Genomic DNA, 57,671 nt, shown 5'->3' on the forward strand with positions numbered 1-57,671 from the left:
CAAAGTTTCTTAATAGATATAGTAACAGATTTGGCTTGCAGTATAGTAGCAGCAAGGCATGAGAGAAAGCATGGAAATAAAGTAATTAGTATAAACGATATTATTCGCAATAAAATTGGAATGGAAGATTTAGACGATAACTTAAAGAAAATAGTTATTATTAAAACACAAGAACGTAGAAACGAAATAATAAATCTCTCAAAAACACCTATATCAAATTCTGATTCTACTAGATTTCGAGCTAATATAAAAGAATTAGGTAATGTAGTTAAAGAATTTGGGCTTTCTAAAGTTATAGAAAGACATGATCAGGATAATATAGCTGCGCAACTAGCTTTAAAGGACTCTATTTTATTTATTGAATCTTTATATACAAACCGTGATGATATATTGAATGAAAAAAGTGATATATTTTTTAGAAGAAGATAATATAAAGAAGAAAGTTTTTGGCAGATAAGTTTTATACGGGATAAGCAATAACAGCACTAATAAAACATAATGAAGTTGCTTAAATACCAAAAGGTTAAAATTATATGCTTCTTTAGGATTAAAAAGCCATTTATTATTACAATTTTTAATTTTTATTTTAATTGTAATCAACTATTATTAATAAAAATAAGAAATGACTTTTATGGAAGATTTAAGCTCTTGGAAAGAAAAGTTTGAAACTTGCGTTTACGCTAAAAAACTATTAGACAACATCGAATATTTAAATGCTAAAGTAAAAAATCCTGTTGATATAGAAGAAGTTAAAAAAGGTATCTACTACGCTCGCAAGTATCACGGCTTACAGTCAATTAGGCGATCCTTATTATTCTCACCCGATTGAAGTAGCGATTATGCTCGCAGAGTTTGTAGCCGAAGAAGCTCCTAAGCTTTATAATGCTATTATGCTGCAAGCTGCTTTACTGCATGATACTATTGAAGATACAGCACTGACTGCAGAAGTAATAACTATTGGACCGGAAGTAGCAAAGCACGTAGAGGGTTTAACTAGAATAAAACCTTACGGAAAAATAAGTAGTGAGAAAAGTCTGAATTTGCTAGTTAGACAAAAAATATATGATACAGTATTAATAAAGTTCTTTGACAGAATGTATAATTTACAAACTTTAGGTGCTAAATCACCTGAAAAAATGAGGAAAGTTTAATTAGTGTTGTAAAAATTGCTGTGTATATAGAGGTACATGAAATAAAACAACAATTAATTAAACTGTGCTACAAATAAATTTTGATGAATAATTTCTGCAGGGCTATAATTAACAGTATTTTTAATATATTAGCACAATAAATATATGATACATAAAATGCTACAGGACCTGTACAATCTAATAAAAAAAACGCTATAATAGTTTTAATATTACTTTTATCTTCTTAGGATCAATATTAGCTTGTTCTAAAGTTTTTCTTAAATATCGTTTAGCATCCACAAACTCCGGTGTTTCTCTAAGCGAAATTCTCCCGATGACTCCTACTATAGTGATTCCAGCACCGATTAAAAAAGCTATACGCCAAAAAACCAAATGAAGTAACTAAAGAAGCTAAGCATAATGCTCCAAAACCACCTAATATACAAAAACTATCTAAAGTTGTTACATTGGATATTGTACAGGTGGTTTAATAAATTCAGTTAAATATACATCTGCTCCTATTACTTTCCCCATTGAGGACATGCCTTGTGCCATACGGCATGCTATCATAACCCATGTAGCTACAATTCCTATTTCATCATAAGCTGAAGATTTGCCATAATAAAACAAGCTATAGTTATAAGCAAAGTAGTTATTATTATAGTTGATTTTCTTCCTATATTATCACCAAGCCAACCAAAGATTAATGCTCCTATCGGTCTAAATACATATGTTGAACATAATGCAGCTGCTTCATAGATTAGAGCAGTCTGAGGATCAGCTTGAGGAAAAGCTCGTTGAGAAGCACTGCTGCCATATGTACATATAAATATAAATCAAAATATTCAAGAAAAGTGCCAATAGACAAAATACCTCATGCTTGTTTTGGTTCTCTATTTAAACTTGTTTGTGCTTTCTCATAGCCGAGCATAAATTCTTTATAAAAAATTAAATTGTAAAGAAAGCTATACTGTTTTATATAAAAGTCAATAGGAAATTTCGCTTTATACGAAAATCAGAAAGTGAAGTGCAACTTATTATTAATTTATGTTATCCATTTTGTCAATATAATTGCACTAGTTTAAAGCGGTATGTCTGTGTACCTGAGCATTCATCACAAGCCCAAAGCCGATTAGCATGGATGCGATCATTGTTCCGCCGTAAGAAATAAACGGTAGCGGTACGCCTACTACGGGAAGCAAGCCCATAACCATAGCTATATTAATAAATACGTGAATAAATAAGATTGAAGTAATACCTATTACCATTAATTTACTAAAAATCTCTCGGCAATTTGCGGCAATTAATAAAGAAATAGTTATAAGTGCAAAATATAATATTAGTAAAAACATTCCTCCTATAAAGCCGAACTCTTCAGCGAAGGTAGCAAAGATAAAGTCAGTTTGATGTTCGGGAAGAAAATCCAAATGGCTTTGGCTACCTTGATTTAAACCGCGTCCAAATAGGCTACCTGAACCTATAGCGATTTTAGACTGAATAATATTATAACTAGCACCGAGCGGATCATGTTCAGGATCTAAAAAAACCATTACCCGTTTTTTTTGATAATCATACATCATATTCCAAGCAATAGGTAGGCTAATAAGAGCAGCAAGACCTAGTATTATAAAATATTTTATTCTAAGACCTGCCGCAAAAAATATAATTGCCGAAACAATTAAAACAATCATTCCCGTACCTAAATCTGGTTCTCTAATTATTAGAAAAGCCGGTATTAACACTCCTATAATCGGTATAATAACTTTATACAATTTTGTAAGATCATCAATTGTTAGTGAATGGAAATATCTAGCAAGCATTAGTACAACGGCGATTTTTATCGGTTCGGAAGGTTGAAGCTTAACTATACCGATATCAATCCATCTTTTACCGCCCATGGCAGTTGAGCCGAAAAGCTCCACGGCTACTAGTAAAGCGAGTACGCACAAATAAAAGATATACGATAACCTAAATATTATGCGTAAATCAATTAATGCAATAATAATAGCTAAAGGCAAGAATATACAAAAATTTATAATTTGTTTGTAAGCCCAGGGCTGCAAATTACTATTTGCTGCAGAATAAAGCACAATGAAACCAATACAGCAAATTAAGCTAATTAGTAAAATTAAAGTAATCGGTAATTTTTGTAATTGTTCTAGATAATTTTTATGCATTTTTTTTGTATTCAGTAGAGGTGTTGTATGTCATTCCTGCAAAAGCAGGAATCCAGTACTTTAAAGCTTTTTAAAAGCTCAATTTATTGCGCTTGTTCCTGGCTTCCTGCTTTCGCAGGAATGACATAACAGGATTCCAGCAACAAATCTGCTAACTAAACCTCAAAATCAAACACCTTAAAAATAAATACTAATTCGTCAGCTATCTCTTTCAGATAATCAAAACGACCGGCAGAACCTTTATGTCCCGTATCCATGTTTGTTTTTAATAATAAGGGATTATTGTCCATTTTTAGTGCTCGTAATTTTGCTACCCATTTAGCAGGTTCCCAGTAACCTACACGTGGGTCGGATATACCGCAAGTAACGAATAGAGCAGGGTAGTTTTGTGCTTTTACGTTATCATAAGGGGAATATGATTTAATATATTCAAAATATTCTTTCTCTTTCGGATTACCCCACTCATTATATTCCAAGAGAGTTAACGGTAAGCTTTCGTCAAGCATGGTACTCAAAACATCAACAAACGGTACATGCGCGATTGCTGCTCTATAGATTTCCGGTTTTTCGTTGAGTATGTAACCGATTAACATACCGCCGGCACTACCGCCCATTATTACTATATTGTTGTTACTTGTATATTGCTCGTTAATTAAAGCTCTACTACAGGCTATGAAGTCTTCAAATGTTCTTTTTTTGGTTAAAAACTTAGCAGCTTCATACCAATCATGACCTAGATCATCGCCACCTCTAATATGAGCAACTGCGTAAATAAAACCGCGATCGGCAAGTGTCACTGCTGTATTTCTAAAATTGACGGGCATAGCGATGCCATAAGCACCGTAACCCATTAGATATAAAGGATTTGAACCGTCTTTTTTAAATAAAGATTTTTTATAAAACAAGGTTATAGGTACTTTTACATCTTCATTATCTGCAAATATTCTCTCTACTTTATACTCCTCCGGGTTAAAGCCTGAAGGTATTTCGTGGCTCTTTAATATCGTTAATTTATCGCTATTAAAATCGTAGCTATAAGTGGTATTGGGTCTTGCTAGAGAAGAGTAATCTATTCTGATATCGTCTTCCTCAAAGTTTGTAGAAAAACTACTTGCTTGGAAACTTTCGTCAGGAAAATGAATTGTATTTTCTTGTAAATCTTTAAATCGCTTTATTTTAATTAGCGGTAAACCTTGGTCACGATAGTTTAAGATTAAATAATTATTTGTAACATTAAAGCTTTTTAAATATTTGTCTTGTTCTTCCTTAATATAAATATCATCCCAGCTAGTATTTTCAAAATTATTTACCGGCAGTTTTATAACATGGAAATTTTTAGCTTTATAATTAGTTTTAATATAAAAATAATCGCCATTATATTCTATTTCATAGAATATTTTGTTTTCTGCAGCTCGTACTAATTTAGGCGTAAAACTATCATCCTGCATAGAAATTACGTAAATTTCATTTTCATTATGATCGCCTGAATTTATAAAAATATATTCATGACTTGCTGATTTCTTGCAGCTGATAAAATGAAGAGGGTTTTTTACCTCAAATATTAATTTATCCTGAGTGACCTCTTCACCTAGACGGTGAAACATTACCTTATCCCAGCGTTGATTCTCATTAATAGTAATATAGAAAAAGCCGTTTAAGTGTTCATGCCAAATTATAGTAGGAGCTACAGCTAAATCTCGATCGCTTGATACAAGCGAATTTTGCGACATTCGCCTATGCTCAGGTACATTTGTACGTTCCGCAGGCTTGTCCTGCAATTCATCTTGTCTGAAGCGATTGAGATTTAGCTGTACATTGCCTAATTCATCAGGTAAGTATTTTTGTTCTTTAAGGTTGTATATTTTGATATTGTATTGTTCATTACCTGTAAAATTAACACTATAAGCCATTAAATTGTGATCAGGTGACATTGCAACTGTAGCAACATCAGTAAAACTGCTATTTGGAGCAAGAAGGTTGACATCTAATATTACTTCTTCTGCTGAATCCATATTATTATGCTTTCTGCAATATATCGGATAATTTTTATTCTCCTCTACTCTATGGTAATAGTAATAATCTTTGTTCTTAACATAAACCGATTCATCCTCTAATTTAACCCGTCCTTTTAATTCTTCAAAAATCTTTTCCTTATCATTTTGCAGATCGGCAAAGAAATTTTCGGTATATTGATTCTCAGCTTTTAAATAATCTAAAATTTTAGAGTCTTCTACATTTGGCCACTTAGGATCACGCAGCCAGTGATAATCATCGTTTATTGTTGCTTCATGAACTTCAAAGCTGTAATTTTGTTTGTCTGTTATTGGTGGTTTCATGTTTTTTATTTTTTTGTGTTGTTATGGCTAAAGTCGTCATTGCGAGGAGCCGTAGGCGACGTGGCAATCTAGTAAAATAATAAAAAAATTCTGTAATCAGAATTGTTTACTAGATTGCTTTGTTGAAACTTACAGTTTCTTCTCGCAATGACGATTTTGGTATCTATACAACAATGACATCGAATTATTGTAGTGTTAAAATCAAACTAATTAATAGGAATAATACAATCAATATAGCAGTTTGCTGATTATGCCAAGCAGATATTTTACTTAAAATATTATCCCAAATAACCTTAAAATTAAGATATTCTGCCGCATCTTCGTTATTGTCTGCCGTTTCTTTATATTTATCGATACTGAAATATATAAATTTTTCAATATATTGGTATAGGTCAAGGTTTATGTTTTCTGTCGAAATGCGTGGTATTTTTCTAAATATTAAAGCCAATAACAGTGAGATTGCAAGGATCACTAGCTTAAAGTTAGCAGTATGTGATATTTGAATAGGGTAGAATAAACATATGCATAAAGTTATGATGCAGAAAGAGAGGTAGGTTATAGTTCTTATGTCCTTCCCGCGAAAGCGGGAATCCAGAAATATTATAAAGCTTTTATTTTTAAGGTTTTTACTGGATTCCTGCTTTCGCAGGAATGACATAAAGAGAGACGGGAATGATGTAGAACTCTCCATCAACAACCCAAATAATACGGTACAAGTCGCTATCTTGGAAAATAGCATTACACTATTCTCGTTTAAAATATTAGCTATTTCATCTTTAATATAAGAAGAACTAATAGGTAGTATAGATGTATAGATCAATATACTAATAACAAATCCGCTTAATAAAATAAAATTAATTTGAGTATTCTGAAGATCTTGGTAATTTTTAATATCATACTCATCTTCTATATAAGCGAAATATAAAGCAAATAATCCGTTATATAATATATGTATGAATATAAAGCTTGTAATAAGATAAGCTATATTTGGAGAGTTTATGCTAATAGCCGTTAATATAAAACCAAGCTGTGATACGGTAAGATAACATATTAATCGTTTAAGTTTTTTTTCAATTAGAGACAATACTAATCCATAAATGATCATTGATATCCCAAAAAACTTTAATATCTCAAGACCGCTAAATAATTTTAAAATGATAATTAAAATAACTTTAGTAGTAAAACTAATTAAATATACAATACCGCTACTTGAAGCTATAGGATAGCAATGAACCACCCAGCCGTTTACAAAAATAGCCGAGGCATTAATTAAACAACCTGCAAGTATGAATATTGCTGGTAACTCAAAATTATTTACTGATTCCGTTAAAGAGGTAAAAGTCGTATTACTTGTTGTTTGGATTAGAAGAGTCATACCGATTAAGATTAGCCCGCTGCTGAATAAATGAGTAAGGAAATATTGACGTGCCGGTTTTATCTTTAATTGGTCACAAAAAATAATTATGCAGGCAAAAATCGTCATGAATTCAAGCGAGATTATCATGGAAATAAAATCAGCTGCAAATACGCATATAATAGAGGATAAACAGTATAAACTACCGATTAAGCATTCTAATTTTCTATTTTGGGAAATTGTATAAAGATTTAAGATAGCAGTAACAATTAGAAATGCTAGAGCTATTAGCTGATTTTGTGGGTGAAAATCAAACATAAGCTCAAAATTAGTAAGCGGAAATGTACACTTGGTATTTTGAATAAACATTTTAATCCTTAGAAGAAACTGTTAAAACCTCTAGTCCCTGGATTCTTTTAAAGTCTTTTACATTTAGAGTTAATATCAGAAAACCTTTTGTAATAGCCGTTGCTGCAATAAGCATATCATGAGTTCCTATAGTTATACGTTGTGTGTATAAATCATGAGTAATACGTGCATATGTATATACTTCTTCAATACCGAAAGGTAATATAGTAAACAGACTTTTTATGTATTCTATAAAAGCTAAACATTTTATACGTTTATTCTCATTCTTGACTCTATCTACTCCTATTAATAGTTCAGTTAACACAATAGGGCTAATATAAGTCTGACCGTAATGTGACCATTGCTTAGTACTTACCTTTTCTCTTTCTAAAGCTATAATTATAGCAGTATCAATAATTAATCCCATCTTTCAACCAATTTTTTAATATCTTGTTTAGTATTGTGTCTTATTTCTTCGCGATTTTTCATGAATTGATCAGCATCTTCAGGATCAAGATGTGGACCATTTTTAAAAGCTTCCTCTAAGTCTCTTACTGCTACAGAAGGCTTGATTTCTGCAGGCGTAATCCTTGCTACGATATGATTACCTTTTTGAACGTCAAAGCTTTCGCCTTTATAGTAAACTCTATTCATAATATCTGAAAAAGATCGTACAAATTCTGTTGCTCTAATAATTTGTGCCATATTTATCCTCAAAAATAATTACCATATTTATACCTTTGATACTTCAAGATTTGGTACGTCAAATTTCGGGATTCGCCTGTGCTCACTATTGTACGCTGTGTAGGCGCACTGCTTATTTGACTTCCAACTTTTGAAGTATCTACGGTATACATATTATATGATTATGTGTAGATTATGTAAATATGTTTATGTAATATAAGCTAAAAATTCTCTGATTAAGATTTGAATAAAATAGAAAAGAGTTACGGCACAGCAGCATATTATTATACTAATTTGCATAGAGTAGGGGAGTGGTTTTGTTACGCTAGATTCTACTAAAGAAGGTTTATAAATAGAGCTTAATATTTTGAGCAGGTAAAGGCTTGAGAATATACTACTAGCTATTACGACAATCATAACAATGATTTGATTCTGTTCGCTTGCGGCAAGTAATATTGAGAATTTGCTAATAAATCCGCTAAAGATAGGTATACCGATTAATGATAATGAAGAGATAGATATAATAAAAGAAATTAAAGGAAATTCTTTGGATGTACCATGTAAATTCTGTACTTGATCGGCTTGCTTTAAACTGTAAATACTTCCCATACTATAAAATAAGCAGATTTTTGTAAAAGAATGTGAAACTAAATGGAGTATTGCGGCTCCAAGTGCCTTAGGTGTTAACATGAAAGCACTAAGCAATGCAAGGCTTAATTGGTTCATAGTGGAGTAGGCGAGTATTTTTTTGATATTATACGTGTCTAGGGCTTTGATTGAGCTATAAAATATGCTTACTATCGGTATAAAAATTAACCAGTTAAACTCGGCAAATATCATTTGTAAATACGATAAACCGAATATATATAATAGGATTTTGTAAATACAAAATAATCCGGTTTTAACCACTATTACGGCATGCAGCAAACTACTAATGGGGTAATGTGCAACCATTGCAGCAGGAAGCCATGAATGCACCGGAAAAATTGCAGTTTTAGCAATACCGCAAATAAACATTAACAATAAAATAATTGACTGGTTTTTGGAAAAATAATTTTCTACTAAACTCCCACTTGCAAAATCTCCGTTACCGGTTTTAGTATAAATAATTATCACTGCCGGTAAAAATAATATTGTGGCAGAAATCATCAGAATTTTTAGATATTTATATAACCCGCTAAGTACTATATTATTTTTGGTATGTCCTATTAAAAAAGCTGTAGAAATAGTTAAAAGCTCATAGCAAATAAACATCGTGAATAAGTTGCTAGATAAAGCAATTAAAACACCGATTAGAATAGTGAAGTTAAAGAAAAATAAGAATCTAGAAGAATAGTCTATATTATTAATAGCAAGATATTTAGGAGTGTAAAGTAAAGCACAAATCCATAAAAAGCCTATTAAACTTAAGAAAATAAGCCCTAAAGGTTCAAGATGGAATCCTATAGAGTAATTACCGAATATATTAAATTCAAATCCTGCTCTAATACCTTTTAAAAACAACCAGTCTATAATTAAAATATTACCGAAGAAAAAAATAGCGATAGTAATAAGTAAAAAATTACGTATAAAGCTATCTTTTTGAGTGGCATACGGGCTAGTTAAGTTTAATGCACCAACTAGCAAAGTTGATAGAATCAAAAGACTCGGAGTAGTAAATTGTGTAATCATGATAAGCTGTTATACTTTTTTTGATAGTATGGTTAGAGCATTACCTGTATGGCTTTCTATGTCATGCCTAGCTAAAAGTGGGGAAATCCAGAAAAAGCGAGATAAATCGTGCTTTTAGTTTTAAAAACTTACTGTGTTTATATTTTTTAATTACTGGATTCCCGCTTTCGCGGGAATGACAATAGTACCATTTTATAATGGTAAAATAACGATCCTACAGAGCTAAGTAAAATTATAATAAAATCTAATAGTAGATTTTGTGTTAATAATAATTCAAGAATATTTACTTTGATAAAAAATAATGGACTGATAGGTAAGCCACAGCTGCACATAATAGCAATTATTATTAAAACTTTGTTAGGCTCTCTTTTATAGCTTCCATTATAAGCATCTATCAAGAAAAGAGCTATTTTATTTATACTATCCGCAAGTAATAAACTTGGTAAAACTATTATACCGTTTTCGGTTACGTATAATAAAAATACGTAACCTATTTGAGTGCAACATGAATAAATTATAATATTCTTGAAATCTTTTGTTTGGTAAGCAAAATATGGGGCTATAATAAGAGTAGCTAAAGCGATAGGTTTTATAAAATTTGTAATAGCCGTTTTAATTGTCTCATAGCCTATAATAATATAAGTAAATTTATATATTATATATATTCCTATTATAGTAGAAATCCCTGCTAAATATACTAAAATAACTGAAGCCGTGTTATTATAAGCTCTCATCATCCAAAAATGCATAGGGAAAAAAGCTGTTTTTAAAATAGCACCTATTAAGAAAAAACCGATAGCTATAGTGATTATACGGGGATTAGTATGTTCTTGTAAATACGCTGCAATTTCTGCCATATTCAAACTACCCGTAATGCTTAGCAAAAATCCTATAGATATAAGAATAAGAGTTGCACCGATACTACCTATTATCAAATAATCAAAAGCTCCGATTAAAGATTTTGGATTATTACCTGAGGCTATCAGGACATAGCTACTAAGTGCCGAAATCTCTATAAATATATATAGATTAAAAAAATCATGAGTAGCCATCATCCCTAAATAGCCCGTATGAGCGAATAATAATATACCGTAAAATAAAGATTTTCTATTATTGTTTATATATTTTAAGATAGTTTGATTAGTAATCTTATGACAAAAAACTAAAAAGAACAATAAAACCAAGTTAAGATAAATAATAATAGCTTGGTTTAGTGCATTTAGCCGATATTCTATTCCTATTTTTGAAGTCCATCCTCCCATGGTGTAAGATAGCTCCGTATTTTGTATAATGCTATATCCATAAACACTGACCAAAAGGCTAGATAAAATACAAATTGTAGTAATTATTCGTGCAAAGGTAATAAAGCGAAAAGATATTATTGAGAGTAAAGCCCCCAATAAAGGGAATAATATTTGTATGATAGGGACATGGTTAGCTAGAATCATTTATCAAAATTAATTTCATTTTCTGATATTGTACCAAAATGTTTATAAATTTGATATATTAAACTTAAAGCTACGCTAAGAGTAGCAAACCCAACTACTATAGCAGTTAGCATTAATACATGAGGCAAAGGGCTAGTGTAAGTAGTGATGCCCTCTTGGAAAATAGGTACACCGCCTGTTTTAATTTTTCCGATACTTAAATAAAATACTAACACCGAACTTTGAAAGATTCCAAGCCCGATAATTTTATGAATATAATTACGACTTGTAAGCATTATAAATAAGCCGCTAGTTAGTAAGATCAAGGCAAAGAAATATATTAAATTATGCATAATTATATTGTTATTGTAAGAAAAGTATTGTTACGTGCATCAGTTTCATCGTCATTGCCGCAATGACGTTGGTAAACATTAATACGCTTTGAAAGACTGATTAAATACGCATGTGACTTTTTTGCCCTTACGTATAGCGAGCTTAGGAAAAACCTGTTCAAGGATCACCATATTAGGATTATCTTGAGCAAGGCGATAATTTACTAAAGATTCTCGAAGTGAATCATCTACAGCAAAAATACCGGAAATTTCAGCGTTTTTATCTCTAAATTGCAGATAAGTAAACTCGCCGTCATCAAAAATTTTAGTAGGAGCTATTTCTTCGCTGCCGCTAATATAGTAATTAAAGTTATATTTTTCAGGATGAGTCAGGTCGGGACTTGCTAGGGCAGCAGAAAAAGTTTGCATATGACCGCTCATATTGTCATTTTCGTCATCCGGATAAAGAAACTTTACGTTAAAGACCATTTCAGGATCACGCATATCAAGAGTTTCGGCGGCATATAGTTCAAAGAAGTACGTCCGTTTATTAGTAATTAAAGTCATATTAGTAGTAGCATCCGGTTCCATCGGTTTAATAAAAATCCTATGACCGGCAGGTACTATTTGCCATGAAGTAGTATCTCCCATAGAAATACTTACTATTTCCTCGTCCTTTGCTAGTTCTATACTTGCTTGATAGCCGTAATATCCTGTGAATTTGAAAACATCGTCAGGGTTATAAGTCATAACTCTTAGACGTGGGTCTCGACCTAGAGGTCGTGATATAGTAAGAGCCAATACATCTAATGTAAGTATTATAAAAGTACAAAATATTATTAGTTGCTTCATATTATTTCTGATTTTTATTCCTTAATAACTTTAGCTTGTAACTAGTAACGGTAAAATTGAACGGCATATCAGGTGATGTATTTGTACTGATAGAATCCATTATAAATCCGATTCTTGCTTCCCATACCATATTTTCTAAAATTGCATCCGTACTATTTTTTGCCAATGATTCAAAAGTAACAACTGCCTCGTTATCGTTTATATTGTTAATTGATAATATATTAATTGAGCGTCTATATAGTTTTTGATATCTTATGACCGGTGATAATGGGTTATCAATATTCATAAAATTAGCAAATTGCATATACACAATACTCGTAGAAGTATTTTTGATAAAGGTAAATTGTTCTTTTAATATATCGTAATTGTATTCTTCTCGTTGGTTTACATAATTCTGAAGCATAATATTTGCAATAGAGATATAAGGCGTTACTAATGTTGAATGTTTAGTATTAGTAACGGCAGCTTGTTTTTCGGTATCATCTTTTATTAAATAATTTACTTTTTTGTTTATAGGTAGCAATATGTTGATATTTATACAAGCTAAGGTTAATAATAAGGTAAAAATCGTGCATATTAAAAGCAGAAGACTTCTATGACTTAACGGTAAGATATACTTAAAGTTATACCATTTTCTTGCATCAATAAAATATTCGCCGGATTTTATATATTCTTGTATTGCGTTGGTTAATGGGTCCATAATTACTAGATTAATATCTAATTTTATTCTGTTTTAACACTCTATCATAATTATTATAATATGATTATGATTTAATTTAATGTTATTTAAGCTATAAAATAAGTTTATATTGTTGCTACAATACCAAATATTGTTTAACTTTAAAATTAAAATAAATAAATTATAAATTAAAATTATACAATAACAATTATTGATGGTAGTTATTATGTTATAATCATCCCACTTGAAAAATTGGCGAAAATGTCTTTATAAGTCCGCAGGTAGCCACGTATTAATAAGTATACGCTCTTCTCCTAAGCTGAACTTCGTATAACTACTTTTTATGTACTTCAGAGTATAATAGTTTACAATCTTTTTAATATTTTTTTATATTTATAAATAGATTTTTTGAAAAAAATGCTTGTGAACTATTGTATAGTAAGGTAATTTTAAAATAGTAACAAGATAATTTAATAATGTATAATTAGAATGTTAAAATCATTAAAGCTTCTATTAGTATTAATTATGCTTGCTCAATTGTTGTCATGTACCCCTTCAGCTCCTTATGAAATTAAAAGCCCGTGCGTTTCTGCTGATATAGATAATGGTTCGAGTGTAAGCGTAAATCCTTGTATAAGAAGACCTGTTAATTCAGTAAATATAGTATAAAAGTAATAGTTTTACACAATAACAATGTAATAATAAAAATACCTTTGATATGAATAATATATTTGGCTTCTTTAAATCAAGTAATAACTCGCAAAGCGGTTCAGGAGATACACAAACGCAAGAAAGTATTAAATCGGCTAATCCTTTAAAAATTACTCAGAATTGGTATGAAGAGCGATCTGATAAGTTACTTGTTCAACGTAACTTACTTATTATATTAATAATGCTACTAACCATTTTTATGGTTATAGCAACTTTAGTAATAGCCTTTGTAGTGAAATCTAAACAGTTTGAGCCTTTTGTTATTCAGCTTAATAGTAATACCGGACGTGCCTCAGTGGTAGAACCTATTTCATCACCAGTGTTAACGGCGGATGAGTCTCTTACAAGGTATTTTATAAAGAAATACATAACGGCACGGGAAACATATAATCCGGTTGATTTTGCGACGATAGCTCGTACGACAATAAGATTATTTTCAACAAGCAGTGTTTATTACAATTATCTTGGCTATATAAGAAATAAAGATTTTGATCCTACTTTAAAATATAAAGAAGAGAATACTACATTTTTAGTAATAAAATCATGGTCAAAAATCGCAGCAGATAAATATATAGTTAGATTTTCCGTAAATGAAACATCAGGAAACCAATTAGTTTATAATAAAATAGCGGTAGTAAGTTATGCTTATGTGCCTATGCAATTAACAGATTCAGAACTTGATGTAAATCCGGTAGGGTTTCAAGTGAACGGATATAGGGTAGACGATGACAATAGTTAGATTTTATTTTTTAGTTTTTATATTATTAAGCGGTTTTACAGTACAACGAGAATGTCCACTTGTAGATGATCCATGTAATAGTAGTAATAATTATGTAGATGATTTATCTATAACTAAAGATAATAGGATAAAAACTTATATATATAATCCAAATGAAGTTTATTTATTAGTTTTGCATTTTGGCTTTCAATCGCATATAGAATTTGCTAAAAACGAAGAAGTCCAAAATATAATTCTTGGGGATGCTTATGCTTGGAAAATAACTCCTTTGGCAAATAGATTATTTATTAAGCCTCTTGAAAAAGATATTCGTACAAATATGACTATTATAACTAATAAAAGAATATATGAATTTGATATCGCTTCTACGGAACTTATGATGGGTAACGAAAGGGATTTAGTATATGTAATTAAATTTTACTACCCTAAGAAAAATAGTAATTACATGGCAAGATTTTAATCGATGTCATTTCTGCGTAGATATGTCATTGTGAGCAGCCGTAGGCTGCGTGGCAATCTCATGCAATATACAAACTCCTGAGATTGCGGACGTACAATTGCTCTGAGGTTTCCTCGCAATGATGGAAAAATCGATCCACGCAACAATGGCAATAAAAACACTTTAACTAATATAATTTAGATATGGCTGAAGAGCAAAATAACAATCATAATACCGGTTTTTTATCAGGAGCAGATTCTCCTGAAGTACAAAGAGAATTATCAAAAGTTTCGGTTAGCTTTAATAAGAGTATTGCGATAGTAGTCGTAATTTGTGGTATTTTTATATATATTTTTTATACTCTTTTTTTCGGTACTGAAAAAGAAGAAATACCGGAGACTCAGATACCGAGTAATATTGTAAAACCTGTTACGGAGGTTGATGATAATATTCCGGAGATTCCAAAGTTACCTGATCCGCCTAAGCTTGAGACGCCCACCGCTCCTCCACCGCCTCCCCCTCCGGTAGTAAAAGTTCCACCGGTCTTACCTCCTACTACTCCTGTAGAAGAGAATAAAGACAAAACGCTTCCATTGCCGCCGGTTTCGTTGCCTTCGACTTCAGGAACGTTAGTTGAGAGCGATGCAGAGAAGCAACGTCGTGAAGCAAAAAGAAAATCAGCTATAGTGTTAATTGGTGGTGTAGAGCCTAAAAAAACACCGGAACAGATTACGGCAGAAACGACCTTTAAAGATCGCGGTGATATGTCTTTGGTTCTCGGACGCGGTAAATTAATTGATGCAGTCCTTGAGACGGCAATAAATAGTGATCTTGGCGGTGAAATAAGAGCCATTATTAGTAGAGACGTATTTTCTGAGAAAGATAAAGTGATATTGATACCGAAAGGGTCAAAAATATTCGGTAAATATGCAACCTCAACTTCGTCCGATAGTTATGGTAGAGTTTCTATAATATGGGATAGAATCGATTTAACGAGCGGTTATACTATAGAATTCGACTCACCTGCAGTTGATAATTTAGGTAGACCAGGATTACAAGGAAGAGTTGATAATAAATATAAAGAACAATTTGCAAATGCCGTATTACAATCTGGCTTTAATATAGGGCTTGCTAAAGTCCTTGATAAGTTAGTGCCGCCTCCTATAGCTTCTCAGGCTGCGGCTACCAATAGTGCTACGGCAAAACAATTGTTAAATACTGCTCAAACTATTGCGTCTAATACCGCTATGGATGCAAATACTAGGATAGTTACAATTTGTACTAATATACTTGCTGCTATTACCGATAAAACTTCGACTGCTTATACTACTATGACTCAAGCATGTACAACCGCACAAACTGCTTCTTCAGCGAATACTGCTGAGCAGAGACTTCAAACCTTAGTACAGGCAGTTAATACGGCAGCTTCAAGTTTGCTTACTACTACCTCTATAGCATCAACTCCGACGCAAGCACAACAAGCTTCTACTCAAGCTTTTACGGATGTAACGAATGTTGTAAAAAATATGATAACTCAGCAGCAGTTTAAGCCGACGACAACGGTTAATCAAGGTACGCCGGTTAGAATATATGTTAATAAGGATTATAAATTCCCAAAAGCCGTTTTATTAAAATCGAAGGTAATGAAATGAATGAAGAATTTGCAGCCTTAGAGACGTTTTTACTTCCTTTTAAACATTTATTTGCTGAAGACGGTATTAACGAAATTATGGTTAATAAGCCCGGAGAAGTATGGGTTGAAAAAAAAGGCGATATATATTCTAAGCAAATACCGGAACTGGATAGCGAACATCTACTTGCATTAGGGAGTTTAGTCGCTCAATCTACTGAACAGATGATTTCAGAAGAAAAACCACTTCTTTCGGCAACTTTGCCGAATGGCTACCGTATTCAAATAGTATTTCCTCCTGCTTGTGAGATAGGACAAATCATTTATGCTATAAGAAAGCCTAGCGGTATGAATCTAACTTTAGATGAATATGCTAAAATGGGGGCATTTGATGATACTGCAACAGAGAGTTTAGTAGATGAAGATGCAGTAATTTTAAATAATTTCTTAGCTGAAAAAAAGATTAAAGAATTTATTAGACATGCAGTTGTTTCAAAGAAAAATATCATAATTAGCGGCGGTACTTCAACCGGTAAAACTACTTTTACTAATGCGGCACTCACTGAAATACCTGCAATAGAAAGATTAATTACTGTAGAAGATGCTCGTGAGGTTGTGCTATCACGCCATCCTAACAGAGTGCATTTACTGGCTTCCAAAGGAGGACAGGGGCGTGCAAATGTTACTACTCAAGATTTAATAGAGGCCTGTTTGCGTTTAAGACCAGATAGGATTATAGTAGGTGAGCTTCGAGGTAAGGAAGCTTTTAGTTTTTTGCGTGCTATTAATACAGGTCATCCCGGTTCAATATCAACACTGCATGCTGATAGTCCCGCTATGGCTATTGAGCAGTTAAAGCTTATGGTTATGCAAGCAGATCTTGGTATGCCGCCTGAAGAAGTAAAGAAGTATATTTTAACCGTTGTAGATATCGTTGTGCAGTTAAAACGCGGTAGCGGTGGGAAAAGATATGTTTCGGAAGTATATTATAAGAAGAACAAGAACGCTGAGGGGATGGTTTAAAAACGTCATTGCGAGGAAATTACGAAGTAATTGACTAAGCACAACCTCAGGCCACAATCCTGAGATTGCCACGCTCCTTTTAGTTGCTCGCAATGACGTAAAAATTACTCCACGCAAAAACTAATATATAAGCATAAACTAGGAATATCAATTCATGGAATGGCATAAGATACTTAAAGTTACTAGAAATATATTCGGTCATGCTATAATTCATCCGGTTGTTATTTTTTGTACCATTTGGATAAGCGGTGCATTTGTTGCAATTTTTACTAATGAGGTTGGAGCTTTAGGTGTAAATATAAATGCTATAAATATTGCTTATAAGTGGGCTTATTGGCTTATTAACGTTTGGGGGCAGTTAAAAATTGCCGACTATAATTATTTAAAATTGAAGCTACTTGCCTCTCTTCTCAGTCCGGCTATTATTGTTATAATATTTTACATTAAAAATTTTGAAAGAATAAAATCATTACAATTTTTCAAACAAGATGAAAAAGTATATGGAGATGCAAGCTGGGCTAATCCGTCAGATATAGAGGCTGCAGGTCTTAGATCTAAGAAAGGTATGCTGATCGGTGTTGATGCCGGTGGATATTTTGTTGCAGACGGGTTCCAGCATGCTTTATTATTTGCTCCTACCGGTTCAGGTAAAGGTGTAGGGTTTGTGATACCTAACTTGTTATTTTGGAGTGATTCGGTAGTAGTGCATGACATAAAGCTTGAAAATCACGGGTTGACAAGTGGTTGGCGTGAGAAGCAAGGGCAGAAAGTTTTTGTATGGGAGCCTTCTAATCCTGATGGTGTTACTCATTGTTATAATCCGATTGATTGGGTTAGTACTAAGCCTGGGCAAATGGTTGATGACGTTCAAAAAATTTCAAATCTTATAATGCCAGAAAAGGATTTTTGGAATAATGAGGCACGAAGCTTATTTTTAGGCGTAACTCTATATTTAATAGCCGATCCTACTAAAACTAAATCTTTCGGTGAGGTAGTGCGTACTATGAGGAGTGACGACGTAGTTTATAATCTAGCGGTCGTACTCGATACGCTTGGTGGTGTAATACATCCTGTTGCATATATGAATATTGCTGCATTTTTGCAAAAAGCCGATAAAGAGCGTTCCGGCGTAATATCTACAATGAACTCATCGCTTGAATTATGGGCAAATCCACTTATTGATTCAGCTACAGCATCTTCTGATTTCAATATACAAGAATTTAAAAAAGTCAAAACAACCGTATATGTAGGGTTAACACCCGATAATATACAGCGTTTACAAAAATTAATGCAGGTGTTTTATCAGCAGGCGACAGAATTTTTAAGCCGCAAAATGCCGGATTTAAAGGAAGAGCCGTATGGAGTAATGTTCTTACTTGACGAGTTCCCGACGCTCGGGAAGATGGATACTTTTAAAGCCGGTATAGCTTATTTTAGAGGTTATAGAGTTCGTTTATTTTTAATTATCCAAGATACACAGCAGTTAAAAGGAACATATGAAGATGCAGGGATGAATTCTTTCTTATCTAATGCAACATATCGTATTACTTTTGCCGCTAATAACTATGAAACGGCAAATTTAATATCGCAGCTTGTCGGTAATAAGACGGTAGAACAAAGATCATTTAGTAAACCTTTATTTTTTGATCTTAATATTGCTACTAGAACCCAAAACGTTTCTCAGGTTCAAAGAGCTTTACTTTTACCTCAAGAAGTAATACAGTTACCGAGAGATGAGCAAATTGTTTTAATAGAATCCTTTCCGCCTATAAAATCGCGTAAAATTAAGTATTATGAAGATAAGTTTTTTACTAGTAGATTATTACCGCCGACTTTTGTACCTACTCAAGTACCTTTTGACCCTAGGGCAAATAATAATGAGGCTTCGGAAGAGACCGAAACAATAACTGTTCCGGAAAATAATGAGTAAAATGCGTTCAGCTATTATTGATATCGGTTCAAATGCTTTAAGAGCTGTAGTTTATGAAAGTGATGAGCTTGGAGCGCCGGAAATTTTTAATTATAAGTTTAGAAATTATCTTACAAATTTACTTAATTTAGATAATTTAGACGTAAAACATCAAACATATTTATCTCTACAATATCTTATTCATATTTTTACCAAACTGTCTGTTACTAATATTAGATGTGTTGCAACAGCTATACTTAGGGGGCATCCTAAAGCAGATGAATTCAAAGCTATAATTAAAAAGAGATTCAATATTGATATTGAAATTATCTCAGGTGAACGTGAAGCTTATTTAACTGCTGCCGGATTAATTTCCGGTATTAGTGATGCTTTCGGTATTGTAGCTGATCTTGGAGGTGGAAGTCTTGAACTTGCACAGATTGGAAATAAAAAAGTCGGTAAATTAAAATCATTGCCGCTTGGTACAAAAATTATTGTTAGTAGCAATTTTGGTGATGTCGGGCTGATTACTAAAATGCTAGAGGAAGAATTTGGAGCTGCACATTATCCTAATTTATATTTAATTGGCGGTGCATTACGTCTAATGAGCCGTATATACATGGAGTCTATAAATTATCCCCTTAAAAATTTACATAATTTTGAAATAAATCGTGTAGAGTTTGAGTTATATTTAGAGAAATTATCACAAATCGATAAATTAAAGCTGAGTTATTACGAGCAGAAAGTCATAAATTATAATGCAGTTTTAGTAATAAAAGCAATGATTAAGGTATTTTCACCGGAAAAAATTATTATCTCAAATTACGGTTTAAAAGAAGGAGTAAGATTTGACTCGTTGCCGTCTCATGAAACAGAAAAAGATATTATTTATGAGAGGGTGAAGAGATTAGTAAAATTTGATAGAAATATATGTAAAATTGAAAAATATATTGAAGCAGTACAATATCTTTTAATTAATGCCGATGCCACGACTCTTATTATTATTGAACTCGCTATAATGCTAGCACAATATAATAAAAATATTGATAAAACGCTTAGAGCAAATTTTGTTTCGGAATTTATATTATCTTCAGACATTCCTTTTAGTCATAGACAGCGTCTTATGCTAGGTATTGCCCTTACGGTTACTTATACTGCTAAAACTGACATGCAGATTAATAAAATAGCTAAGAAAATGATTAGTAAAAGTGATTATTACAACAGTCATATAATCGGTTATTATATAAAAATTGCTAGAGAAATTGATGGGCCAGAATTTCAAGAGCCTTCTTTTTCGATTAAATTAAAAGACGATAAATTTTTACAAATTAATGCTTCAAATATCTTGCCTAAACAAGTCTTTGAAAAGGTTTGTGAACGTTTAAAAGATATAAGTTCTGCTAGAAAAAATATTAGGTATAATTTTAGTGATTAGGTTTTTTTTGTTATAGTGCCGGATAGTTTTCGAAAAGCCAGTGATGTCATACCTGCGAAAGCAGGGATACCGGCTAAAAAAATCTTGATTGCAAAGATTTTTTTATTATATTGTTTCACTTTTAAAGTAAAATCTTTAAAAAGCTTTAAAGTACTGGATTCCTGCTTGCGTAGGTATGACATAAAAAGCGCCACACAACAATAGCTAAATTAATTACGCTCCATCAAATGTGTCACAATTATATTCCTTTGTACATCCTATAATAGTAGATTCCATTTTAGGAACTATGTGTTCCTCCCAAAAATCTGCCAGCGGTTGAATTGTATTAATAATAAGTGAATCTTCGATGGGATGCAATAAATTATCTATACTAATTTCTAGATACCTAACTATAGAACTCTGCAGCGCTATCATCTGATTCTCTGTGTATAAGATTTCCAATGCTTTCTAAGTAGTAAACTTGCTCGCTAGTAAGATCTTTATCTTTTATTATTTGCGGTAGAATCTTGGTTAATATACATTGCAATTGAACTTTTTGATCAGTTGCAAATAATTCATAATAATCCTGTTCTTTTACACAAGGTAATTTTAGTAAATTAATAATTAAATTGGTCACATAATATGGGCATGAGAATTAGTTTTTATAACTTCCTCTAATTCTCTTGTATCTGTTCCGGTCTATAATTATTAAAGTAAAATATAGGTAATATAGTCTCGTTTTTTAAATATTTAATCAATTCTTTACTATCGTTATATTTACTACTAATTTCATTTTTTTCCTCTGGTGTTAATATTAAATTTGCCCTTAAATCAAGTATTGGTTTTGCCGCTCTACTATATTCATATGAATTATTAATTAAGCGCTTTAAGCTTTCAAAATTTTTAGGCAAAAATATTTTATCTCATTTTGATATGGTACATTTTTTACGAAATCTGTTTTCAAAATTTGAAAACTATTATTTAGTGGGATACTTGCATTGTAAAAAATTTTCTCTATTGCATAATGTCCAAATTCATGTGCTATTATTGATTCTAAATTTAATTTTTCTGCGCCTATACATTTAGGTTATTGTCTCAATCGTAATGAGAAAATGATTTATTATCAAATATTATTTTTAGGCTATCTTGTACTTTAATATTAACCGCTGCTATATAGGCTAATAACTTATTTGTAGGCCCCTATTGCAAAAGCTTTGTATAGTTATGAAGAATTATATTGTCATTTAAATCGCTTACATTGTAAGTCCTTGTCATTAAAATAGTAATATCAGAGTTTCGCTATATGCAATCGGTGATAATTTTTCTATTTTAAATTTTGCAATATTAAGTTTTTCAATATTTATCTCAATTTTATTATCTTCAATAAAGCTTTTAAACTCTTGAAAACTTAAATAACTAGCTAATTTTTTAATTCAAATCCTTCTATTTTAAATTCACTAATTGCATTGTTATTGTGCTCCTCAATCGTTCTCTTCTTAAACTTAAGCAACTCTTGCAACATGTTGCTTTTTGTATCTCTATATTGTACAGTATCAAAATTGCTGCTACATCAAGCATAGATGTATCATCGATGTTATGTATATATCTATCGTATTCAGCAGAAGTAAAGTGGCTAGGGTTAGCATAAGAAATAATAAGTTTATATGCTTCTGGATAAAATGACGTAATGGCATGATGTAACCCTAACAAATTATAGCTGTTCTTAGATGCTAAAATTGATTTTATTTCGTCATATTTTTTAGTTTTTATAAAATTTTTTATTAGCTTATTCAAAGCTGTTGTGGGTCATTGTGAATAATATTCAGATGGTAAAGACATGTTTTATATCCTATCAAGTTGCTATATTTCATGGTAATATGTTTTATAATAAATAGTATATCTTTCTATTTGTAAAGAAATAATTTTAATTACAAACGAACATTAACATCTTATTAAGCTCTCTTAGTCTACCTCCCAAATCATTATTAATCCTGAAAACAATAAATTTATTGGAAAAAGTTTTGGAAGAATAGTACTACCAAATCACAAAATTTTATTGAACTAAACGACATTGCATATGGTAATTTAATCAGAGTCGACATAGAAGCTTATCGAGAAAATGTTATAGTATATAGATGTATTAATTTAATTGCACAATCGGCGGGACATGTCCCGTGGAAAGTGCTTAAAAGTAAAACCGGAGAAGTAATATTTAGACTATCCGGTGCATTATTTACTAAAAAAACCGAATCCCAAAAAAGCCGGAGCGGATTTTGTTAGTGAGCTAATTGCAAGCAAATTATTATTCGGTAATAGTTTATATTTTATCAGCTCTAGACTCGTACCCTAAAGAGATTTACTTACTACCGGCTCTTGTTACGGAACTGGTTATAGAACATAACAATTTAGTTGCTTATTTTGATTTGAAATTATTTGTCCGTTAACTCTTGCAGTACCGAAAATTAGCGGTATAGGTTCGCGGTAATTAGCTGTTACATATTTAAAACTTTCTTTGAAATTTTTAATATTGTCATATTCTATCGGTTCGTGATTTAGTTGATCTAAATACTCACCAAGCATTTTGCCGACAAATCTTCCCACGCTTGAAAATATGCCGCCGCCAAATGCATTTCTAACAGTACCGCCCAGCGAACTAAAAAAACTTCCAAACATATTTACCACATTATAATTTAATATGGATTGATATTAGCAGTATGATGTGGTAACACTAATATATGTCATTCCTGCGAAAGTGGGAATCTAGGAAAACATATAAAAAAACAAGCTTTTATATGTTTATTTTGTCAAACATGTACCAATTATTAAGGTTATTTTTTCTGGATGCCCGCCTTCGCAGGAATGACATAGAAAATCACAGGGTGATATGCTGCCTTTAAAAAAATGGAAATCATAAATGTTTAAAAAATATATATTTATTCTAATATTATTTATTGCTTCTATAGCTCGTGCAGAAATTATAGAAGTGGATAGTTTAAATAAAATAAAACAAGATTTTAAAGAAAATTATAATAAAAATTATGTACCTCAGGATTTATTAGTAGTAACGGTTCTAGATGAATTTTTGTTTAAGTCTTTAGTGCCTATCGTTGCACAGCTTGATAAAGACATTTATCTTACACTAACTCCTCTTTTACGTAATATTAATAAAAATTCAAAAGCTATTTATATAAAGCAATTGATTTTAACTAATGATAGTTATAAGAAAGAATTACAAGAATCTGATTTTCCAAATTTTGTAAATGAAATGAGTAATAGTAAAATCCCCATAATAGCAGTAAATGATGGGTTTACCGGTAATTTTAATAATATTCCTAAATTTGAGATATGGTTTGCCGATTATTTAAAGAAAAATTTCGATATTGATTTTTCAAATAGTTTTCCAAACAATAATTATATTATTTTTAATAATTTAGAAAGTTTTGCTAATACTTATCCGGTATTTTATAAGGGTATATTGACGAGTAATAATATATCGAAAGCGGAAATGATGCTCAATTTCCTTATTCAAATGAATTTTATACCGAAATGCTTTATAATGATTAGTAGTAGCATAGAATTGCTAAGCTCAATGGAATTGCAACTTAGTAGTTATAGTTCTAATATATTATTTATTGGTTATCATTATAATAATAAAAATACTCCGAAAAATAAAGATGTTGCATATTATACTAAACTGATTAATGATTTAATATCTCAAATAAATAAGCTAAAAAGAAATAATCCACCTTTAAAGAATAATAATGCAAAAGGTAAAAATCCTTATGACACGAATAAATAAAGTTTTATTGAGTTTACTTTGCTTAGTTATTTCGTATGCGGGCTACGGTCAAATTATTCCTACTTACTCCGTAGATTCAGTAACAATGAAAAACTTATTACCGAAGATAGATGCAGATACGCTGGTACTTATAAATATAGATAATACTATCATAACACCGAAATCCAAATTATTTCGATATCAGGATAATTCTTATATAAATTTTACTAAATATTTATATAGTCTTGCAGCGGATAACGCATCAGTTAATAAAACTATTGCAAAATTGATAGTGCAGCGTCAGATGATGCTTGTTGAATCTAAATGGGTAGATTTAATTAATAAGATGAAACAGCAAGGTGCAACGGTTTTAGGTCTTCAGGAAATAACGGCCCCATGTAATTTAATTGAAAATTATGAAGGATGGTTATATACCTTACTTTACGGACTCAATATTAATTTTACTAATAAAGTTAATGATAAAGATGTATTTAGATTTAATCCAAGCGATGCTGAAGCCCCTATTTTTTATTTAGGTATAATATTTACCGGTAATATAAATAGAGTAAAAGCTCTTATAGAGTTCTTAAAAATTATACCAAAACAACCTAAAAAAATAGTAATTTTTGCAAATAATAAAAAAGATTTAGAAAATATGGACTCTTATTTAAGTATGGTTGATATAGGATATTATGGAATTGAATATTTGGGGTGGCAAATGTTACCGGGGTCACCTGATCATCAAATCGCTGAGCTGCAGCAATCTACGTTTTTAAATACCGGTCAGTGGTTAGAAGATGATACAGCTGCAAAGATGTTAAATAAATAATTATGAATGACAATTTAATTAATGCTTTAAAAGATTTAATTATTAATACCGGCAAGATTGCACTAGATATAAAAAAGGCAGGAATGTTGACTGATATTAAATCAGATGGGTCAGTAGTCACTAATGCCGATAAGGAAATTAGTAAAATAATTTATCAAACTCTACAAACCTTAACCTCTCAAATAGCTATAGTATGTGAAGAGCAGCCGCTACCTATATTCAGCAGTGATACTTTTTGGTTAATCGATCCTATTGATGGGACATGGAGCTATGTAAACGGTAAAAGTACATATACGGTCAATATAGGGCTTATTGAAAACGGTTTTCCAACCATCGGCTTGATATATCACCCTGAAACAGCAAAGCTATATTATACTGATGTAAACGGTCGGTTAAAAATCGAACAGAATTCTAAAGAAATATTTGTTAATCATGAACCTAAACATGAAGAGCTTAATGCGGTAATAGGTTTTTATAATTCAAATAAAGATACTAAAGAATTTTTAAGTAAGTATTCATTCGGTCAAATAAATGCAATAGGCAGTTCAATGAAACTATGCTTAATTGCTGAAGGAGCAGCTGATATATATCCAAAATTCGGTCAAACTATGGAATGGGACATAGCGGCAGGTCATGCTTTAATTAAAGCCGGCGGTGGTAATATTTTAGATACGCATGGACAAGAAATTACTTACGGTAAAGAAAGTTTTGCTAATCCTAATTTTTTCGCCTGTAGTAAATATTGGTTGGAAAGGGAGGCAAGGTTGCATAGATACTAGATCGTCATTGCAAGCAGCAGTAGGCTGCGTGGCACAATCTCATGAAATAATAACAAACTTCTGAGATTGCTTTGTCAAAACTTGCAGTTTTTTCTCGCAATGATGAAAAAACTGATCCACATAGGTATTGCCAAACTTGCATCAAACCAACTTCTTTAACTCATAAATTAACTCAAGTGCTTCTTTAGGGGATAGTTTATCAGGATCGATAGTGCTGAATTTTTTATCTAATTTGCTGCTTATAGTAGTTTTATTAGGTTCAAGATAAAACAAACTCAAATTATTTGATTCCGTTGATAAAATATTTTTTCCTTTACCTGTAGAAGTTTTTTCAAATTTAAGCAGAATCTGCTCAGCTCTGTTTATAACACTCGCAGGAAGACCGGCAAGAGCCGCAACATGAAGACCGTAGGACCTATCGGCAGCACCTGATATAATATTATGTAAAAATAGAATATCTTTACCTGACTCCTCAATAGCAATAGTATAATTTTGCAAAGCCGGCAGGAAATTACTCATAACGGTTAGCTCATGATAGTGCGTTGCAAATAAACAGCGACATTTCAGCTTATCATGAATATATTCAAGCACCGACCATGCTATAGATACCCCGTCATAAGTGGATGTGCCTCTACCTACCTCATCAAGTATGATTAGTGAGTTTTTTGTAGATTGAGCAAGAATTGCCGAGGTTTCAAGCATCTCTGCCATAAAGGTCGATTGTCCCTTAATTAAGTCATCGGCAGCACCTATTCGGCTAAATATTTTGTCGACTACCCCTATTTTAGCACTTTTTGCCGGCACAAACGAACCTATTTGAGCAATGATTGCAATAATGGCGTTTTGACGTAAAAAAGTACTTTTACCTGCCATATTAGGACCGGTAATTAACCAAATACGCTCAAGCTCTGATAAATGACAATCATTATATACAAAGCTTTTGCTTTCTCGCTGTAGTGCTTTCTCTACTACAGGATGCCGTCCTTTAACGATATCAAAGCTTAAATCATCGGTAAACTCAGGCTTAACATAATCATATTCATCGGCGATGTAAGCAAAATTACAAAATACGTCAAGCCCGCTTAAGGAGCTTGCAAGCATTCGTAAATAGGAAGCTTTTTCGATTACTTGGCTACAAATATCCGCATATAATTCTTTTTCTAAGCTTATTACTAAGGTTTTAGCATTGACTAACTCACTTTCAAGATTTTGTAGTTCAGCAGTAGTGTAACGAACATGATTAGCCGTTGTTTGACGGTGAATAAATTTGGGATCAAGGATTTTATTAACATTTTTAGCGGTGATATCGATAAAAAGCCCTATAACATTATTATGAGATATTTTTAAACTGTCTATTCCCGTTTCTTTGCGATATTGATCTTTTAGCTTTTCAATATATAATTTTCCGTTATTAATTAAATCATGTAATTGGGCTACTTTCGGATGATATTCATGTTTTATTATACCTCCGTCATTTAAATTATTCGGTGCATCTTCTCGTATTGTTGCGTCTATTAAATTATATAATTCTGCATCACCTGATAGAGGTTTAATAATTTTTTCGATAAAATCAGGTAAATTAAAACCGTAAGCGTCAAAGAATACTCCTTTAATAATCGTTGCCGTTTCTAAAGTATATTTAATGCTAAGTAAATCACGACCTGAACTTCTGTTCATCGTAATACGTGTTAAGCAGCGTTCTATATCACTAGTTTTTTTTAGAAGTTCTCTAATTTTTTTTACTATTTCTAAGTTGGAATAAAAGAACTCGGTAATATTTAAACGATGATTTATTTTAGCAATGTTGGTTAAAGGACTTGAAAGAAAATTATATAGTAAACGTCCACCTTGTTTAGTAACCGTATGATTAAGGGTGCTTAATAAACTTCCTTGCGAGCCGCCTTGTGAGTTTGTTACAATTTCAAGGTTGCGTCTAGTAGAGAAATCAATAGTCATATAGCTATGAAAATTGATAATTCTAGGGATTGGCAAATGAGGAATATTTTGTTTTTGCGTTAACGATAAATATTCTAAAACGCTACCTATGGCACAAATTTGACTACTAGATATCTCGCCGATTCCTTTAATATCTTTCATTTTATAAAAATCTAAAATGATTTTTTCGCATTTATTAATCGCAAAAAAACTATCAACTTGATAGGTAATACGAAAATTTAATTGTTTGAAAATACTATCCGCAAGATTAGAAGATCTCAGATTTTCGCTAAGCAGAATTTCACGAGGTTTTAAACGAGCCAGCTCATTAAGAATTTCCGTTTCCGGTACATTCACTACAACAATTTCGGAAGTAGAAAGATCAACATAACAAAGGCTAGCTGTTTCTTTATTTTTCGGTATTACGAGACTTGCTAAATAATTAGGTTCGGCTGAAGCAATTAAATTTTCTTCAATTATAGTTCCCGGAGTTATAATACGTGTAACATCCCTAGTAACTACCGCTTTATAACCGCCTCTATTCTTTGCTTCTTCAGGTGTTTCTAGTTGATCACAAATAGCAACCTTATAATTTTCTTCAATTAACTTAGTTAAATAATTCTCAAGGGCATGATAAGGTACCCCGCACATCGCAATTTCTTCTTCGCCGTTTTTGCCGCGCTTTGTTAAAGCAATGCCAAGTACATTGCTTGCTAGAATTGCATCTTCATAGAACATTTCATAAAAATCACCCATTCTAAATAGTAGTAAACAATCTAAATGAGCAAATTTAATGTCTAGATATTGCTGCATCATTTTCGTTGCAACATCGTAATTATATTTTTGTTTCAACTCTTGAAGATTCATATTAAGCAGCATGATTTATATTATAGTTTGGCTTTATTGCATGGATACCGAATCGTCATTGCGAGCGACTGCAAGGAGCGTAGCAATCTTATGAAATAGTGCAAAATGCCTGAGATTGCCACGTCGAGGCTTTGCCTCTCCTCGCAATGACGGATAATAACAATGTTTAACAATTTATACAACTATTTTATCTTTGATAGGCGGGTGCTATGTCTGCCGCCTTCAAATTGGGTAGTTAAAAACTTATCTATAATATCAAATACTATTTTTTGGTCTATGGTTTTTGCTCCGAGTATCAAGATATTAGCATCATTATGAGCTTTAGCATTTTCGGCAGTTAATATATTGTTGCACAAAGCGGCTCTTATTTCCGAGCTACGATTCGCAGCTATAGACATACCAATCCCCGTATCACTAATTAAAATACCGATAGGTGCTGATTTTTCAATAATAATATCTACTACTTTCTTAGCATAATCAGGATAATCAACGGTTTGTGTATTATTTGTTCCGCAGTCATAAATCTTTAGAGATTTCTGCTCTAAATAATTGATAATTTCAGACTTAAGCTCATAACCTGAATGATCACTAGCTATGACAATATTATAAGTTTTCATAGTTAATTTTTTGATGGAAAATAATGATAAAAATCATATACTATGTAAGATTTGTTTGCTAATGTAAATAATAGTTTTGTTAAATATATGAAATATCCTGTTGTACTTAGTATCGTTATATGTTTTTGTTTAGTTGCTTGTGTTGATCAGCCACCGGCTCCAATTGAGTATAAAGTAGGAGATGTTACTGCAAATAATAATTCTACCGCATTAGATCACGATGAGGGTATGATAGTTCAAAGAACTATGGAAGACAATCCCGCGTCAGAAAAAGTTAGCGGTAGACTCGAAGAGCCAAAGGCAAAAATTATAGAAGATGATAATGATGATATTGAGATTCCTATGTCTTGGAATGAAGACGAAGATGAAGAAGCGATAGAACAATTAAACTTTGTAAAACCGTTAAATGGGGTAATTATTACCGAGTTTAAAGCCGGTAAAAGTAAAGGGATAGATATTGTAGCTAAAGAATATAGTGAAGTTAAATCGATAGCTGCAGGAACGGTAATATATTCAGGTTATAATAAGCAATTCGGTAATTTAGTAATAGTGAAATTAGATAAAGACGATCTAGAAGTAGCATATGCGAGTTTAGATGATTTATTACTGAAAAAAGGTGATAAAATTGCTAGAAATAGTGTTATCGGACATGTAGAACATAAATTATATTTTGCTATGCGTAAAAATAAAATAGCAGTTGATCCTAATAAGTATATAGAATTTTAAATGGAAGATGTTATTACTCTTACCAAATATGGTGAACCTCAAAATGTTATAGTAAGAAGGAGTAGCAAAGCTAAAAATATAGCCATCTGCATTACGTCTAAAGGTGCAGAGCTTGTATTACCTCTTAAGGTAAAAGCCGAAAAAGGTCATAATTTTTTGTTAAGTCAAGAATATTGGGTTAGGCAAAAATTACGTCGTAATGTAACTGCGATACCAAAAGATGAAGATAAGATTTCTATTTTGGGTAAATCTTATGAAATAATACATATTGATTCGTCTAAAAATCAGATAAAATTAAATGATTCTACGTTAGAAGTGTATTGTTGTAGTCAGGTACTAAAAAAACTTAGTATAGAAGTATTCCTTAAAAAGAAATTATTAGCAGAAATAAAAATAATAGTAGAGAATATATCTAAAAAACATAATTTGACTTATTCCAATATTAGAATAATGGAAAATGTTAGCCGTTGGGGGAGTTGTTGTAGCAAAGGGAATCTTGTTTTTAATTGGCGGGTAGTTTTTGCCCCCTTTGAAGTACTGAAATATTTAGTAGCTCATGAAATGGCACATTTAAAAGAAATGAACCATAGTAAAAATTTTTGGGAGCTAGTTGAGGATATATATCCCGAATACCAACCGGCAAAATTATGGCTAAAAAGAAACGGTAAGAATTTATATAGTTATTTGCCATAACTTTATGTTATTCCCGCGAAAGCGGGAATGACATAAAACGAGCCATGCAACAACGTAGGAATGACATCGGAAAGGTTAATTTAAAGAAAAACATAAAGGATAAATAGAATGCATAACACCACAAAAAGAGTAACAGTCCCGGCACTTGAAGAAATCTTATATGAGCCTATAAAAGTGTTAGATTACGGCTTTATTAGAGTTATCGACTATATGGGGGATGATAGTGCTATAGTACAAGCAGCTCGTGTTTCTTACGGTAAGGGTACGAAGCAATTAAACCAAGATAAAGGGCTGATAAACTACTTGCTTCGTCATTATCATACCACTCCTTTTGAGATGTGTGATATCAAGTTCCATATTAAACTACCGATATTTATTGCAAGGCAATGGATTAGGCATAGAACAGCTAGCGTTAACGAATATTCGGCAAGGTATTCTATTTTAGGTAATGAATTTTATCTACCTGAACCGGCAAATATTGCTTCCCAATCTGCTGTAAATAAACAATGTAGGGAAGGGGATAGCTTACCGAAAGAAGTGGCTGAAAAGGTCCTTGCAATTTTAGAGGAAGATGCTAGACAGTGCTACGGGCATTATAAGGAACTGATGAATGCCGATGAAGAGGGTAATATTATAGATGAGAACGCCACAGGGATAGCAAGAGAGCTTGCTCGTATGAATTTAACTTTAAATTATTATACGGAATGGTATTGGAAGATTAATTTACATAATTTACTTCATTTTTTAAGATTGCGAGCCGATCCTCACGCTCAATATGAAATTAGAGTTTATGCTGAAAAGATGCTTGAGATAGTTAAAGCTTGGGTTCCTTTTGCTTACGAAGCTTTTGAAGAATATCGTTTGCAGGGAGCAAATATTTCACGTAAAGGTTTGGATGTAATTAAAAGAATGATAAACGGTGAAAAAGTTACCCATGAAACTAGTGATATGACTAAGAGAGAATGGGAAGAACTGATGAAGATTTTTGGGTAATGTATGTCATTCCTGCGAAAGCAGGAATGACATACAACAACCATAACGGAATTTGATAAAAAGGAGTATTTTAAGTGAGAAATATTATATATTTTATACTATCACTATTATTTAGCGTTACCAGCTATGCACTTGAAACAATAAACATTGAGCATGGGCGAGCTGACCCGACACCTATAGCGGTCAATAAATTTGATGCCGATAATTCTGCCGCTGATGTATTAGGTCACGATATGGTTAAAGTTATCTCTAATGATTTAAAGCTTTCGGGGTTATTCCGTCCTATTTCTGCTGCCTCTTTTATAGAAGAGAAGACAGGAATAGAATATAAACCGCTTTTTGCTGCATGGCGTCAAATTAATGCTAGTCTTTTAGTAAACGGTGAAGTTAAAAAACTAGAAAGCGGTAAATTTAAAATTAGCTTTATATTATGGGATACGTTGCTTGAAAAACAGCTCGCCGGTGAAATTCTTGAAGTACCGAAAAATCTATGGAGAAGAGCAGCACATAAAATTGCCGATAAAATTTATGAAAAAATTACCGGTGATGCCGGTTATTTTGACACTAAAATAGTATATGTATCAGAAAGTAGCTCTTTACCGAAAATAAAAAGAATTGCTTTGATGGATTATGACGGGGCTAATAATAAATACCTTACCAATGGAAAGTCACTAGTCTTAACCCCAAGATTTGCTCGTTCGGCGGATAAGATTTTTTATGTTTCATATGCTACTAAAAGAAGAGTACTTGTTTATGAAAAAGATTTAAAAACAGGCAAAGAAAGTGTAGTAGGTGATTTTCCCGGTATATCTTTTGCTCCTAGATTCTCACCAGACGGTAGAAAAGCTGTAATGTCGATAGCTAAAAACGGCTCGACGCATATTTATGAAATCGACCTTGCTACTAAACGGCTTCATAAATTAACTGACGGATTCGGTATTAATACCTCTCCTAGCTATTCACCGGACGGTAAAAAAATTGTATATAATTCCGATAGAAACGGTGTGCCTCAATTATATATCATGAATTCAGACGGAAGTGACGTTCAGCGTATTAGTTTTGGCGGTGGTTCTTACGCAGCTCCTAGCTGGTCGCCTAGAGGAGACTATATAGCATTTACTAAGATTACTAAAGGAGACGGAGGAAAAACTTTTAATATCGGAATTATGAAAGCATGTCCTCAAGATGATGAGAATAGTGAAAGGATAATAACAAGCGGATATTTAGTCGAAAGTCCTTGTTGGTCGCCTAACGGACGAGTTATTATGTTTGCTAAAGGTTGGCCGTCGAGAGCTAAAGTTCCGGGAAAAAACAAAATTTTTGCAATTGATCTAACAGGTCATAATGAAAGAGAAATTATGACACCGGCAGATGCTTCTGATCCAGAATGGTCAGGTGTACTGAACTAATGTCATTTCTACGAAAGCATTGTTGGGTGGATCGTTTTTCCGTTGTCATACCGTGACTTAATCGCGGTATCCAGTAAAAATACTATTAGTTATTTTTGGATCCTGTGGTCAAGCCACGGGATGACAGTCCAATAAGGCTTAAGCTACTTCTCTACTATGGTTTAAAATAAACTTCTTTATTTTTTCAAAAGCCGTATTTTCTATTTGTCTAATACGTTCCTTAGAAATATTATACTCATTGCTTAGAATATCTAGAGTTTTAGGAGTATCCGTTAATTTACGCTCTGTTAAAATACGCAGTTCCCTGTCGTTTAAAATCTTCATAGCATTTGATAGTAACTGCCTTTTACTGGTAGAATTTTGCTTATTAATAGCCATAGCTTCAGGAGTAGGGCGTGTTTCCGGTAATAGTTCTATTAATTCTCCGGATTCTGCATCGTCACTATTTATAGAGTTATTTAATGATAAATCAGGACCTGAAATTCTAGTATTCATTTCAGAAACTTCATTAACCGAAACGCCTAGCTCATCTGCTATTTGTACAAAATCATCGGTAGTAATAGCCCTCGAGTATAAATTAGTAATTTTATGCTTAACTTTATTAAGACTAAAAAATAATTTTTTTTGTGCGGCCGTTGTTCCCATCTTTACTAATGACCAAGATTTTAATATATATTCTTGTATGGCTGCTTTAATCCACCACATCGCATATGTTGATAGGCGAAAACCAAGTTCGGGATTGAATTTTTTTACTGCCTGCATTAAACCTATATTACCTTCTGAAACCAATTCGGTAATAGGAAGACCGTAAGTCCTATAGCCGCTTGCAATTTTTGCAACAAGTTTAAGATGACTTGTTACTAATTTATGTGCAGCTTGTAAATCATTCCCTTCTAAATAGGATTTTGCTAATAACAATTCTTCTTCTTGCGTAAGTGAAGGAATTTTATTGATTTTCTGTAAGTAGCTATAAAATCCTGATTCGCTAGAAATTGCTAATGCATTAATATTATTAGTCATACTAACCTTAAAAACTATTTTTTTTATACTAACACATATATGATCTAAAATAAACTTTTTCTAGAGTATTTTTAAATAAAATCAAATAATGTCTAAAAAATACAATAAAAATTTAGCTTTTTCCTTGCTGGGATTAATAATTAGTATGGTGTTACTCAGTTTTGCTTCCGTACCTATCTATAATTTATTTTGTAAAGTTACAGGATATGGCGGCACTACTGCAAAAGAAACGGTGAGTGTATATTCTAAGGTAAAAGGCACTAAACCTATAATTATCGAGTTTGATGCTAATGTTGATAAAGATTTACCTTGGCGGTTTATTCCAAGGCAGCAAAGAGTGCAAATTGTTCCGGGGCAGAATACTCTAGTGTTCTATGAAACGGAGAATCTAAGCGATAACGATATAATAGGTACTTCCGTATATAATGTTACTCCAAATAAAGCAGGAAAATATTTCGTAAAAATTCATTGTTTTTGTTTTGAAGAACAATTATTAAAAGCTGGCGAAAGAGTCTTAATGCCGGTTACATTTTATATAGATAAGGATTTTGAGCTTGACCCTGAAATGCAAGACATTAAAGTACTTACTTTATCTTATAGTTTTTTTAAAGTACGAGAGATGTCGTCATTGCGAGGAAATTACTTAAGTAATTGACGAAGCAATCTCAGGAGTTTGTTATTATTTCATGAGATTGCCACGCTCTCTACGTTCGCTCGTAATGACGGCTTTGGAATTATGCAACAACACCGGCTCATTGAGTATACTCGATAACCCATTTACGAAGTCTAACAATCGTCGGAGTATTTATAAGAGAGGTAGCAGGTAAAACTTTGCCGTTAGTATTAAAATTAATTATAGGATCTATACCGTATATGCTATACCAAGGTTTTAACGGTGAGCTATTTGAATATTTACGGTGGAACCAAGATAAAGAAGGTGTTGTTTCTTCATATTCTATTACTTTAACCGATTGTGGATTTTTATGATATATAAGGCTCAGTACCGATTGATCGGAATGATGCCATTTATATTCATCGTAATTAGGATGGATATTATAATTTTTACCTGACAGAATTCTAATATCTTCACAATTTTTTAGCCATTTTTCAATGAAAGAACGAGAAAGCTTGGTATTACGCACAATAATAACGGCACTCCAAATGTGATCGTCATTTCTGCATTCGTCTGTAAGGCAATCCATTAAAGCAAAAGTTTCGCCTTTAACAAAACTACCGTTTTTACGATTGCGATCATGTACCAGTAATATATCATTATCGCCTAAAAGATTTGTTAAATTACTGATATGCTTTTTAATAACAAATGCTGAATCTAAATATACTATAATAGCTCCTTCTGGTGCATTTTTCATTGTTTCAAGTATAATATAAGGCTTCCATAGCCATAACCCCGCTCCTGCAGGTTCATTAAAAATTTCTTGGTTTTTTTCTATAAACGTTTGATTTATGTGCTTTTTCTTATAGTTAAATATGCAGTCTATACCTTTATTAATTGCATAATGAGTGGTTGCATTTTGATTACGATAAACATACTCCAGACCGTCGGCATAAGAAACTAAATAAATTGGTTCTTTTATGGAATTCTGAATAGATAAATCTACTTTTTGTAACGATAAGTCATTAATAAAACCTTGACGTGCATATTCTAAAATAATCAGTATGAAATAAATTAGAGCTAATGTAATAACTGTTTTGTATAATATTTTAAATAACATATAATTTTTGCATTATTTGAAGCATTTTGTCATTTCCAGGTGGATTAGTAAATCGTCATTGCGAGGAAATACGAAGTATTGACGAAGCAATCTCAGGAGTTTGTTATTATTTCATGAGATTGCCACGCAGCCTAGGGCTGCTTGCAATGACGAAATCGATAATTATTAGACAACGCCAATATAGCATTTTAATGTATTAAAAGATAGTGTTGTAATTTAATTATAAATTTAGTATAACTTGCTGTTTGTTTAAGGTTGGTATGATTAATTTAGGGGATAAGCAGTCTACTATAGTTGTCGCAATGTCAGGCGGGGTTGATAGTTCGGCGGTTGCCGCAATGCTGCATGAACAAGGACATAATGTTATAGGTATTACCTTGCAGCTATATGATCACGGTATGGCAGTAGGGAAGAAAAATGCCTGTTGTGCCGGTCAGGATATTTACGATGCTAAAATGGTAGCAAATAAGCTAGGTATTCCCCATTACGTACTTGATTATGAGAGCAAATTTAAAGAGTCGGTAATAGATAATTTCGTCGATAGCTATTTACAAGGTGAAACACCGCTTCCATGTGTGCAATGTAATAAATCGGTAAAGTTCAGGGATCTAATTAAAACGGCTAGAGAGCTTGGAGCAGATAAGCTTGCTACCGGTCATTACGTACGAAAAATAAACGGTGATAACGGAGCGGAATTACATACAGGGCTTGATCCAGCAAAAGATCAAAGTTATTTTTTATTTACGACCACTAAAGAGCAATTAGAATATTTACGTTTCCCTCTAGGAGGGCTTACTAAGGATGAAACACGAAAGCTTGCTAGTAAATTTGGGCTTGAGGTAGCGGATAAGCCCGACAGCCAAGATATTTGTTTCATACCTGATGGAAATTATAAGAGCGTAATAAATAAAATACGTCCAAATAGCAGTGAAAGCGGTAAAATTATTCATGTAAACGGGTTTGAACTAGGAGAGCATAGCGGTATAATTAACTACACCATAGGGCAACGTCGTGGTCTTGGTATAGCTTATAATGAGCCTTTATATGTAGTAAAGATTGATCCTAAGGACAATATAGTATATGTAGGACCGGAGTCCGCATTAAACGTGCAGGAATTTATCATTAGAGATGTGAATTGGCTTGCAGATGAAATTAAAGATAACGAAAAGTTAGAAGTAGCAGTTAAAATTCGCTCGACAAGACCGCCGCGTCTAGCCGAAATAAGTAAACTCGGTGATGATAAAATGAAAGTAAAATTTTTATGCGAAGAAAAAGCCGTTGCCCCTGGGCAAGCATGCGTTATTTATGCCGGTGAAAGAGTACTTGGCGGCGGATGGATTACTAGAGAGATAAGGTAATTGTGTCATTGCGAGGAGCGAAGCGCCGTGGCAATCTAGTTAGACCTCCTGAGATTGCCACGCTCCTTTTAGTCGCTCGCAATGAGACACAATTCACAAAAAAATAAGCTCACTAAAACAGGAGAAACTAATGAGTTTTTTAAGGAAGAAAAGTTTTGAATCAGTAAAAGAGATAGGCAGTTCAAGCGGTCTTAGCAAGACACTTGGAGCATTCGATTTAATATTACTGGGTCTTGGTGCGATGATCGGCACAGGCGTATTCGTCGTTACCGGTATAATTGCTGCTAAATATTCAGGACCTGCAGTAATGTTATCTTATGTGATTGCAGGTATTACCTGTATCTTTGTAGCGCTTGTTTATACTGAACTTGCTGCAATGCTTCCGACATCAGGAAGTATTTACACTTATTCCTATGTAGCATTTGGCGAAGTATTTGCTTGGATGATCGGTAGTGTTATAATATTAGAACTTGGTGTTGCTGCAGGAATAGTAGCTGCAGGCTGGTCGGGCTACGTACAAGGAATACTAGCAGCAGGTGGAATCAATTTACCGAAAGAATTAACTACTGTACCGACAAACGGCGGTATAATAAATTTACCGGCATTTTTAATCTCGGGATTTATTGGATTTATTTTATATTTAGGTACTAAAGATAGTAAGAGACTAAATGCAATTTTAGTTTTCATAAAAATGACTGCAATATTTGTATTTATACTCGCTGCTGCCCCTCATTTTGATGCTACTAACTGGAGTAATTTTATGCCTTTCGGTTTTAGTAATGTTTTAGTAGGTGCGTCTATTTTATTCTTAGCTTTTACGGGTTTTGGAACGATTGCAACAGCAGCTGAGGAGTGTAAAAACCCAAAACGCGATATAATGATCGGTATTATTGGCTCACTTGTTCTAACTACTATAGTTTATGTAACAATGGCAGGGCTTGTTACCGGTATTGCACATTTTGATCAGTTAAATAACGATCAACCGCTTGCTTATGCTTTAACTATCAATAATAGCAAGATCGGCTCTGCTATTGTTGCAACCGGAGCAGTTTGTGGTATGATGACGGTGTTGATGATGAATATTTACGGTACTTCTCGTATTTTTTATGCTATTGCACGTGACGGTTTACTACCGAAAAGTTTTGCAAAGCTGCACCCAAAATATGATAGTCCGTATATTACGATTATAATATTTGCTTCTTTAGCCGCTATCCTTGGAGGATTTTGTTCTACGGAATTATTAACGCAATTAACTTCAATGGGAGCTCTTATTGATTATATAACCGTTACAATAATAGTGGTATTATTTAGGGTAACGCTACCTGATGCTCACAGACCTTTTAGATGTCCTTTAGTATTTATTATCGTACCGTTTATTTTAATTGCTTGTGCATATTTACTATTGATTCAAATATATGACGGTGAATTTAATCTATCAACCGCAGGTCGTGCATTAATATATTGGTTTATTACAATATTTGTTTTATATATTATAAGATCGTTTTTTATTCAAAAAGAGCAGAATTAAGAGGGGGATATCCGTCATTGCGAGCGAACGTAGAGAGCATGGCAATCTCATGAAGTAGTACAAAATTCCTGAGATTGCCAAGTAAAGGCTTTGCCTCTCCTCGCAATGACGAGTTAGTAGTATCCACGCAACAAAACAAAATTAACCAAATGACTGAAAAAAATGACTGAAAAGCTGCAACCACTCCGAGGAATGAAAGATCTCTTGCCGGATGATTATAAAGTTCACGACTATATAATTAACAAAGCAAGAGATGTTGGAGTATTGTACGGCTATAAACAAATGAGTACTCCTATTTTGGAGTATACTAAAGTCTTTAACCGTTCGATGGGTGAAAGCTCTGACGTAATCAGCAAAGAAATCTATAGTTTTTTAGATAAAAGCAATGATTTCGTAGCATTACGACCTGAATTTACAGCATGTATTATAAGAAGCCTCATCTCAAACAGATTACAACATAAATTACCATTAAAGTTTTTCTCTACCGGTCCTGTTTTTCGTTATGATAGACCGCAAGCAGGGCGTCAAAGACAATTTCACCAACTAAATTATGAGTATATCGGTGCTAAAGGAGCAATTACTGATGCTGATACTTTGAAGTTAGCCGTTGATATATTAAAAGCACTCGAAATAGAGCAGGATACTACCTTAGAGCTTAACTCTCTTGGATGTAATGAATCAAGAAGCGTTTATCAGCAAAAATTAGTAGAATATCTAAATGATTTTAAAGATCAATTATCAGAAGAAAGCAAAATAAGGTTATCCAAAAATCCAATGCGGATACTTGATTCTAAAAGTGAGACTGATCAGAAAATAATAGCAAACGCACCGGTTTTATCTGAATATTACACTGAGGAATCCAAAGAATATTTTGAGGAGTTAATAAAGTATCTAGATATTTTAGGTGTGAAATATAGCATAAATCCACGCTTGGTTAGAGGGCTTGATTATTATTGCCATACTGCTTTTGAATTCACTACAAAAAAGTTAGGGAGTCAATCTACTATTCTAGCTGGTGGACGTTATGACGGGCTTGCTAAAATCATGGGTAATAACGATGATGTGCCGGCTATCGGTTTTGCTGCCGGTATTGAGCGAATTGCTTTAATGCGGGAATATAATATATCTGAAGTTAAGCCGGTATTTGTATTACCTATAGGCGAAAATAATGTTTGCTATGCTTTAGAAATTGTAGATAAATTGCGAACAGAAAATATTGCTATTATCATAGAATCCCTAGGTAAAATAGCTAAAAGAATGCAACGCATTTTTAATGAAAATGCTCAATTTATTATTTTTATAGGTGACGAAGAGCAGGCGAATAATAACTTAAAAATTAAAGACTTAAAAAAAGAAGCAGAATATATAGTAGATTTTGCAAAAGCTCTTGAGCTATTGAAGAAATAAGATTTTTTATTGTTATACCGTGAACCTTCCATGGTATCCATCAAAACTAACTTTAAGTAATAAGCATTTATGAATCTTGCCACAAGCTCGGCATTGCCCGCATGGCTCTTATGTTATGCCTGCATAGGTCTTGTTGTGTGGATACTGAAGGTCGTCATTGCAAGGAAAAACTGTAAGTTTTGAAGAAGCAATCCAGTAAAAAATTCTGATTTACAGAATTTTTTTATTATTGTTTTGGACTGCCACGCAGTCTATGAATGCTCGCAATGACAGGGCGGTATCTATGCAACAACGCCTTCGCTGGAATGACATAAAACGAGCCATGCAACAAGATCTGCAGTTGTTCACAACGGCGATTAGGTGTCTATACAATAACACCATTTAACCACGACATCTAAAAATATGATGATTATAAACGATTTAGCCATGCGTTATGGTACAAGAATACTATTTACCGATGTAAATTTGCATATTAAAAACAATAAACGATATGGTTTAGTAGAGGTGCCAACGGAGCAGGTCAAACAACTTTTTTCAAAGTCTTAACTAAGGAAGAAGAGCCAGCTTTCGGCGAGATTAACATAACAAAAAACTCCAAAATAGGTTGTTTAAAACAAGATCAGTTTCTTTATGAAAATACTAAAATTATAGATACGGTAATAGCAGGGAAGAAGGAGTTATGGAAAGCTTTACAAGAAAAAGAAGAGATATTAAATCGGCAGGAATGTAGCGATGAAGATGGGTATAAGTTTGGTGAACTTGAACAGGTAATATACGATAATGACGGTTATACTGCTGAAATTTTTGCAGCTAGCTTGCTTGTAGGTCTTGGAATAGCCGAAAAATACCATTATGAGCCGCTTTCTGCGTTGTCAGAAGGTTATAAGCTTTCGTGTATTACTCGTACAAAGTCTATTTAATAATCCCGATATTTTACTACTCGACGAACTGACAAACCATCTTGATATAGAGTCAAGAGAAGCTCTTAAAAAATCTCTAATTGATTTTGATGGTACGGTAATATTAGTAACGCACGATCGGAATTATTGCTCTTTCCCATAGGAAAAAGATTGTTGATTTTAAAGGTAAATATGATGATTATATTGAGAAATACGGCAACGATTATTTAAGTTCTACTACAAAATTATCCTAAGTTTTAGGCATTGCTCATTAAATATAGATATCGTCATTGCGAGGAGGCGTTGTTGCGTAGATACCACCACGTCATTGCGAGCAGCCATAGGCTGCGTAGCAATCTCGTCAAATATCCTGAGATTGCTTCGTCAATTGCTATGCAATTTCCTCGCAATGACAATAAAAATCGAGTCATACAACAAAGCAGAATCTTAAAGTTAATCACTCCACATTATAAAACTCCAAATGATGACCGCTAATAAACTTTTTTATTTCAGCATGGTTACTATGCTCATCAACATTTAATAATAACCCTTGTTCATTAAAATATAATATATTCGTAAATAATCAGTCATCACAGTCCCACTTAGCTTTAAAAGCATTTTCCTTAATAAGTTTAACTCCGGTTACTCCGTGTTTATGATATATTATTCCTTTTTTTAAAGCAGAAACAAAAGAGGTAACTTTACTTTTATCAAAGGTGTTATAGATTTTTTGAGATATTGTACCGTAACAATCAAATCCTCTATATTTGCCAAGAAATTTATCCGTACCTTTTGTTACTTCCTGATTATCAATTTTAATTTGACCTTCTTTAGGAATATTCCAAGAATTATTATTGAAGTTGGTAATCTTTTGAATGGCTAGATAAAATTCATGTTTCTTTTTTAGTTGATAATATTGATGGATTTTTTTGTATAATATTGAAGGTTTAATTGTTCTAAGTTTTCTATTGGCTTATTATCGGGGGAATAGCTTGCAATAATCTCTTCTTGTTTTGTTGACTTCATTTACTTGCATATTCTTGTACTTTTTTAGGTTATTATTTAATAAGGCGGTAACTACTCCAATTTCTAAAGTGTTGTCATTGCAAGAATCATTTTGCAGAGCATTTTCAACATTTTGGAAAATCTTTTCAGATTTTTCAGAAGTTAATTTAGTCTCGTTATCTGCTATTAAACCGGTATTAACGGCGTTAAGAACCTCTGTTTTTTCATTGGATGTTAGAGTATTATTTTGAGGTAACGTATAATTTGGGTCCACGTAACTCCGAAGTTTTATAATAGCCGTTTTATACAACTTTATTTGATGCTCAGGTATCTTATTTAAAAGATCAGAAGCCGTTTTAAATTGCTTACTACATAGGGCAAGTGAGAATGCTAGAAGTATGTTGTTTGGGGTATCACTAATTGCTTTTAGTTTTGCGGTTAATATTGATTGCTGGTTTTTGTTAATTTTTTTATTGGAAATTCTGTTATAAAAAGCTATTCACAGCCATCATATATTGATGAATAGAAAGGAACTAAGGTATTTTTTTTATTACATCTAACGTCTTATAAGAAATTTCATATGGATTAGTTAACATTTCTAGAATGTATTGTATATATTCTACCGGCACATATTGTATTAAGTCATTAGCTTTATCACATTTGCCTTGTATTCTATAATTAGACCATAAATGATAGGCTGCTGTTGGATGTGTAGGTAGAAGCACAAAAGCATGTTCATAACATTTAGTGGACATATCATAGCTCCCGGTTTCTTCATAAACACGCCCTGTTCTATAATACCACTGGGCTAAAACCTGATTTTCAGTGTGAGTATTTAACGAAAAAATAGATTCTTCTAAGTAAACCTTTTACCCCTTCAAAATTTTTATTTTCCATTAATAAATCAGAGAATTGACATGACAAATCTAAGCTGGATTTTATATACGGTACTAGTGCTTGGGTAATTTTAAGCTTAGATTCCGGTTCAATAAGCTTTAGTACGGGGATTAGATATTCTGCACATTTGCTATATTGTTCAACTTCTTTTGCAAAGTAATTAAAATATAGATTTATTGCTGCAATTATACATTTAAATATCTCTTTAGCAGCTTCATTGTGTCTATTTAATATACTACATTGAAAGGCAAGACTCATTATTTGAATTTTGGTTAGCGTATCAGGTGGTATAGAAATGATTTTATCCATTTCTACTACATCAAGACCGGAAAAGTTTTTTCTAAAATTTCTTATGTTACTTTCTGATAATATATTGAGGGTGTTATAAACCGTGATAATATCAAGCTTAAAAGTAATTGAAGGCTCTGCATTGTTCATGAATATAATTTAGTATTAGTTGGGCTTAAGAACTGCTACAATGTGATAGAAAAGGTTTAAAATTTCATAGAATTATTATTAAAAACTTACAGTGTATGAACTTTTTTACTGGATTCCTGCTTCTAGCTAGGAATGACATCGAGAGGCTCAATTAACTCACAAAGCAATTCTTTCTAAGTAATGTCTATTCAAACCCAAATCCAGTAAAATATTTATGAAAATATCCGGTATCATGACCTATCATTTTAACTTTATCATAATAATAAGGTGATTCAGATTCATGATATATAGTTGTGCCGTCATCCATATAGTAAATAGAATAAGATGGAAGGCCATAAGGTCTAAAAAAAATGTCTTTACTTATAACTTTAGGAGCTTTATCGGATTTTTGTATATTTTCTGATTTCAGCATATTAATTTTCTTAATAAATGATTGTTTTATTAATATATAATTTTTATATATTATCACAAGAATAATTATAATAGCTATCTACAGAACCTAGAAATTCAGATTTATCAATTGCAGTATTATATTCATAAGGATATTCTAAATATTTTTATTTTAAAGTATTTTTTTGAAACAATGGGTAATTATTTGATTGTTCGTGCTTTGATAAATTAAAATATTTTCTCGCCAAGAATTTTCTTATCTTGAACATTATTAAAAGCTTTGATTTTTGAATATCTGTCTTGTTATTTTTCTTGTAAAAAATAATCTTCATAGTCCTTATAATTCTTTGGAAGATTTAATATAAATCTAGCATATTGTTCTAACTGAAAGTTAGTTAACCAAGTAAATGAATATAAATTTGCTCTATAGTTCGAAGAAAAAATAACGCAACTTCTGATTGCTTTATCTCTTGTCTTTTTTCTCTCAATAACGTTATTAGATAATATAAATAACTCTTTATTAAAATGTTTTTTATTTTCTTGAGTTTGACTGATTATATAAAACAGCTCAGTTTCTAATTCATCTGAGGTAAATAATTGTTTGTATTTTGTATTTATTAAGCCATGGACCAAAAGCTATAGATTCAAGTTTTTTTAAATATTGAATTAATTTTATGTGCAATTTTAGATTAAATTTAAGAGCGGCATTTTATATCAAAAATTGACATGAGTCAAGAGATATTAAATTAATGGTTTAAAAATATGTGCCACCTCGTGATTTATTCACAGAATCCAGTTAAAAATACTAATAATATTAATATTTTTAGTTGTTTTCTGGATACTGTGGTCAAGCCACGGTATGACACTGAAGTGTTTTTCAAAAGCCATACTAAATTGATTACTAAAATTTTTTACATAACCTAATGACAAAAATAAAATATGAATATATTATTTAATTTTAGAATAATTTAAATAATATATATTCAATGAGTGCAGATACTAATATTAGCGACGGTTTAGAAGTCATTACGCAAGATCATTTATCGATTTTTTCTTTAATAAGCTCCTCCGACATTATTGGTAAGTCAGTTATGCTGATGTTGCTTATTGCCTCTATTTGGTCATGGGCTATTATTTTGGATAAAATATTTAAGCTAGTGCAAGTGCAGAAAAGCATGCGGGCATTTGAAAATGTGTTTTGGTCCGGTGGAGTATTAGAGCAATTATATGAAAGCATAAAGAGGTCGGTTAATAATCCGCTAGCTTTAATTTTTGTCTCAGCTATGGATGAGTGTAAAAGCTTAAGCACTAAAGGGCTTTCTGAAGGCTTAAAAAACAACCATAAAGAGCGTATAACGGGTGCAATGTACTTAGCTCAAAATAGGGAAGTCGAAAAGCTCGAGAAAAATTTAAGCTTCTTGGCAACTGTTGGATCAAGTGCTCCTTTCGTAGGTTTATTCGGTACCGTTTGGGGGATTATGCATAGCTTCCAATCGATTGCTACTTCAAAAAATACTTCTCTTGCCGTAGTAGCTCCCGGAATTGCTGAGGCGTTACTTGCAACTGCGATAGGCTTATTTGCAGCTATTCCGGCAGTAATTTTTTATAATTATCTGATTTCCCGTATTACTCTTATCAATAATAAGATTGAAGATTTTATTAGTGAGTTAAACTCTATACTTTCTAAGGCAATTGATCAGGAGAAAATGTAATGGCTATAAAGCTTGCCGGAAGTAATAGAAAAAGTAAAAGAGCGGTAGTTAGCGAAATTAACGTTACGCCGCTTGTTGACGTGATGCTTGTGCTATTAATTATTTTTATGATTACTTCTCCAATGCTTGTGTCAGGAGTAAACGTGGATTTGCCTGAGACAAATTCAAGCCCGATTTCAGGTCAGGATGAGCCTTTGGTTGTTACTATCAATAATAAAGGCAAAATTTTCTTACTTGAAATTCCAATAGAAAGAATGCATTTAACCGACAAGCTTGCAAATATCACTAAAGAAAAAAAGGATGCTAGAATTTTTGTAAGAGGCGATAGAAATGTTTCTTATGGGCAGGTAGTAGAGATAGTTGCCGAAATTCATGCTGCCGGCTTTTCTCGTGTAGCTCTTATTTCAAATATTAAAAATAATGAAAAGTAATCAAAATAAGGATAATTTTACGGTTTTCCTTAGCTTCTCTATTGTTCTGCACTTACTTCTTTTATATTTTTTTCTATTCGGTATGCCGTCACTTTTTGAAAAATTACCGGAAGAGCAAACTATAACTTTTGAAATGTTACCTGTTAGCGATAAATCAAATATTATCACTCAGACAAAGCAAAAAGAAGCCCCTATAGAAAACGAAGACGCTAAAAAATCTGAGCAGAGCAAGCCAAAAGAAGAACCGCAAGATTTGCCTAAAGAAGAAAAAGCAAAAGAGCCTGAGGCTAAAACAATGGAAGCAAAGCCTAAAATAGAAGAGAAAAAACCTATAGAAGAACCAAAGTCTGAAGAAGCAAAAGAAGCGTTACCTGAGAAGAAAGAAGAAGTAAAGGAAGAAAAACCTAAAGAAGAAGAAAAAAAACAAGCAGAAGAAAAGAAGAAGCCCGAAGAAAAGAAAGAGGAAACGAAACCGGCTGAGAAACCTAAAGATGTGAAGAAAAAAGAGCCTAAAACCGATGAGCTTGATTCTTTGCTGAAGCATTTAGAGCAATCTTCAGAAGGGGATAATGTAAAATCCAATAAGCATCAAAGGTCAAAAAAAGCTGATAATGCACAAGAAGCTAAAGGGGTTTATACGGATGGGCTGCCTCTTTCCGATAGTGAAACATCTTTGATAAAAAGACAGATTGAAAGACATTGGAGTAATGTACCGGCAGGAGTTAGAGGTAATAATAAAGTAAAAGTCATTATTAGTATTACGCTAGATAAAGCAGGTAATGTTGAGCAGGCAAAGGTTAACAAAAAAATCTGTCCTAATATTCCGGCTAGTGTTTGTGAAGCTTTGGCAGATAATGCAATTAGAGCGGTATGGCAAGCAAGCCCTATCGAAAACCTTGACTCTGCACGCTTTAACCATTGGCAAGAGATTAATTTTAGCTTTGATCCAAGTAAATTGTAGGTTGGGCATTGCCTGCGTGGATACCACTCCGTCATTACGAGCAGTCGTAGACTGCATGGCAATCTCATGAAATAATAACAAACTCCTGAGATTGCTTCATCAATTATTTCATAATTTCCTCGTAATGACTATTTGCGAGCCACGTAGGTAAGCCTTTCGCAGGAATGACATTAAGAACCATGCAATAATTAAAAAATATTATTCATCATGTTCGTGGTGATCACCGATTAATTCAAGCCCCATATCTTTTGGCTCATTATTGAAACAACAGTAGCAGCAATAACCAAACAAGAATAATAAGGTTGTGCTTCCATTAAAAATAGGGTCAAAGCAGCATTACTAGAGCTTGCTAACTCATATTCTGAAGGTAATAAATCTGTAGGGATGTCTTTGTTCATAAAACTTAGTTATTATGTTTACTATTTGTAAATAAAAAAACTCTATAACTTTGTCTATTAAAATTACATTTATTTCACAAAGTTTTAAGAGCAGGATAAGTAAATAATAATACATGGCATAAATTTAGACCGAAATGAACTATCACAGAGCATAATATTTTGCCTGTTTTATAATATGCATAACCATAGAAAAAACCGCATATAGTGCTTAAAGCTATATATTCTGCCTTGAAAATATGTAATCCCAAATATTAAAGATGCTATAATAACAGCTAAAATCTGCTGTTTTGGTAAAATAATGTTCTTTTTCAAAAAACCTCGAAAGAATACTTCCTAAGCCATACAGACGAAAAAGAAATATTGTTGTAATGAGAAAAATGTAGGTGATAGTTAAGAATGACATATAAACCTTTATAAAAAACTATTTTTAATATATAGTTATTTTTTAGCATTAAAAATAGAAAATTTATTAAATATAGAGATTTTTAATAAATAATAATTGGATTTTAAAAAGAAAATATAAAAGATAATCATCAAAAAAAACAATAAAATAATATATATATATATATAATGGGACGATTGTATGAAAGATATAGAATATTGGGAAAAAAATTTTGAAAGCTGTAAATATTCAGAGCAATTAATCAAAAGGCTTTTATTTTTAAATACCCAAGTAAAACAACCTATCGATATTAGAGAAGTTCAAAAAGGTATTTATTATGCTCGTAAATATCATGGTGAGCAAATGCGTCAATCAGGTGACCCTTATTATTCTCATCCAATCGCAGTAACGATTATGGTAGCGGAATTTGTAGCAAAAGAAGTGCCTAAACTCTTTACTTTTAGAATGCTACAAGCTGCATTACTTCATGACACTATTGAAGATACTGCACTTACTGAAGAAATAATTAGCAATATTTTTGATGAAGAAGTAGCAAGGCATGTAGCAGGTCTAACTAGAATTAAACCTTGGGGCAAAATAAGTAGCGAGAAAAGTCTTATGTTATTAATTAAACAAAAAAGATACGATACTGCTCTTATAAAACTTTTTGATAGAATACATAATTTACAAACTTTGGAAGCAAAATCGCCTGAAAAAGCTCATAAAATAATTAAAGAGACATTAAAAAGCTTTTTAGTGTTAAGTGAAATACTTGAAATACCTTCAGTTTCAGAGCTTATATATGCTGAATGTTATAAAAATAATTTAAAATTTAATATAAATTCTACTTTTAATAAAATTATAAATTTCGATTCGTTTCCATTTTCTCAAAATAAGTTACTCCCATAAAAAAAGTTATACCTACCGGAATGAAAATTAAAAATAATCCCCAATATCCTAGATAATTGGTAATATAAACTAAACCAAATGACGTTATAATATAAGTAAATAATTTTGCTATTGCACTTAGCATACTAGTATATGTAAATCTCTTAAAAACCGGAAAATATTTATAAAATATAGGAGCTGCTGGTACGTGATCAAATACGAATAATGCAGCTAAACATTGAAAAATAAAAATATATAAAGGAGTAGGGTTATAATTTAACATTATAGGAAAAAAAATGAGAGAGGTAAAAAATAGATATAATTTTACCTTTAGGATTTTTAAAGGATGGATTTTATAGCTAATAAATGCAAGACCGATAATACCGAGTAAATCTATTATAGATACCCAAAAATTTTGATTTATAATTTGATTTGGAGTAAATCCACATTCTCTTTTTAATATATCACCGCAATATATATATACGAAATAAAAACACGGTGGTCTAGCACACTGGATAAAGAAATACCAAATAGAAGTGGTGTTTGGAACTTTTTGATCTAGAATATCTTTGTCAATTTCTTCAAGCATAATATTATTTTCTTGAAGTCTTAGTTTTAATTTGTTTCTTTTATTTGAAAATGCCTCTGCTTCTTTTAAACTAGTCCTTGCAATAGTACCTACAAAAGCGATAGTTGCACCAACGAAAAAGGCTATACGCCAACTTGACTCATGGTGATAAATATTTTGATTAGTAAAAATTGATGCAATACCTAGTGCTACCGTAGTGCCTACGGCAGAAAATACGGTTATAATTGTTACTAATGGATATTGCATAGGAGGAGATGAATTTTCGGTTAAGTACAGCTCTGCACCTCGTGCTTCTGCAGTTGCTGACATACCTTGAATTATACGACATATAGTAAGAACCCAAGAGGCTGTTATACCTATCTGTGCATATGTTGGCATGCTGCCTATAATCACACAAGTAATAGCCATTAATAGGGTAGTTAAAATAACTACAATCTTACGTCCAAAATGATCGCCTATATACCCAAATATTAATGCTCCTATAGGTCTTAGCAAATAGGTAGAACAGAAAGAAAAGGCAGTAAGCAACGAAAAAGTGAAAGGATCATATTCCGGAAAAAATAAATTATTTAAAAGCACCGCCATATGCACATAAAGCATAAGGTCAAAATACTCTAGAAATGTACCTATAGAAAGTAATCCGACTGCTTGTTTTTGTTCTGTATTTAAACTTCTTTGTTCTTTTTCGTAGCCTAACATAACCTTTGTATATTAATTAGATTACAAAATAAGCTATACTGCTTTTGATTCAAAGTCAATAAAGGATTAAGAATTTTTAATAAATATTGTAAATATTTAGGTTTCGTAAAGTTATCTAACTTAAAATTTTCCAATTATCTATTTTTCTCTGAAAGCTTTAAATGCAGTATCAGTAACGGGATCAAGTAAATATCTAAGTAGTGTTCTAGTACCTGTTACGATTTGTACCTCAGCTTGCATACCGGGGTGTAATTCAAGATTTTTAACTTTAGCAACTTTGTTAAATTCATCCATATCGATTTCAACTCTTGCAACATAATAATTATCTTGCTGTTGTCCCGGATACTGTCTTTCATCTTGTACGATATCGGGAGATATGCTTACTACTTTACCGGTAAATGTTGGAGTTGTTCTTGATTTAAATGCACTGAAACGTATTTTTGCAACTAATCCCTCATGTACTGAGTCAATGTTTTTTTGAGATACCTTTGCTTCTATTATTAATGGGTCATTAGTTGGCGAAATTTCCATAATAGGTTGTCCGTGACTTATAACACCGCCTATTGTATGATATTTTAAATTATTAACTATACCGTCAACAGGTGATCTGATTATCACACGATTCAGTGAATCCGTCAGGGCATTATATTTTTCTTTAAGAGATGCGGTTTGTACTTGAGCTTCACGAAGCTCTGTTAAAGTCCGTTCAGTGTATTTATTTTGTTGATTTATAATTTTAATTTGAGTTTCGGTAATAGCATGGCGTATTCCTGCTATTTCGGCTTCAGTTGTTGCAACATCGCTTTTTGAAGCGGCAACTTTTGCCTCTTGGTCTAATAAGGCTGCTTTTTGTACAAAGCCTTTTTCTTTTAACGTTCTTAAAGCTTTTAAACGGTCTTGATAAACTTCAGCAGTTTTGGAGGCGGCAACTTTTTTTGCTTCTAAACCTTCAATTTTTTTCTCAAGTTGAGCAATATTTTGATATAATGCATCTTTCTCTGAGTTATATACTTCTTTTCTAGATCTAAATAAATTTTCCTGCGTATGAATTATTTTAGCTACTTCCGGTAAATTGATATCCTGCATTAGAAAATCAGAGAATTCGATTTGTTCTAAATTATCACGTTCGGCAATTAAACGATTTTCAGTTGCTAAAAAATTACGGTACTGACCAAGAATATTTTCATGTTCGCTTTTTATTCTAGTTTCTTCAAGCTCTATTAATTTATCGCCTTCTTTGACTTTATCACCTTGCTTCACATAAATAGCATTGATTATTCCGCCTTCATGATGTTGAATCGTTTTTTTATTTGTGCTTGGCATTACGATACCGACAGCTACAGCACCACTATCAAGCGGAGCAAGAGCCGACCATAATCCACCTATTAATACTAAAAAGATCATAACATAAATACCGAAAAGTATAGGTGATCTTGCAGCTTGGGCTACGTTATTACGATCTTTATCGGTTTTCTTGGTAATAAAATTAACAAACCTATCAAGTTTTACTAATAAGAATTCTATAGCATGAGAGGTTTTCTTTAATGTAGTATTTATTAAAGCTTTACGTTTAGAACTTTGACCTTTAAGATTTAACGCATCTTCTCTTAAGGACAATAATTGTTTTAATTGTTCCGGAGTAATGTGAGGTTTATGGTGTTTTAAGTCCTGCATAATATTTAATCATTATTATATTTAGTCAGTATTGTTTGTATTTTGCGTCATTGCGAGGATATGATGTAGTAATTGACTAAGCAATCTCGATAGAATTCATGAGATTGCCACGCTCACTAAAGTTCCCTCACAATAATAATTTGGAAGTCATGCAACAATGCCAATCAAGTCACGATATGACACTTTAGTTATTAATATGAATTGTACCGCTTTTTAAAGTTTTAAAGTGTTTTTGAATCTCTTCTTCTGTTCCGTAAACTGCAACGGCTCCATCCTGTAATATTAGAATTTTATCAACAACGGATAGTACGGATGGTCTATGTGAGATTACAAGAACTGTTATTCCTTTAAGTTTTGCTTGTTTTAAGGCACTTGCAAGGGCAACTTCACCTGCCTCATCTAAATTAGCATTAGGCTCATCTAAAATGATGAGTTTTGGATTACCGTAAAAAGCTCTAGCAAGTCCGATACGCTGTCTTTGACCACCTGATAGATTAGAGCCTGCAGGACCGATATCAGAATCATAACCGTCAGGGAATCTTAATATCATTTCATGAGCTCCGGCTATTTTAGCTGCTTCAATAACTTTTTGCGGATCGGCATCTTCTTCCATTCTAGCTATATTTTGTTTAATACTACCGCTAAAAAGTTCTATTCCTTGAGGAAGATAGCCCACATGTCTACCGAAATCTTCTCTATTCCAACGATAAATTTCAGCACTATCTAAACGTACGGAACCTGATGATTCTTTCCATACCCCGACTATGATTTTAGCTAAAGTTGATTTTCCTGTAGCCGAAGGACCGATAATTGCTAAAACTTCGCCCGGTTGTACTGCAAAACTAACGCCTTTTAAGATATATTTCGGTACGGGAGGTTGCGGTAAATATTTCGGTATAGGGTGAGCATAATAAATATTTTCAACAGTAAGATGACCATCAACGTTCGGAATTGGCATCGTTTCGTCTCTAGAAGAATAAGTGTTAAATAAATTATTAATGTTTTTGTATGATTTAATAGCACCGCTCATACTTTTCCATAAATCAATAGCATTATCGAAAGGAGCAAGAGCTCTACCGACTATGATAGAACTCATAATCATATTACCGGGAGTCATATCTGCACTGTGAGATTTTACAACAATGTAAGCACCGACTCCGGTAACAGCCATTTGCATTATATTACGGATAAACCTTGAAAAGTTAGAAATAACACCGTTACGATAGCTAGCAACCGATTGCTTATCAAGTGCTAATATGTTAAATTTATGCCAATTTTTTGTAACATTCTTCATCATTCCCATTGCTTCAATTGCTTCTGCATTTCTGTTTGCAATATCGGCTTGTGTCATACCTTTTATCGAAAATTCGGTAGCTTCACCAAGTGTTTTATTAGTAGCTGCAGCGTTAAAGAAAGCGGTTGAAACTATTATAATTGCACCAAAAACGGTAATAAGACCGATATATGGATGAATTGAAAAAATAACCGCAATATAGATAAGGCTCCAAGGGGCATCGAATAAAGTATTAATTCCGGTACTTGTTAGGAATGTTTTGACGGCTTGAAAATCACGTAATAATTGGCTAGAACCCATATTTGCTCGTGTTGCAGCTGCAGAAATTGAAGAAGCAAAAATTACGGGAGCTACTGTTCTATCAAGCCATTCTCCTACCTTTATAAGTGTAAAAGAACGAGCAATTTGTAATAATCCGTAAACAAAATAAATATATGCGATTATTATTGATAAAAATAATAATGTTTGTAGATTACCGCTTCCAAGGACTCTATCAAGAACTTGTAGTGAGTAAAGAGGAGTAATTAACATTAGTAAGTTGATTACAAAAGCAAACCAAAAGACTATCCAAAAAGCTGTTCTACATTCGCCTAATGCTATTACTAGTGGGTTTTTTTTATTTAGATTATTATTTTTATTATCCATATTAGTTATATTATAAATAATTATTAATTAATTCTTCAGCAATTTGAACACTGTTTAAAGCTGCTCCTTTACGTAAGTTATCACATGTGATCCATAGATTTATCGTATTATCTCTACTTACGTCATTTCTAATTCGGGAGACATATACGGCATCTTCGCCTACCACTTCAACGGGTGAGATATACGCAAGGTAATTATTATTAGAAATTGTAACAATTCCATCGGCATCTTGTAATATTTCTTCGACTTCTTTGGCATCAATTTTGTCGTTAAATTCTATGTTAACCGATATAGAATGACCGATAAATACTGGTACTCTAACAGAAGTAATGCTAGCTTTAAAGTGATTACCTATAATTTTGTTTATTTCAGAAGCAATTTTTGCTTCTTCACTTGTATAGCCATCTTTATTTAAATCACCTATATGAGGAAAAAGATTAAATGCAATCTGTTTTGGAAATTTCTTAGGATCATTCTCTCCAAAAACATATTTAGATTTTGTTTGGTCGTAGAGTTCGTCCATTCCTGCTTTACCTGCTCCTGATACTGATTGATAAGTAGATATCACTACTCTTTTAATCTTTATTTCATTATCTAGCGGTTTTAATGCTACTGCAAGCGGAATGACGATACAGTTAGGGTTAGCTATGATATTTTTAGTATTAAACTCTTTAAGTGTTGATAAATTAACCTCAGGTACAATTAACGGCACTTGATTATCAACTCTAAAAAGGGAGGATTTGTCGATAACTACACAATTACTAGCAGTAGCTTTTGGTATAAATTCTTTTGACACTTCTGAACCTGCACAAAAAAAAGCAATATCGATATCGTCAAAATGTAAACTTTTTAAACTATTAATTTGTAGTATTTTTTCTCCAAAGCTTACTTCCCGCCCTAGAGAGCTATCTGAAGCTATAGCATAAACTTTATTAATTGGGAAATTACGCTCAGCTAGAATATTTAGAGTTTCACGCCCTACATTTCCTGTAGCTCCGATTACTGCAATATTGTATTTTTTAGTCATTATTTATTAATCCGATGAGTTTTTCACCTCCGATAATATGGAAATGGAAATGAAAAATAGTTTGTCCCGATTTCTCGCCTTTATTAGTTATTAAACGATAACCGTCTTTATCTAAACCCGCTTCATTTGCTATATCAGAAAGTTTAGCAAAAAAATGTTTTATTTCGTCTATAGAAGCTTTAGAGATGAAATCGGCATAATCTATATATTCGTTTTTAGGTATAACGATAATATGTACAGGTGCTACGGGTGCTATATCTTTGAATGCTAAAATTTGTTCGTCTTCATAAATTATTTCTGCCGGAAGATTTTTTACCTATGATTTTTGCAAAAACATTTTCTTTGTTATACATCATTTTATTCCTGTTAAAAGCTTTATTGTATGGCTTAATTTTCCGTCATTGCGAGTAAAAAATGTAAGTTTTGACGAAGCAATCCAGTAAGAAATGCTAATTTTAGCATTTCTTTAATTTTTTTTCTGGATTGCCGTGCAGTCTACGACTGCTCGCAATGACGATTTAATATTTATGAAACCACGTTGCTGTTAAACAAGCATACTACGTTTTAGAAATTTTAATTCAGCTTCAATTCTAGAGTTGGCAATTATTATATCTTCTAGTCGGTAATTATTTCTTTTTAAATAATTTTCTCTAATATCTGAAGCAAAAAAGCCGAAGCCTAATATTAAGACTATCTTAAATATAAACTTTAACTCTTCGATATTAATCGCCGTAACGATTATATTCGCTATTACGGCAATAGCAACAATTAACCACATTTTATGGTATAATGCCCAAAATATACTTAAAAGAGCCGCTATCCATGAAAAGCCTTCTGCAATAACAATAAAATTATTATTTTTTTGTGTGGAGTTAATGTATATTGCGTATATATTCATTATTTAAGTTTAAGCCTTGAAAATTCAAGGGACAATAATTAATTAAATTGGATTAGTCAAGTATACTCGTTTAATTTGGAAAATTGGCTACGTCGTTTTGGTAAGTCCTCGGATGCTCACGTATTACGCTCCGCTCCTCAGCTTAAAGACTCCTTGCTCTTTTCCAAATTAAACTTCGTCTATTCGTCTACTTAACAGTAATTCTAATAGTACTTAATTAACAACTTAATATCAATAAATTTTATATTATGTCAGATAATTTATCCTTACACGGTACAACAATACTTTGTTTAAAAAAGAACGAAGAAATAATTATAGCAGCGGATGGACAAGTCTCGCATGGTAATACCGTACTAAAATCTACAGCACGAAAACTTCGGACTATAGCAAATAATAAAATTATTGCCGGTTTTGCGGGTTCTACGGCTGACGGTCTTGCGTTATTTGAAAAGCTTGCAGTAAAGATAGAGCAACATAAGCATAATTTACTTAGAAGTGCAGTTGAGCTTGCAAAAGATTGGCGTAGCGATAAATATTTGAGACGTTTGGAAGCAATGATGATTGTTGCTGATCGTAGTCATATATTAATTTTAACCGGTAACGGTGATGTCGTAGAGCCTGAAAATAATGTTGCAGCAATAGGTTCAGGCGGTTTATTCGCGCTATCTGCCGCTCGCGCTCTAATGTCTTACGAGAATAATTTAACTGCTGAAGAAATTGCTTTAAAATCTATGAATATAGCTGCAGATTTGTGTGTATTTTCTAATCATAATATTATAATGGAAAAAGTTGTATGAAAGCTACTAAAACTACTTATAAAAAAGACCCTATGGGGCTTACCCCTTCTCAAATAGTGAATGAACTTAATAGATTTATCGTAGGTCAAGAAAAGGCCAAAAAAGCTGTTGCTATTGCACTTAGAAATCGTTGTCGTCGTAAAAGAGTAGAAGGTAATTTACGTAATGAAATAGTACCGAAAAATATTTTAATGATTGGTTCAACCGGTGTCGGGAAAACGGAAATAGCAAGACGCCTTGCAAAGCTGACTAATTCTCCTTTCTATAAAATTGAAGCAACTAAATTTACCGAAGTCGGATATGTAGGGCGTGATGTAGAATCAATAATTCGTGATTTAGTCGAAATAGCCGTTAATACTGAAAAAACTTTAGCAAAAACGAAAGTAGATATTCATGCCCGTGAAAAAGCGATCGAGAGAATATTAGATAGTTTAGTAGGTAAAACTTCTAGTAGTGAGACTAGAGAAAAGTTCAAAGAAAAAATTTTAAACGGCGAACTTGATGATACGGAAATTGAAATTAGCGTAGCTGATACTACACCTGTCGGCGGTGGAAGTTTTGAAATACCGGGTATGCCGGGAGCATCTATGGGCGTTCTTAATCTTGGCGATATGATTGGACGAGCCCTTGGCAGTAGTAAGACTAAAACAAAAAAAATGCTAGTTAAAGATGCTATGGCTATTATTATACCTGAAGAATCAGAAAAATTAATAGACCAAGAAAAAATTATTCAGCAAGCTATAAATTTAGCTGAAAATGACGGTATAGTTTTTATTGACGAAATTGATAAAATAGCTTCAACTGGTAGTTCCGGAGCAAAAAATGCCGAAATAAGTAGAGAGGGAGTGCAAAGAGATTTGCTACCTTTGATAGAGGGCACGACGGTTAATACTAAATATGGACCGGTTAAAACCGATCATATATTATTTATTGCTTCCGGTGCTTTTCATATTGCTAAACCTTCTGATTTATTACCGGAGTTACAAGGAAGGTTACCGATTAGAGTAGAATTAAATTCGCTTACCAAAGATGATATGATTAAAATATTGCTTGAGCCTGAAACTAGTTTAATAAAACAATATTCGGCGTTAATAGGTACTGAAGACGTACGTCTTGAATT

At 32.5% G+C, this 57,671-nt stretch carries 60 protein-coding genes and 7 pseudogenes (1 of these 67 running past the window's edge); 29 read left to right on the top strand and 38 right to left on the bottom strand.

Annotated features, from left to right (window positions below):
- Positions 1-30 precede the first annotated feature (30 nt).
- Both WSW_RS0100005 and WSW_RS1000000108910 read left to right on the top strand, forming a co-directional pair.
- On the top strand, positions 31-429 hold the full coding sequence (locus WSW_RS0100005; RefSeq protein ID WP_032850154.1) for a hypothetical protein: 399 nt from the start codon (positions 31-33) through the stop codon (positions 427-429).
- Between the two features lie 202 nt (positions 430-631).
- A pseudogene (locus WSW_RS1000000108910) lies at positions 632-1,151 on the top strand (HD domain-containing protein).
- 192 nt (positions 1,152-1,343) lie between these two features.
- On the opposite strand, the gene WSW_RS1000000112450 reads toward WSW_RS1000000108910, so the two are convergent.
- The 14 genes and pseudogenes from WSW_RS1000000112450 to WSW_RS0100065 all read right to left on the bottom strand — a co-directional run bounded on the left by WSW_RS1000000112450 (position 1,344) and on the right by WSW_RS0100065 (position 13,011).
- Positions 1,344-1,523, bottom strand: coding sequence for a hypothetical protein (locus tag WSW_RS1000000112450; protein WP_238528393.1), 180 nt, complete (start codon positions 1,521-1,523; stop codon positions 1,344-1,346).
- Between the two features lie 69 nt (positions 1,524-1,592).
- Entirely contained in the window at positions 1,593-1,760 is a 168-nt protein-coding gene (locus WSW_RS1000000112455) for a proline/betaine transporter (RefSeq protein ID WP_238528394.1), read from the bottom strand.
- The gene (locus WSW_RS1000000113725) at positions 1,721-1,963 is read right to left on the bottom strand and encodes an MFS transporter (protein ID WP_338000707.1); all 243 of its coding nucleotides are present in this window, start codon (positions 1,961-1,963) and stop codon (positions 1,721-1,723) included. Before WSW_RS1000000113725 ends, WSW_RS1000000112455 begins: the two co-directional genes overlap by 40 nt.
- 243 nt (positions 1,964-2,206) lie before the next feature.
- The gene (gene rodA / locus WSW_RS0100020; protein WP_016916595.1) at positions 2,207-3,307 is read right to left on the bottom strand and encodes a rod shape-determining protein RodA; all 1,101 of its coding nucleotides are present in this window, start codon (positions 3,305-3,307) and stop codon (positions 2,207-2,209) included.
- A gap of 155 nt (positions 3,308-3,462) precedes the next feature.
- Positions 3,463-5,643 carry a prolyl oligopeptidase family serine peptidase gene (locus tag WSW_RS0100025; protein WP_016916596.1) on the bottom strand — a complete coding sequence of 727 codons (2,181 nt, stop codon included), beginning with the start codon at positions 5,641-5,643 and terminating at the stop codon, positions 3,463-3,465.
- Positions 5,644-5,827: 184 nt separating this feature from the next.
- Complete coding sequence (locus tag WSW_RS0100030) at positions 5,828-7,366, bottom strand: proton-conducting transporter transmembrane domain-containing protein (protein WP_016916597.1); 1,539 nt, start codon at positions 7,364-7,366, stop codon at positions 5,828-5,830.
- Position 7,367: 1 nt separating this feature from the next.
- A complete protein-coding gene (gene vapC / locus WSW_RS0100035) occupies positions 7,368-7,772 on the bottom strand; it encodes a ribonuclease VapC (protein WP_016916598.1) in 405 nt (134 codons plus the stop codon).
- Positions 7,763-8,050 carry a type II toxin-antitoxin system antitoxin VapB gene (gene vapB, locus WSW_RS0100040; RefSeq protein WP_012150592.1) on the bottom strand — a complete coding sequence of 96 codons (288 nt, stop codon included), beginning with the start codon at positions 8,048-8,050 and terminating at the stop codon, positions 7,763-7,765. Before vapB ends, vapC begins: the two co-directional genes overlap by 10 nt.
- Positions 8,051-8,080: 30 nt before the next feature.
- Positions 8,081-8,199: pseudogene (locus WSW_RS1000000111330) on the bottom strand (palindromic element RPE5 domain-containing protein); the annotation flags it as partial.
- 37 nt (positions 8,200-8,236) lie between these two features.
- Positions 8,237-9,700 (bottom strand): proton-conducting transporter transmembrane domain-containing protein, encoded by a 1,464-nt coding sequence (locus WSW_RS0100045; RefSeq protein ID WP_016916599.1) that lies wholly within the window; start codon positions 9,698-9,700, stop codon positions 8,237-8,239.
- A 146-nt stretch (positions 9,701-9,846) separates the two neighbouring features.
- Positions 9,847-11,148 carry a proton-conducting transporter transmembrane domain-containing protein gene (locus WSW_RS0100050; RefSeq protein ID WP_016916600.1) on the bottom strand — a complete coding sequence of 434 codons (1,302 nt, stop codon included), beginning with the start codon at positions 11,146-11,148 and terminating at the stop codon, positions 9,847-9,849.
- Complete coding sequence (locus WSW_RS0100055) at positions 11,145-11,480, bottom strand: Na+/H+ antiporter subunit C (protein WP_010977038.1); 336 nt, start codon at positions 11,478-11,480, stop codon at positions 11,145-11,147. The genes WSW_RS0100050 and WSW_RS0100055 overlap by 4 nt, the downstream gene beginning before the upstream one ends.
- Positions 11,481-11,558: 78 nt before the next feature.
- Complete coding sequence (gene virB9, locus WSW_RS0100060; protein ID WP_016916601.1) at positions 11,559-12,311, bottom strand: P-type conjugative transfer protein VirB9; 753 nt, start codon at positions 12,309-12,311, stop codon at positions 11,559-11,561.
- 1 nt (position 12,312) lies between these two features.
- Complete coding sequence (locus WSW_RS0100065; protein ID WP_016916602.1) at positions 12,313-13,011, bottom strand: VirB8 family type IV secretion system protein; 699 nt, start codon at positions 13,009-13,011, stop codon at positions 12,313-12,315.
- A 468-nt stretch (positions 13,012-13,479) separates the two neighbouring features.
- Here WSW_RS0100065 and WSW_RS0100070 point away from each other — a divergent pair, with 468 nt between their 5' ends.
- From WSW_RS0100070 to WSW_RS0100100, 7 genes are all read left to right on the top strand, one after another.
- Positions 13,480-13,659 (top strand): DUF2706 domain-containing protein, encoded by a 180-nt coding sequence (locus WSW_RS0100070; protein WP_016916603.1) that lies wholly within the window; start codon positions 13,480-13,482, stop codon positions 13,657-13,659.
- A gap of 49 nt (positions 13,660-13,708) precedes the next feature.
- Positions 13,709-14,440 carry a VirB8 family type IV secretion system protein gene (locus WSW_RS0100075; RefSeq protein WP_016916604.1) on the top strand — a complete coding sequence of 244 codons (732 nt, stop codon included), beginning with the start codon at positions 13,709-13,711 and terminating at the stop codon, positions 14,438-14,440.
- Complete coding sequence (locus WSW_RS0100080; RefSeq protein ID WP_004996190.1) at positions 14,427-14,900, top strand: TrbG/VirB9 family P-type conjugative transfer protein; 474 nt, start codon at positions 14,427-14,429, stop codon at positions 14,898-14,900. The genes WSW_RS0100075 and WSW_RS0100080 overlap by 14 nt, the downstream gene beginning before the upstream one ends.
- A 182-nt stretch (positions 14,901-15,082) precedes the next feature.
- Positions 15,083-16,531 carry a TrbI/VirB10 family protein gene (locus tag WSW_RS0100085; RefSeq protein WP_016916605.1) on the top strand — a complete coding sequence of 483 codons (1,449 nt, stop codon included), beginning with the start codon at positions 15,083-15,085 and terminating at the stop codon, positions 16,529-16,531.
- Entirely contained in the window at positions 16,528-17,532 is a 1,005-nt protein-coding gene (gene virB11 / locus WSW_RS0100090) for a P-type DNA transfer ATPase VirB11 (RefSeq protein ID WP_016916606.1), read from the top strand. Before WSW_RS0100085 ends, virB11 begins: the two co-directional genes overlap by 4 nt.
- A 154-nt stretch (positions 17,533-17,686) precedes the next feature.
- Positions 17,687-19,462, top strand: coding sequence for a type IV secretory system conjugative DNA transfer family protein (locus WSW_RS0100095; RefSeq protein ID WP_016916607.1), 1,776 nt, complete (start codon positions 17,687-17,689; stop codon positions 19,460-19,462).
- 1 nt (position 19,463) lies between these two features.
- Entirely contained in the window at positions 19,464-20,876 is a 1,413-nt protein-coding gene (locus WSW_RS0100100) for a Ppx/GppA phosphatase family protein (RefSeq protein ID WP_014363081.1), read from the top strand.
- On the opposite strand, the gene WSW_RS0100105 is transcribed toward WSW_RS0100100, so the two are convergent.
- The 4 genes from WSW_RS0100105 to WSW_RS1000000108930 form a co-directional block, all read right to left on the bottom strand.
- A complete protein-coding gene (locus WSW_RS0100105) occupies positions 20,873-21,058 on the bottom strand; it encodes a hypothetical protein (protein ID WP_016916608.1) in 186 nt (61 codons plus the stop codon). The genes WSW_RS0100100 and WSW_RS0100105 overlap by 4 nt on opposite strands.
- 203 nt (positions 21,059-21,261) lie before the next feature.
- The gene (locus tag WSW_RS1000000112465; RefSeq protein ID WP_238528395.1) at positions 21,262-21,492 is read right to left on the bottom strand and encodes a hypothetical protein; all 231 of its coding nucleotides are present in this window, start codon (positions 21,490-21,492) and stop codon (positions 21,262-21,264) included.
- Between the two features lie 37 nt (positions 21,493-21,529).
- Positions 21,530-21,766: a hypothetical protein gene (locus tag WSW_RS1000000108925; protein WP_238528396.1), complete on the bottom strand. Its 237-nt coding sequence runs from the start codon at positions 21,764-21,766 to the stop codon at positions 21,530-21,532.
- Between the two features lie 532 nt (positions 21,767-22,298).
- Positions 22,299-22,649, bottom strand: coding sequence for a hypothetical protein (locus tag WSW_RS1000000108930; protein WP_238528397.1), 351 nt, complete (start codon positions 22,647-22,649; stop codon positions 22,299-22,301).
- A gap of 210 nt (positions 22,650-22,859) precedes the next feature.
- Here WSW_RS1000000108930 and WSW_RS1000000112470 point away from each other — a divergent pair, with 210 nt between their 5' ends.
- Positions 22,860-23,135, top strand: a complete 276-nt coding sequence (locus tag WSW_RS1000000112470; RefSeq protein WP_083832883.1) for a hypothetical protein — start codon at positions 22,860-22,862, stop codon at positions 23,133-23,135.
- A 108-nt stretch (positions 23,136-23,243) separates the two neighbouring features.
- On the opposite strand, the gene WSW_RS0100130 is transcribed toward WSW_RS1000000112470, so the two are convergent.
- Positions 23,244-23,528 (bottom strand): hypothetical protein, encoded by a 285-nt coding sequence (locus tag WSW_RS0100130; protein WP_016916609.1) that lies wholly within the window; start codon positions 23,526-23,528, stop codon positions 23,244-23,246.
- A gap of 241 nt (positions 23,529-23,769) precedes the next feature.
- On the opposite strand from WSW_RS0100130, the gene WSW_RS0100135 reads away from it, so the two are divergent.
- From WSW_RS0100135 to WSW_RS0100145, 3 genes are read left to right on the top strand one after another with little or no spacing between them, the layout of a single operon-like run.
- Positions 23,770-24,654 (top strand): DUF2608 domain-containing protein, encoded by an 885-nt coding sequence (locus WSW_RS0100135; RefSeq protein ID WP_016916610.1) that lies wholly within the window; start codon positions 23,770-23,772, stop codon positions 24,652-24,654.
- A complete protein-coding gene (locus WSW_RS0100140) occupies positions 24,617-25,462 on the top strand; it encodes a DUF2608 domain-containing protein (protein WP_010977053.1) in 846 nt (281 codons plus the stop codon). Before WSW_RS0100135 ends, WSW_RS0100140 begins: the two co-directional genes overlap by 38 nt.
- A 2-nt stretch (positions 25,463-25,464) precedes the next feature.
- On the top strand, positions 25,465-26,241 hold the full coding sequence (locus WSW_RS0100145; protein WP_016916611.1) for a 3'(2'),5'-bisphosphate nucleotidase CysQ family protein: 777 nt from the start codon (positions 25,465-25,467) through the stop codon (positions 26,239-26,241).
- A 141-nt stretch (positions 26,242-26,382) separates the two neighbouring features.
- Here the strand turns inward: WSW_RS0100145 and mutS are convergent, their stop codons facing one another.
- A complete protein-coding gene (gene mutS / locus WSW_RS0100150) occupies positions 26,383-29,043 on the bottom strand; it encodes a DNA mismatch repair protein MutS (RefSeq protein WP_032850156.1) in 2,661 nt (886 codons plus the stop codon).
- 182 nt (positions 29,044-29,225) lie between these two features.
- The gene (rpiB, locus tag WSW_RS0100155; protein ID WP_010977056.1) at positions 29,226-29,660 is read right to left on the bottom strand and encodes a ribose 5-phosphate isomerase B; all 435 of its coding nucleotides are present in this window, start codon (positions 29,658-29,660) and stop codon (positions 29,226-29,228) included.
- A gap of 51 nt (positions 29,661-29,711) precedes the next feature.
- On the opposite strand from rpiB, the gene WSW_RS0100160 reads away from it, so the two are divergent.
- The 4 genes from WSW_RS0100160 (at position 29,712) to tolB (ending at position 33,481) form a co-directional block, all read left to right on the top strand.
- Positions 29,712-30,386 carry a murein hydrolase activator EnvC family protein gene (locus tag WSW_RS0100160; RefSeq protein ID WP_016916613.1) on the top strand — a complete coding sequence of 225 codons (675 nt, stop codon included), beginning with the start codon at positions 29,712-29,714 and terminating at the stop codon, positions 30,384-30,386.
- The gene (locus tag WSW_RS0100165; RefSeq protein ID WP_016916614.1) at positions 30,387-31,079 is read left to right on the top strand and encodes a M48 family metallopeptidase; all 693 of its coding nucleotides are present in this window, start codon (positions 30,387-30,389) and stop codon (positions 31,077-31,079) included.
- A gap of 108 nt (positions 31,080-31,187) precedes the next feature.
- Positions 31,188-32,072, top strand: a complete 885-nt coding sequence (gene thyX, locus WSW_RS0100170; protein WP_014120663.1) for an FAD-dependent thymidylate synthase — start codon at positions 31,188-31,190, stop codon at positions 32,070-32,072.
- A 74-nt stretch (positions 32,073-32,146) separates the two neighbouring features.
- Complete coding sequence (gene tolB / locus WSW_RS0100175) at positions 32,147-33,481, top strand: Tol-Pal system beta propeller repeat protein TolB (protein ID WP_016916615.1); 1,335 nt, start codon at positions 32,147-32,149, stop codon at positions 33,479-33,481.
- Positions 33,482-33,619: 138 nt separating this feature from the next.
- Here tolB and rpoH read toward each other — a convergent pair whose 3' ends face one another.
- Positions 33,620-34,501 (bottom strand): RNA polymerase sigma factor RpoH, encoded by an 882-nt coding sequence (gene rpoH / locus WSW_RS0100180; RefSeq protein WP_012736778.1) that lies wholly within the window; start codon positions 34,499-34,501, stop codon positions 33,620-33,622.
- An 88-nt stretch (positions 34,502-34,589) separates the two neighbouring features.
- Between rpoH and WSW_RS0100185 the strand changes: the two genes are divergently transcribed.
- Positions 34,590-35,156, top strand: coding sequence for a cytochrome c oxidase assembly protein (locus WSW_RS0100185; RefSeq protein WP_016916616.1), 567 nt, complete (start codon positions 34,590-34,592; stop codon positions 35,154-35,156).
- Between the two features lie 97 nt (positions 35,157-35,253).
- Here WSW_RS0100185 and WSW_RS0100190 read toward each other — a convergent pair whose 3' ends face one another.
- A complete protein-coding gene (locus WSW_RS0100190) occupies positions 35,254-36,234 on the bottom strand; it encodes a hypothetical protein (RefSeq protein ID WP_016916617.1) in 981 nt (326 codons plus the stop codon).
- 26 nt (positions 36,235-36,260) lie between these two features.
- Here WSW_RS0100190 and WSW_RS1000000111860 point away from each other — a divergent pair, with 26 nt between their 5' ends.
- From WSW_RS1000000111860 to WSW_RS1000000114035, 5 genes and pseudogenes are all read left to right on the top strand, one after another.
- Positions 36,261-36,434: a hypothetical protein gene (locus WSW_RS1000000111860; RefSeq protein WP_167316237.1), complete on the top strand. Its 174-nt coding sequence runs from the start codon at positions 36,261-36,263 to the stop codon at positions 36,432-36,434.
- A 60-nt stretch (positions 36,435-36,494) separates the two neighbouring features.
- A complete protein-coding gene (gene mnmA, locus WSW_RS0100195) occupies positions 36,495-37,592 on the top strand; it encodes a tRNA 2-thiouridine(34) synthase MnmA (RefSeq protein ID WP_014410544.1) in 1,098 nt (365 codons plus the stop codon).
- A 130-nt stretch (positions 37,593-37,722) separates the two neighbouring features.
- On the top strand, positions 37,723-39,120 hold the full coding sequence (locus WSW_RS0100200; RefSeq protein ID WP_016916618.1) for an amino acid permease: 1,398 nt from the start codon (positions 37,723-37,725) through the stop codon (positions 39,118-39,120).
- A gap of 162 nt (positions 39,121-39,282) precedes the next feature.
- On the top strand, positions 39,283-40,527 hold the full coding sequence (hisS, locus tag WSW_RS0100205) for a histidine--tRNA ligase (protein WP_016916619.1): 1,245 nt from the start codon (positions 39,283-39,285) through the stop codon (positions 40,525-40,527).
- A 402-nt stretch (positions 40,528-40,929) separates the two neighbouring features.
- Positions 40,930-41,204 (top strand): annotated as a pseudogene (locus tag WSW_RS1000000114035) (ATP-binding cassette domain-containing protein); the annotation flags it as partial.
- An 805-nt stretch (positions 41,205-42,009) separates the two neighbouring features.
- Here the strand turns inward: WSW_RS1000000114035 and WSW_RS1000000112480 are convergent.
- The 6 genes and pseudogenes from WSW_RS1000000112480 to WSW_RS1000000109980 all read right to left on the bottom strand — a co-directional run bounded on the left by WSW_RS1000000112480 (position 42,010) and on the right by WSW_RS1000000109980 (position 44,789).
- Positions 42,010-42,452, bottom strand: a pseudogene (locus WSW_RS1000000112480) (hypothetical protein).
- Positions 42,403-42,930, bottom strand: coding sequence for a hypothetical protein (locus WSW_RS0100210; protein WP_029374904.1), 528 nt, complete (start codon positions 42,928-42,930; stop codon positions 42,403-42,405). The pseudogene WSW_RS1000000112480 and the gene WSW_RS0100210 overlap by 50 nt, the downstream one beginning before the upstream one ends.
- Before the next feature lie 34 nt (positions 42,931-42,964).
- Positions 42,965-43,186 (bottom strand): hypothetical protein, encoded by a 222-nt coding sequence (locus WSW_RS1000000112485; protein WP_016916621.1) that lies wholly within the window; start codon positions 43,184-43,186, stop codon positions 42,965-42,967.
- 67 nt (positions 43,187-43,253) lie between these two features.
- Positions 43,254-43,766, bottom strand: coding sequence for a hypothetical protein (locus tag WSW_RS1000000112490; RefSeq protein WP_016916622.1), 513 nt, complete (start codon positions 43,764-43,766; stop codon positions 43,254-43,256).
- 184 nt (positions 43,767-43,950) lie between these two features.
- Positions 43,951-44,235, bottom strand: coding sequence for a hypothetical protein (locus tag WSW_RS0100225; protein WP_016916623.1), 285 nt, complete (start codon positions 44,233-44,235; stop codon positions 43,951-43,953).
- Between the two features lie 224 nt (positions 44,236-44,459).
- A complete protein-coding gene (locus WSW_RS1000000109980) occupies positions 44,460-44,789 on the bottom strand; it encodes a hypothetical protein (protein WP_238528398.1) in 330 nt (109 codons plus the stop codon).
- Between the two features lie 353 nt (positions 44,790-45,142).
- Between WSW_RS1000000109980 and tolQ the strand changes: the two genes are divergently transcribed.
- Genes tolQ through WSW_RS0100250 form a run of 3 tightly spaced genes read left to right on the top strand, consistent with a single transcriptional unit; the run spans position 45,143 to position 47,260 of the window.
- The gene (gene tolQ / locus WSW_RS0100240; protein ID WP_004996137.1) at positions 45,143-45,868 is read left to right on the top strand and encodes a protein TolQ; all 726 of its coding nucleotides are present in this window, start codon (positions 45,143-45,145) and stop codon (positions 45,866-45,868) included.
- Positions 45,868-46,299 carry a protein TolR gene (tolR, locus tag WSW_RS0100245; RefSeq protein ID WP_004996134.1) on the top strand — a complete coding sequence of 144 codons (432 nt, stop codon included), beginning with the start codon at positions 45,868-45,870 and terminating at the stop codon, positions 46,297-46,299. Before tolQ ends, tolR begins: the two co-directional genes overlap by 1 nt.
- Entirely contained in the window at positions 46,289-47,260 is a 972-nt protein-coding gene (locus WSW_RS0100250) for a periplasmic protein TonB, links inner and outer membranes (RefSeq protein ID WP_016916624.1), read from the top strand. Before tolR ends, WSW_RS0100250 begins: the two co-directional genes overlap by 11 nt.
- 198 nt (positions 47,261-47,458) lie before the next feature.
- On the opposite strand, the pseudogene WSW_RS1000000108950 reads toward WSW_RS0100250, so the two are convergent.
- Positions 47,459-47,658, bottom strand: a pseudogene (locus WSW_RS1000000108950) (hypothetical protein).
- Between the two features lie 74 nt (positions 47,659-47,732).
- A complete protein-coding gene (locus WSW_RS1000000109990) occupies positions 47,733-47,906 on the bottom strand; it encodes a CPBP family glutamic-type intramembrane protease (RefSeq protein WP_014419765.1) in 174 nt (57 codons plus the stop codon).
- A gap of 335 nt (positions 47,907-48,241) precedes the next feature.
- Here WSW_RS1000000109990 and WSW_RS0100260 point away from each other — a divergent pair, with 335 nt between their 5' ends.
- Positions 48,242-48,949 carry an HD domain-containing protein gene (locus WSW_RS0100260; RefSeq protein WP_016916626.1) on the top strand — a complete coding sequence of 236 codons (708 nt, stop codon included), beginning with the start codon at positions 48,242-48,244 and terminating at the stop codon, positions 48,947-48,949.
- On the opposite strand, the gene WSW_RS0100265 is transcribed toward WSW_RS0100260, so the two are convergent.
- From WSW_RS0100265 to WSW_RS1000000112495, 7 genes and pseudogenes are all read right to left on the bottom strand, one after another.
- On the bottom strand, positions 48,900-50,216 hold the full coding sequence (locus WSW_RS0100265) for an MFS transporter (protein WP_016916627.1): 1,317 nt from the start codon (positions 50,214-50,216) through the stop codon (positions 48,900-48,902). The genes WSW_RS0100260 and WSW_RS0100265 overlap by 50 nt on opposite strands.
- 138 nt (positions 50,217-50,354) lie before the next feature.
- Entirely contained in the window at positions 50,355-51,890 is a 1,536-nt protein-coding gene (locus WSW_RS0100270) for an HlyD family type I secretion periplasmic adaptor subunit (RefSeq protein ID WP_016916628.1), read from the bottom strand.
- Positions 51,891-52,074: 184 nt separating this feature from the next.
- The gene (locus tag WSW_RS0100275) at positions 52,075-53,829 is read right to left on the bottom strand and encodes a type I secretion system permease/ATPase (protein WP_016916629.1); all 1,755 of its coding nucleotides are present in this window, start codon (positions 53,827-53,829) and stop codon (positions 52,075-52,077) included.
- 10 nt (positions 53,830-53,839) lie between these two features.
- Positions 53,840-54,856, bottom strand: coding sequence for an aspartate-semialdehyde dehydrogenase (gene asd / locus WSW_RS0100280; RefSeq protein ID WP_016916630.1), 1,017 nt, complete (start codon positions 54,854-54,856; stop codon positions 53,840-53,842).
- Positions 54,849-55,209, bottom strand: a pseudogene (locus WSW_RS1000000109995) (HIT domain-containing protein). The gene asd and the pseudogene WSW_RS1000000109995 overlap by 8 nt, the downstream one beginning before the upstream one ends.
- 191 nt (positions 55,210-55,400) lie before the next feature.
- Positions 55,401-55,754, bottom strand: coding sequence for a DUF2628 domain-containing protein (locus WSW_RS0100290; RefSeq protein WP_004996102.1), 354 nt, complete (start codon positions 55,752-55,754; stop codon positions 55,401-55,403).
- A 70-nt stretch (positions 55,755-55,824) separates the two neighbouring features.
- Positions 55,825-55,921, bottom strand: a pseudogene (locus WSW_RS1000000112495) (palindromic element RPE5 domain-containing protein).
- A gap of 81 nt (positions 55,922-56,002) precedes the next feature.
- Between WSW_RS1000000112495 and hslV the strand changes: the two are divergent.
- Positions 56,003-56,551, top strand: coding sequence for an ATP-dependent protease subunit HslV (gene hslV / locus WSW_RS0100295; protein WP_004996101.1), 549 nt, complete (start codon positions 56,003-56,005; stop codon positions 56,549-56,551).
- Positions 56,548-57,671 carry the 5' portion of an ATP-dependent protease ATPase subunit HslU gene (gene hslU / locus WSW_RS0100300; RefSeq protein ID WP_016916631.1) on the top strand. Its footprint extends 229 nt past the window's final position, so 1,124 of the gene's 1,353 nt are visible here — the first part of the coding sequence; it begins with the start codon at positions 56,548-56,550; its stop codon lies beyond the right edge, outside the window. Before hslV ends, hslU begins: the two co-directional genes overlap by 4 nt.

Source organism: Rickettsia honei RB (assembly GCF_000263055.1).
Classification (GTDB): Bacteria; Pseudomonadota; Alphaproteobacteria; order Rickettsiales; family Rickettsiaceae; genus Rickettsia; species Rickettsia rickettsii.

Excerpts from the sequence above, each read along its gene's own strand:
- WSW_RS0100135 (WP_016916610.1), top strand. The coding sequence starts at position 23,770 with ATGTTTAAAAAATATATATTTATTCTAATATTATTTATTGCTTCTATA.
- WSW_RS0100165 (WP_016916614.1), top strand. The coding sequence starts at position 30,387 with ATGGAAGATGTTATTACTCTTACCAAATATGGTGAACCTCAAAATGTT.
- asd (WP_016916630.1), bottom strand. The coding sequence starts at position 54,856 with ATGACTAAAAAATACAATATTGCAGTAATCGGAGCTACAGGAAATGTA.
- WSW_RS0100070 (WP_016916603.1), top strand. The coding sequence starts at position 13,480 with ATGTTAAAATCATTAAAGCTTCTATTAGTATTAATTATGCTTGCTCAA.
- WSW_RS0100080 (WP_004996190.1), top strand. The coding sequence starts at position 14,427 with ATGACAATAGTTAGATTTTATTTTTTAGTTTTTATATTATTAAGCGGT.
- WSW_RS0100085 (WP_016916605.1), top strand. The coding sequence starts at position 15,083 with ATGGCTGAAGAGCAAAATAACAATCATAATACCGGTTTTTTATCAGGA.
- hslV (WP_004996101.1), top strand. The coding sequence starts at position 56,003 with ATGTCAGATAATTTATCCTTACACGGTACAACAATACTTTGTTTAAAA.
- WSW_RS0100030 (WP_016916597.1), bottom strand. The coding sequence starts at position 7,366 with ATGTTTATTCAAAATACCAAGTGTACATTTCCGCTTACTAATTTTGAG.
- WSW_RS0100100 (WP_014363081.1), top strand. The coding sequence starts at position 19,464 with ATGCGTTCAGCTATTATTGATATCGGTTCAAATGCTTTAAGAGCTGTA.
- WSW_RS0100045 (WP_016916599.1), bottom strand. The coding sequence starts at position 9,700 with ATGATTACACAATTTACTACTCCGAGTCTTTTGATTCTATCAACTTTG.
- mutS (WP_032850156.1), bottom strand. The coding sequence starts at position 29,043 with ATGAATCTTCAAGAGTTGAAACAAAAATATAATTACGATGTTGCAACG.
- WSW_RS0100265 (WP_016916627.1), bottom strand. The coding sequence starts at position 50,216 with ATGTTAGGCTACGAAAAAGAACAAAGAAGTTTAAATACAGAACAAAAA.
- WSW_RS0100190 (WP_016916617.1), bottom strand. The coding sequence starts at position 36,234 with ATGTTATTTAAAATATTATACAAAACAGTTATTACATTAGCTCTAATT.
- rpoH (WP_012736778.1), bottom strand. The coding sequence starts at position 34,501 with ATGACTAATAATATTAATGCATTAGCAATTTCTAGCGAATCAGGATTT.
- WSW_RS0100050 (WP_016916600.1), bottom strand. The coding sequence starts at position 11,148 with ATGATTCTAGCTAACCATGTCCCTATCATACAAATATTATTCCCTTTA.
- WSW_RS0100055 (WP_010977038.1), bottom strand. The coding sequence starts at position 11,480 with ATGCATAATTTAATATATTTCTTTGCCTTGATCTTACTAACTAGCGGC.
- WSW_RS0100140 (WP_010977053.1), top strand. The coding sequence starts at position 24,617 with ATGCAAAAGGTAAAAATCCTTATGACACGAATAAATAAAGTTTTATTG.
- WSW_RS0100105 (WP_016916608.1), bottom strand. The coding sequence starts at position 21,058 with ATGTCATACCTACGCAAGCAGGAATCCAGTACTTTAAAGCTTTTTAAA.
- virB9 (WP_016916601.1), bottom strand. The coding sequence starts at position 12,311 with ATGAAGCAACTAATAATATTTTGTACTTTTATAATACTTACATTAGAT.
- WSW_RS0100065 (WP_016916602.1), bottom strand. The coding sequence starts at position 13,011 with ATGGACCCATTAACCAACGCAATACAAGAATATATAAAATCCGGCGAA.
- virB11 (WP_016916606.1), top strand. The coding sequence starts at position 16,528 with ATGAATGAAGAATTTGCAGCCTTAGAGACGTTTTTACTTCCTTTTAAA.
- tolR (WP_004996134.1), top strand. The coding sequence starts at position 45,868 with ATGGCTATAAAGCTTGCCGGAAGTAATAGAAAAAGTAAAAGAGCGGTA.
- WSW_RS0100275 (WP_016916629.1), bottom strand. The coding sequence starts at position 53,829 with ATGGATAATAAAAATAATAATCTAAATAAAAAAAACCCACTAGTAATA.
- WSW_RS0100260 (WP_016916626.1), top strand. The coding sequence starts at position 48,242 with ATGAAAGATATAGAATATTGGGAAAAAAATTTTGAAAGCTGTAAATAT.
- WSW_RS0100095 (WP_016916607.1), top strand. The coding sequence starts at position 17,687 with ATGGAATGGCATAAGATACTTAAAGTTACTAGAAATATATTCGGTCAT.
- WSW_RS0100025 (WP_016916596.1), bottom strand. The coding sequence starts at position 5,643 with ATGAAACCACCAATAACAGACAAACAAAATTACAGCTTTGAAGTTCAT.
- WSW_RS0100145 (WP_016916611.1), top strand. The coding sequence starts at position 25,465 with ATGAATGACAATTTAATTAATGCTTTAAAAGATTTAATTATTAATACC.
- rodA (WP_016916595.1), bottom strand. The coding sequence starts at position 3,307 with ATGCATAAAAATTATCTAGAACAATTACAAAAATTACCGATTACTTTA.
- WSW_RS0100185 (WP_016916616.1), top strand. The coding sequence starts at position 34,590 with ATGTCTAAAAAATACAATAAAAATTTAGCTTTTTCCTTGCTGGGATTA.
- vapB (WP_012150592.1), bottom strand. The coding sequence starts at position 8,050 with ATGGCACAAATTATTAGAGCAACAGAATTTGTACGATCTTTTTCAGAT.
- tolQ (WP_004996137.1), top strand. The coding sequence starts at position 45,143 with ATGAGTGCAGATACTAATATTAGCGACGGTTTAGAAGTCATTACGCAA.
- mnmA (WP_014410544.1), top strand. The coding sequence starts at position 36,495 with ATGATTAATTTAGGGGATAAGCAGTCTACTATAGTTGTCGCAATGTCA.
- vapC (WP_016916598.1), bottom strand. The coding sequence starts at position 7,772 with ATGGGATTAATTATTGATACTGCTATAATTATAGCTTTAGAAAGAGAA.
- rpiB (WP_010977056.1), bottom strand. The coding sequence starts at position 29,660 with ATGAAAACTTATAATATTGTCATAGCTAGTGATCATTCAGGTTATGAG.
- WSW_RS0100130 (WP_016916609.1), bottom strand. The coding sequence starts at position 23,528 with ATGTTTGGAAGTTTTTTTAGTTCGCTGGGCGGTACTGTTAGAAATGCA.
- WSW_RS0100290 (WP_004996102.1), bottom strand. The coding sequence starts at position 55,754 with ATGAATATATACGCAATATACATTAACTCCACACAAAAAAATAATAAT.
- WSW_RS1000000112490 (WP_016916622.1), bottom strand. The coding sequence starts at position 43,766 with ATGAACAATGCAGAGCCTTCAATTACTTTTAAGCTTGATATTATCACG.
- WSW_RS0100200 (WP_016916618.1), top strand. The coding sequence starts at position 37,723 with ATGAGTTTTTTAAGGAAGAAAAGTTTTGAATCAGTAAAAGAGATAGGC.
- WSW_RS0100075 (WP_016916604.1), top strand. The coding sequence starts at position 13,709 with ATGAATAATATATTTGGCTTCTTTAAATCAAGTAATAACTCGCAAAGC.
- WSW_RS1000000112485 (WP_016916621.1), bottom strand. The coding sequence starts at position 43,186 with ATGTCCACTAAATGTTATGAACATGCTTTTGTGCTTCTACCTACACAT.
- WSW_RS0100270 (WP_016916628.1), bottom strand. The coding sequence starts at position 51,890 with ATGCAGGACTTAAAACACCATAAACCTCACATTACTCCGGAACAATTA.
- WSW_RS0100250 (WP_016916624.1), top strand. The coding sequence starts at position 46,289 with ATGAAAAGTAATCAAAATAAGGATAATTTTACGGTTTTCCTTAGCTTC.
- hisS (WP_016916619.1), top strand. The coding sequence starts at position 39,283 with ATGACTGAAAAGCTGCAACCACTCCGAGGAATGAAAGATCTCTTGCCG.
- thyX (WP_014120663.1), top strand. The coding sequence starts at position 31,188 with ATGCATAACACCACAAAAAGAGTAACAGTCCCGGCACTTGAAGAAATC.